36 protein-coding genes, 1 tRNA gene and 1 other RNA gene (1 of these 38 cut by a window edge) are annotated in these 47,253 nt (G+C 40.6%); 11 read left to right on the top strand and 27 right to left on the bottom strand.

Annotation, left to right across the window (positions count from 1 at the left end; genetic code table 11):
* The 3 genes from topA to H140_RS0105030 form a co-directional block, all read right to left on the bottom strand.
* A protein-coding gene (gene topA / locus H140_RS0105015; RefSeq protein ID WP_019672570.1) for a type I DNA topoisomerase crosses the window boundary here: on the bottom strand, positions 1-1,741 show its 5' portion. The gene continues 917 nt to the left of window position 1, outside the view; the window shows 1,741 of its 2,658 coding nt (coding positions 1-1,741); the start codon lies at positions 1,739-1,741; the stop codon falls past the left edge of the window.
* 412 nt (positions 1,742-2,153) lie between these two features.
* Entirely contained in the window at positions 2,154-2,726 is a 573-nt protein-coding gene (locus tag H140_RS0105025; RefSeq protein ID WP_019672572.1) for a hypothetical protein, read from the bottom strand.
* A gap of 132 nt (positions 2,727-2,858) precedes the next feature.
* A complete protein-coding gene (locus H140_RS0105030) occupies positions 2,859-3,668 on the bottom strand; it encodes a ParA family protein (RefSeq protein WP_019672573.1) in 810 nt (269 codons plus the stop codon).
* Between the two features lie 493 nt (positions 3,669-4,161).
* Between H140_RS0105030 and H140_RS0105035 the strand changes: the two genes are divergently transcribed.
* Positions 4,162-4,659 (top strand): DUF2799 domain-containing protein, encoded by a 498-nt coding sequence (locus H140_RS0105035; RefSeq protein WP_019672574.1) that lies wholly within the window; start codon positions 4,162-4,164, stop codon positions 4,657-4,659.
* Between the two features lie 264 nt (positions 4,660-4,923).
* Here H140_RS0105035 and H140_RS0105040 read toward each other — a convergent pair whose 3' ends face one another.
* The 3 genes from H140_RS0105040 to H140_RS0105050 all read right to left on the bottom strand — a co-directional run bounded on the left by H140_RS0105040 (position 4,924) and on the right by H140_RS0105050 (position 10,634).
* Complete coding sequence (locus H140_RS0105040; protein WP_019672575.1) at positions 4,924-6,156, bottom strand: multidrug effflux MFS transporter; 1,233 nt, start codon at positions 6,154-6,156, stop codon at positions 4,924-4,926.
* Positions 6,157-6,405: 249 nt separating this feature from the next.
* Positions 6,406-7,221 (bottom strand): crotonase/enoyl-CoA hydratase family protein, encoded by an 816-nt coding sequence (locus tag H140_RS0105045; RefSeq protein WP_019672576.1) that lies wholly within the window; start codon positions 7,219-7,221, stop codon positions 6,406-6,408.
* A gap of 71 nt (positions 7,222-7,292) precedes the next feature.
* Positions 7,293-10,634 carry a histidine kinase dimerization/phospho-acceptor domain-containing protein gene (locus H140_RS0105050; RefSeq protein WP_019672577.1) on the bottom strand — a complete coding sequence of 1,114 codons (3,342 nt, stop codon included), beginning with the start codon at positions 10,632-10,634 and terminating at the stop codon, positions 7,293-7,295.
* A gap of 295 nt (positions 10,635-10,929) precedes the next feature.
* Between H140_RS0105050 and cysM the strand changes: the two genes are divergently transcribed.
* From cysM to mutM, 5 genes are all read left to right on the top strand, one after another.
* Positions 10,930-11,877 carry a cysteine synthase CysM gene (gene cysM / locus H140_RS0105055; RefSeq protein WP_019672578.1) on the top strand — a complete coding sequence of 316 codons (948 nt, stop codon included), beginning with the start codon at positions 10,930-10,932 and terminating at the stop codon, positions 11,875-11,877.
* A gap of 151 nt (positions 11,878-12,028) precedes the next feature.
* Complete coding sequence (locus H140_RS0105060) at positions 12,029-12,841, top strand: 3'-5' exonuclease (protein WP_227672872.1); 813 nt, start codon at positions 12,029-12,031, stop codon at positions 12,839-12,841.
* Between the two features lie 115 nt (positions 12,842-12,956).
* Positions 12,957-14,522 (top strand): 23S rRNA (uracil(1939)-C(5))-methyltransferase RlmD, encoded by a 1,566-nt coding sequence (rlmD, locus tag H140_RS0105065; RefSeq protein WP_019672580.1) that lies wholly within the window; start codon positions 12,957-12,959, stop codon positions 14,520-14,522.
* A gap of 584 nt (positions 14,523-15,106) precedes the next feature.
* Positions 15,107-17,668 carry a RelA/SpoT family protein gene (locus H140_RS0105070; protein ID WP_406947559.1) on the top strand — a complete coding sequence of 854 codons (2,562 nt, stop codon included), beginning with the start codon at positions 15,107-15,109 and terminating at the stop codon, positions 17,666-17,668.
* Between the two features lie 200 nt (positions 17,669-17,868).
* Positions 17,869-18,795 (top strand): bifunctional DNA-formamidopyrimidine glycosylase/DNA-(apurinic or apyrimidinic site) lyase, encoded by a 927-nt coding sequence (gene mutM, locus H140_RS0105075; protein WP_019672582.1) that lies wholly within the window; start codon positions 17,869-17,871, stop codon positions 18,793-18,795.
* Positions 18,796-18,892: 97 nt separating this feature from the next.
* On the opposite strand, the gene mscL is transcribed toward mutM, so the two are convergent.
* The 3 genes from mscL to H140_RS0105090 form a co-directional block, all read right to left on the bottom strand.
* Positions 18,893-19,327, bottom strand: a complete 435-nt coding sequence (mscL, locus tag H140_RS0105080) for a large conductance mechanosensitive channel protein MscL (RefSeq protein ID WP_019672583.1) — start codon at positions 19,325-19,327, stop codon at positions 18,893-18,895.
* Positions 19,328-19,716: 389 nt separating this feature from the next.
* Complete coding sequence (typA, locus tag H140_RS0105085) at positions 19,717-21,564, bottom strand: translational GTPase TypA (RefSeq protein ID WP_019672584.1); 1,848 nt, start codon at positions 21,562-21,564, stop codon at positions 19,717-19,719.
* 240 nt (positions 21,565-21,804) lie between these two features.
* On the bottom strand, positions 21,805-23,016 hold the full coding sequence (locus H140_RS0105090) for an OmpA family protein (RefSeq protein ID WP_019672585.1): 1,212 nt from the start codon (positions 23,014-23,016) through the stop codon (positions 21,805-21,807).
* A gap of 589 nt (positions 23,017-23,605) precedes the next feature.
* Between H140_RS0105090 and H140_RS0105095 the strand changes: the two genes are divergently transcribed.
* Positions 23,606-24,187: a pilus assembly FimT family protein gene (locus H140_RS0105095; RefSeq protein WP_019672586.1), complete on the top strand. Its 582-nt coding sequence runs from the start codon at positions 23,606-23,608 to the stop codon at positions 24,185-24,187.
* A 57-nt stretch (positions 24,188-24,244) separates the two neighbouring features.
* On the opposite strand, the gene pdxJ is transcribed toward H140_RS0105095, so the two are convergent.
* The 11 genes from pdxJ to nhaA all read right to left on the bottom strand — a co-directional run bounded on the left by pdxJ (position 24,245) and on the right by nhaA (position 35,453).
* Positions 24,245-25,018 carry a pyridoxine 5'-phosphate synthase gene (gene pdxJ / locus H140_RS0105100; protein ID WP_019672587.1) on the bottom strand — a complete coding sequence of 258 codons (774 nt, stop codon included), beginning with the start codon at positions 25,016-25,018 and terminating at the stop codon, positions 24,245-24,247.
* 184 nt (positions 25,019-25,202) lie between these two features.
* Positions 25,203-25,898, bottom strand: a complete 696-nt coding sequence (gene recO / locus H140_RS0105105) for a DNA repair protein RecO (RefSeq protein WP_019672588.1) — start codon at positions 25,896-25,898, stop codon at positions 25,203-25,205.
* Positions 25,899-25,976: 78 nt separating this feature from the next.
* Positions 25,977-26,957 (bottom strand): GTPase Era, encoded by a 981-nt coding sequence (era, locus tag H140_RS0105110; RefSeq protein ID WP_026348845.1) that lies wholly within the window; start codon positions 26,955-26,957, stop codon positions 25,977-25,979.
* 181 nt (positions 26,958-27,138) lie between these two features.
* A complete protein-coding gene (gene rnc / locus H140_RS0105115) occupies positions 27,139-27,909 on the bottom strand; it encodes a ribonuclease III (protein WP_026348846.1) in 771 nt (256 codons plus the stop codon).
* A 297-nt stretch (positions 27,910-28,206) separates the two neighbouring features.
* The gene (gene lepB / locus H140_RS0105120; RefSeq protein WP_019672591.1) at positions 28,207-29,310 is read right to left on the bottom strand and encodes a signal peptidase I; all 1,104 of its coding nucleotides are present in this window, start codon (positions 29,308-29,310) and stop codon (positions 28,207-28,209) included.
* A 91-nt stretch (positions 29,311-29,401) separates the two neighbouring features.
* On the bottom strand, positions 29,402-31,204 hold the full coding sequence (lepA, locus tag H140_RS0105125; RefSeq protein WP_019672592.1) for a translation elongation factor 4: 1,803 nt from the start codon (positions 31,202-31,204) through the stop codon (positions 29,402-29,404).
* Positions 31,205-31,604: 400 nt separating this feature from the next.
* Positions 31,605-31,681: transfer RNA gene (locus H140_RS0105130), tRNA-Met, on the bottom strand.
* A 229-nt stretch (positions 31,682-31,910) separates the two neighbouring features.
* An RNA gene (gene rnpB, locus H140_RS15100) (RNase P RNA component class A) lies at positions 31,911-32,301 on the bottom strand.
* 132 nt (positions 32,302-32,433) lie between these two features.
* Positions 32,434-32,820, bottom strand: coding sequence for an MliC family protein (locus H140_RS0105140; protein WP_019672594.1), 387 nt, complete (start codon positions 32,818-32,820; stop codon positions 32,434-32,436).
* Between the two features lie 619 nt (positions 32,821-33,439).
* Entirely contained in the window at positions 33,440-34,015 is a 576-nt protein-coding gene (locus H140_RS0105145; protein ID WP_019672595.1) for a DUF2799 domain-containing protein, read from the bottom strand.
* 235 nt (positions 34,016-34,250) lie between these two features.
* Complete coding sequence (gene nhaA / locus H140_RS0105150; protein WP_019672596.1) at positions 34,251-35,453, bottom strand: Na+/H+ antiporter NhaA; 1,203 nt, start codon at positions 35,451-35,453, stop codon at positions 34,251-34,253.
* 602 nt (positions 35,454-36,055) lie between these two features.
* Here nhaA and H140_RS0105155 point away from each other — a divergent pair.
* A complete protein-coding gene (locus H140_RS0105155) occupies positions 36,056-36,811 on the top strand; it encodes a TSUP family transporter (RefSeq protein WP_019672597.1) in 756 nt (251 codons plus the stop codon).
* A 166-nt stretch (positions 36,812-36,977) separates the two neighbouring features.
* Here H140_RS0105155 and H140_RS0105160 read toward each other — a convergent pair whose 3' ends face one another.
* The gene (locus H140_RS0105160) at positions 36,978-38,393 is read right to left on the bottom strand and encodes a dicarboxylate/amino acid:cation symporter (RefSeq protein ID WP_051086858.1); all 1,416 of its coding nucleotides are present in this window, start codon (positions 38,391-38,393) and stop codon (positions 36,978-36,980) included.
* A 733-nt stretch (positions 38,394-39,126) separates the two neighbouring features.
* On the opposite strand from H140_RS0105160, the gene H140_RS0105165 reads away from it, so the two are divergent.
* A complete protein-coding gene (locus H140_RS0105165) occupies positions 39,127-40,113 on the top strand; it encodes a LysR family transcriptional regulator (protein WP_019672599.1) in 987 nt (328 codons plus the stop codon).
* 30 nt (positions 40,114-40,143) lie between these two features.
* Here the strand turns inward: H140_RS0105165 and crcB are convergent, their stop codons facing one another.
* From crcB to H140_RS13985, 4 genes are all read right to left on the bottom strand, one after another.
* Positions 40,144-40,515, bottom strand: coding sequence for a fluoride efflux transporter CrcB (gene crcB, locus H140_RS0105170; protein WP_019672600.1), 372 nt, complete (start codon positions 40,513-40,515; stop codon positions 40,144-40,146).
* 149 nt (positions 40,516-40,664) lie between these two features.
* Complete coding sequence (tsaD, locus tag H140_RS0105175) at positions 40,665-41,705, bottom strand: tRNA (adenosine(37)-N6)-threonylcarbamoyltransferase complex transferase subunit TsaD (RefSeq protein WP_019672601.1); 1,041 nt, start codon at positions 41,703-41,705, stop codon at positions 40,665-40,667.
* A 203-nt stretch (positions 41,706-41,908) separates the two neighbouring features.
* Positions 41,909-42,484 carry a c-type cytochrome gene (locus tag H140_RS0105180; protein ID WP_019672602.1) on the bottom strand — a complete coding sequence of 192 codons (576 nt, stop codon included), beginning with the start codon at positions 42,482-42,484 and terminating at the stop codon, positions 41,909-41,911.
* Positions 42,485-42,552: 68 nt separating this feature from the next.
* The gene (locus H140_RS13985; RefSeq protein WP_019672603.1) at positions 42,553-42,954 is read right to left on the bottom strand and encodes a hypothetical protein; all 402 of its coding nucleotides are present in this window, start codon (positions 42,952-42,954) and stop codon (positions 42,553-42,555) included.
* Between the two features lie 604 nt (positions 42,955-43,558).
* Between H140_RS13985 and rpsU the strand changes: the two genes are divergently transcribed.
* Both rpsU and H140_RS0105195 read left to right on the top strand, forming a co-directional pair.
* The gene (gene rpsU, locus H140_RS0105190) at positions 43,559-43,774 is read left to right on the top strand and encodes a 30S ribosomal protein S21 (protein WP_007394316.1); all 216 of its coding nucleotides are present in this window, start codon (positions 43,559-43,561) and stop codon (positions 43,772-43,774) included.
* Between the two features lie 280 nt (positions 43,775-44,054).
* Positions 44,055-44,504: a GatB/YqeY domain-containing protein gene (locus H140_RS0105195; protein ID WP_019672604.1), complete on the top strand. Its 450-nt coding sequence runs from the start codon at positions 44,055-44,057 to the stop codon at positions 44,502-44,504.
* 129 nt (positions 44,505-44,633) lie between these two features.
* Here H140_RS0105195 and H140_RS0105200 read toward each other — a convergent pair whose 3' ends face one another.
* Positions 44,634-46,520: a M48 family metalloprotease gene (locus H140_RS0105200; protein WP_019672605.1), complete on the bottom strand. Its 1,887-nt coding sequence runs from the start codon at positions 46,518-46,520 to the stop codon at positions 44,634-44,636.
* A gap of 376 nt (positions 46,521-46,896) precedes the next feature.
* The coding region (gene tnpA, locus H140_RS0105205; protein WP_026348848.1) for an IS200/IS605 family transposase at positions 46,897-47,253 on the bottom strand (357 nt) is incomplete at its 5' end.

Below are 47,253 nucleotides of genomic sequence, written 5' to 3' on the forward strand. Positions count from 1 at the left end.
TCCAGTCCTGATCACCTTGTGCCACATGATCTAGCTCATCTTCTAGACCTGCCGTAAAGGCATAGTCCATCAGCTCTGGGAAGCTTTCTGTTAAGCGCTCAGTGACTATATCACCCATTTTTTCAGCATATAAACGTTTGTTTTCTAATCTGACATAGCCTCTATCTTGAATGGTTGAGATAATCGAGGCATAAGTTGATGGACGACCAATGCCTTTTTTCTCAAGCTCTTTTACCAAGCTGGCTTCAGTATAACGTGCTGGCGGTTTAGTAAAGTGCTGACTAGGATCTAGTTTAATTAAATTTAATTCATCACCTTTTTTAACATCTGGCAATAAAGTATCGTCAGTTTTGGCTGGTGGCATCACCTTGGTATAGCCGTCAAAGGTCATGGTACGACCACGGGCTTTTAGCTCAACATTGCCAGCCTCAACCCACAAATTCACTGACTTGTATTTGGCTGGTAGCATCTGACAGGCCACAAATTGTCGCCAAATAAGCTCATACAGACGAATGGCATCACGATCTACCCCTTTTAACTGGGTCGATTTTAAATTGGCATTGGTCGGGCGTATTGCTTCGTGTGCTTCTTGAGCATTTTGCTTACTGCCATAGAAGTTTGGCTTTTCTGGTAGATACTTCTTACCATAGCTATCTTCAATAAAGCCACGTACACTTGCCAACGCATCTCCTGATAAGAAAGTTGAGTCCGTACGCATATAGGTAATATGACCCGCTTCATACAAGCGCTGGGCAAGCATCATCGTCTTTTTGACTGGAAAGCCAAGGCGAGTGCTGGCAGCTTGCTGCAAGGTTGAGGTAATAAACGGCGCACCAGGCTTTGACTGGGTCGGCTTTTCTTCCCGCTCTTTAACCACAAACTGAGCTGTCTTCAATACCGCTAATACCGCATCGGTTTGCGCCTTGTTAGCTAGTTTTAAGGTTTTGCCATCTTGCTTCACGGCTTCTAGGCGAATCGGGGTATCGGCAGCCACATGGGCATTGGCGTTGCCTTTCATCGAAGTATCAGCATAAATCTGCCAATATTCTTCTGGAATAAAGGCTCGAATTTCACGCTCACGCTCGACCACTAGGCGGGTCGCTACTGACTGTACACGCCCTGCAGATAAGCCACGCGCAATTTTTTGCCACAATAGGGGGGATACCATAAAGCCCACTACCCTATCTAAAAAGCGGCGCGCTTGCTGAGCATTGACCCGATCAATGTCTAATTTTCCTGGTTGTTTAAACGCATTTTGAATAGCAGATTTAGTAATCTCATTAAACACCACACGCTGATATTTACTATCATCACCACCGATCACTTCACGCAAATGCCAAGCAATAGCCTCTCCCTCTCTATCCAAATCCGTTGCCAGATAGATGGTATCCGCTTCTTTGGCCAAGGCTTTAAGCTCTTTAATCACCTTGGTTTTGTTGGGTAACACTTCATACACGGCTTTCCAACCATGCTCAGGGTCAATGCCCATACGGCGCACCAAGGCCTGTTGTGCTTTTTCTTCTTTGCTTAACCCATCCTCAGCTTTAGTGGATTTTTTCTTAGTACCACTGCTGGTCGGTAAGTCTCGCACATGACCAATACTTGAACGGACAATATAGTCACTTCCCAAGTATTTGTTAATAGTTTTTGCTTTTGCAGGGGACTCCACAATTACCAGTGCTTTACCTTTTGCACTGGTTGCTGAAGTAGTTGCTGATTTTTTACCGCTGGTTTTTGCCATTGATATCACAATCCTAATTAATCTTTTTTATAAATATTATCGGTATCTTTTAATTCAGTAGGGCCTGTTTTTGCACGAAGAAAATAAAATTTTTCTTTAAACCTAAGTTACTGTTGAGCACCTGTGGTAAATACTCAACAGACCCTAATAACTTTCAATTAATTCGTGTTTTACATACCAGTACTTTTTTACGTTGCCATGACGTTACACTGCTTACAGTTGCGCTGTCAACAAAGTTTTTCAAGTGCCATAAATATAACACAACTAATAACTGTCTATTTTGGTCACTAAACCATAATAAAATAAGGGGTTTAAGTTCAAGTTTAGACATTTAAGCACTCTTTTTTTTTGCTTAATAGTTGTTGCTTAATAGTTATTGCTTATGCTTAGTGGTTGTTACTTAGTTGTGTGTTTAACGTTTATCTGATGCCCGCTGTGACCATAACTGCATTTGCGTTTTTAATATCTCCAAATCTTGCTCGACTTGCTGTATAGCCCCGGATTTCTGTGTAGCCCCAGATTTCTGTGTAGCATAGTTGGCAGTGGACAAAGACTGCATATAGCTTTCATCGTGCCAAAACACGACCACTGCATTATCTTTTAAATACACCGCTTTAATCAAAGAAGCCATCCCTTCAGGCAACTCTAATGACATACCTTCCAAGCTTTTTTTTACCATAGCACGCTGCTCATTATCATCCTTTAGTGCTCCACTAATCACCAACTTGCCATATTCAACTTGATAACAGATTTCACTAAATTGTTGATCCTTCACATTGAGGCTATATTGAGCAATCATCCCCTTACCAAACTCATCATTGCGACCACGCACCCAGCTTGGACAGGCGATCAATTTGGGATGTAAGTTTAAACGTCTGGCTGCCATGCGCATTTGATCAACACGCATCTCTTGCACATTTGGCTTTAGTGCCATCATACAGCCCAACATAAATAGTACAACAGCGACACCTATCCAAATACCCATATATCTCCTATACTCATGTTATCGTGACAATTACGTTTGCTTTTTAAAAATGTGCGCTAGTTTATGCTGTTTTGTCGCATATTGGTACTGACTAATTGGTACTGACTAATTGGTTCTTGGGTATACTTTTCTTTATTCATACCAACTTGCATCATCCTCATCTGTGTGCTTAGTGTGTTGCTTACCAGTTTGAGTCCTTTTTTTAATCGCTACTTTTTGATTTTGGTTTATTATTTCGTCAGCCGTTTTTTCTGTTGGCATATTAATAGTTCTTTGTGAAACTTGCTCTGGCGCTCGCGGTATCAATGCTTGCAAAATCGGCTGCCACTGTGCTTGAATATCACGATAACGCTTTTGTTGATAATCAAAAATACTCAAGCCTTGCTCTGCAAGTTGTGGATACATACTACGATCACTTAACCAGCCCAATGGTTGCTGCCCCAATCCTGTAAAAAAGTTTTGTAATAACTGATTACTATTAGCTTGCGGACGAACGCGATTGGCAACCAAATGAATATCCACCTTACCTTTACGAATACGCTTAATATCTTGGATCGACTTTAAAAACCTTTTTGTGCTGTCTGCATCAAAAATAGATGGTAATACTGGAATCAATATCGCTTTAGCTTCACTAATTAACGACTCGGCACGCCGCTCACTAATGGAGCCTGGAGCATCAATAATCAACCAATCATTTTTATCTAAGTTTTTGGCTGCTCGTTTTGGCAGCTCACCAATATCATCGGCATCACGCCAGTCAACAGCATATATTTTTGCTGCTGAGACTGGTCGCTGTTTAAGCCAACGCAAGCTTGATTTTTGTGGATCAGCATCTGCCAACGCAACCTTGTACCCCAGATTTGCTAATGCTGCGGCTAGGGTTGTCGCTATTGAGGTTTTACCACAGCCTCCTTTTTGATTCGCAACTAGTACTGTGTTCATGGTTTTGCCTATATTTATTTTGTACGACTATGCTTATTTATAATGGCTATTGAACATTGGTATTTATAGATAAATTAAATAGGTTTGTGTCATCAATGTTCAACAGAGCTTAATCATTCTAAGTTAAAACGACAAGTGATAGGTTAACACCCTTCACCTATCATAACAGAACAACGATACTGAAAATATTAATAACATGGCATCATAGTTTGATAACACAAAGTTATTTTGGTTTTAATTAGGATCTGTTGAATATTTGTATTTGTAAACAAAGCTGGGAGCTACTAGAGCCTGTCTTCTTTAACCCGTATTAGCACAGGTTTTAGTACAAAAACTGCTTGAGCTATTTGCAAGTGATTACTCATATAGCATATAAGCTTATGTCATCAGTGCTCAACAAACCTTAAATCGCTTTATTAAAAAAGTAACATTTTAACTTAACTATAAGCCCATTTGTGTCGAACTACTTTTGTCAAACTGCTAGGAGTAAAGTATGACTGACCTACGTATCGCTTTTGCCAATAGCGCCTTAGTGGGCGCCATCATCTTGTTATCTGGATGCGCCACTACTCAAGCCCTCTCTCCAGAGCAGTGTCAAGCTGGCAACTGGAAAGAAATTGGCTATGCTGATGGCACAGTTGGTCGCTCGGGGGATTTTTTTGGTAAACATCTACAAAGCTGCTCACAAATCAGCGGTAGCACACCAAACCGTATGTTATGGGAAGAAGGACGTCAAGAAGGGCTAAAAGAATACTGCACTGAGCTAAATGCTTATAAACTGGGCCGTGAAGGCTATGCATGGCAGCCCGTTTGCCCAATGGAAAATATTGAAAAGCTAGAAGAAGCCTATGATCAAGGGCGCTATTACTATCTGCGTCAGCGTGACTTAGAGTATCTGACCACACCTTACCCTTGGGGATATGGTGGTCGTTTTGGTCGCCATGGCTACGGTCCTTATCGTTATTACAGTCCGTTTTGGTATCCATATTAAAGCATACCTTTTGCTTGTACCATGATTTTTAAATATAGTTGTAGTCAGATAAATGAGTTATAAGACAACCGATTACAAGTACTACTGAAGTAGGCTAAACGAGGTTAACACTGTAACTCTTTTATATGGCTGTGACTATACCATTGCACGAATTGAAAACATGCCCTTCTCATTCTGAGTTAAAACTATATGTGACAAAAGCGCCAACTTTAAGTTGGCGCTAACAAATCATGCAAAATCAATCAAGCTATTCAAGGCTTAGCTTTAAGCTGCATGATCTAAATTTAAATTCTTATCCACTCGGTACACCAAAAAAGCGCCTAAACACATCAAAATACACATGGTAGCGCCAAGCTTAGCAACTGGATTAATAGGGAATAAATTTAATAATAACCCGCCAAAAATACCAACACAGAACATTAGTGAACCTTGTAACGCACTGGCCATACCTGCACGATTTTTTTGAAACGCCAAAGCAATGGCTGTTGCATTGGGCTGGGTCAATCCCAAACCAGCAATACAAAAGAAAATACTAGCCAGTACCAGTGGTAACCAGGCTTCAGAACCATAAATAATACCTAAGAGCAATAAACAGCTGGCTGAAATTGCCTGCAAGGCAGCACCAAACCGCAACAAAGTAATTAGCCGATAGCGGTTGGTCAAATATTGATTTAATTGAGTTAACCCTACAAATCCAGCGGAGTTCATTCCAAATATCAAACTAAATTGACTTTCTGTTAAACCATAACCATCCATTAGCAATTCAGGCGCTGCACTAATATAAACAAACATCGCGCCCATCAGCATGCCTGCACCTATCGCTGGATAACCAAATGATGGATCTTTTAGCAACTCTAGATACTGACTTGCTATGCTGCTTAAGGGGCGATGGTTGCGATTTTCTTCTGTTAGAGTCTCTTTAAAGAAAAAATGAGTTAGTAATATATTTAAGACACCAAAACCTGCCAAAAACCAAAAAATAGCGTGCCAACTAAAAAAACTCAAAAAGGCCGCGCCCAGTGATGGTGCAAGGATTGGCGCTAACCCCATCACCAACACCATAATCGAAAATGCCTTGGCCATTTGTTTCGGCGGCAGTGTATCACGGATGGCTGCACGTGTGACAACAGCACCGACACAAGCACCCAAAGCTTGTAAGGTACGGGCGGCAAACAACACATATTCATGGCTGGTGGTGGCACAGATTACCGATGCAATCACATATAAGATCATGCCAAAATATAACGGCTTGACCCGCCCTACTCGATCACTTAACGGACCATAGACTAATTGCCCAAATACCAGCCCAACAAAATACGCTGGCACTGAGTTGGCAATGGCGGCCGTACTAATACCAAAGTCATCTGCCATAGTCGGCAGTGCTGGTAGGTACATATCAATAGACAGTGGCCCAATAGCGACAATTAGCCCCAGCATCATCACCCATGCCGTTGGCATTTTTGATTGCGTGGGTTTAGTAGTTTGGTTATTTGTCATAACAATATAAAGACCTAATTATTGATTAATATTGATTGATTAATATTGATGAAAGTAGAAACGATACATCTTAACACCAACTACTTTATCAAGCGCCATGACCAACGCAATAACAACAGCATTCAAACAGCATTCAAACAGCATTCAAACAACATATTAACAACCCATCCATATTGAAAGATTGCTAAAACAAACATATAAACCCATAGCTTAAACAGCACCTAATAGCCGTTAAAGAAATTGTAGCCGTTAACGAAATTGACGCTTTACAAACTGTACACTACTGTCTTTTGCTTTTTTGATTGCCAACTTACGATTTTTTCCGCCACCCATCAGCTTTAACTGCCACACCTTTTCTTTATATAATGCACAGTTACTTTGCTTTGTCATATAGTTAATGACTCGCTTACTTGCCAGCACCGCATCTGGTGAGCGCTGAGCAAGCTCTGTGGCTAATGCCTGCGCACGCTGTTCAGGATTGGCGTCAAGATGACTGACTAAACCATAAGCTTTGGCAGCATCTGCATCAATTAAACGAGCGGTCATGGTCAACTCTTTCAGCGCATCGACCGATAGCACATGCAATGCTGATTGAGTTAATCCCATATCTGGCACCAAACCCCATTTAGCCTCCATGATAGCAAACTGACAATCAGGATCTGTGATGCGAAAGTCACAGGCCAAAGCCAACTGAGTACCTGCACCAATACAATAACCATGAGTGACGACAATGACTGGCATCGGCACTTCTCGCCAAATGAGACACACCCGCTGAAAAATACTTTGAGTAGGTTTTAGCAGTTCGTATAAGCCCAGCAAGGCATTTTTGGGATTATTCAAATCACCCAAATCAATACCAGCACAGAATACGTCGCCTGCGCCTTTGATAATCACAGCTTGGATAGATCTATTTTTTTTCAATCGCTTTGCCACATCGATCAGCTCACGCATCATCTGAATGCTCATTGCGTTTTTTTTGTCTGGACGATTAAGGGTTAAGGTTAAGATATTTTCTGCCACTTCAAGGGTTAGCAATTGATAATTTTTGGTTAATAGTGACGGCATAACAGGTGACCTTAATAAATAAAAATAAAAAAATATATTAAATCAAGAAAACTAAAATAAAAAACCTCAGGCTAAATCATTTTCCAGTTCATATCGTTCTCACTGAGCGATTTATCCTCTGTATCTTCCATTTGCTCAGTAATATAAGCTTCCAAATCTAGAGTTTGCAGCATCTCCAAGCTGTCAACTAGCGCCTCATAATATGGCTGCAACATCGTAAACTGTCCTGGTGAAACATGCTGCACATTTAACAAGCACTTATCTTCTAAACCTTGGCTGGCTTGGCGGATCTGTGGTACTCCCGAATAACGACTAGCACCCAAAATACGATGTGCAATCTGCCCTAACTCCTCACGATCTCGCATCTCCCAAGCTGCTTGCAATGCATCTAGCTCCTCTGGCACTGACTGCTGCATCATCATCAACAGTTGCTTGGCCAGCTCTGGCTTGTTCGCCGAGCGTACCAAAGCATCACGCCAATCCACAATCAGCACCTCTTTATCCTTATCTGTCGTGCCATCAAAAGCCATATGATTGAGTGTATCAGAAGCTATCTGCGCTTTATCTTGCGCTTCCTTTCTAAGAGAATTAACTGGTGTCCCTGCGCCTCGCCCAAGCCAACGCTGCAAGATTTGTAGCAACTGTGGACGACTGATGGGCTTGCCCACATAATCATCAATACCAGCACTAATCAGCCTATCTTTACCTTCTTCTAAGCCATGTGCAGTTAACGCAATGATAGGTAAGCGCTTTTTGTTATGTAAATTGTCGTTATTATAATTTGCATCATTTTTCTGCGCATCTACTTCTAACTGGCGTATCTTTTTTGCTGCTTCATCACCTGACATACGCGGCATTTGTACATCCATAAATACCAAGTCAATCTTTTGCTGACCTAAGCTTTGCTTGCCTAATTCCTTGTTTGTTTTTTGTCCATCTTGCAGTTCCTCTTGTTGAATAGCTTGACTATCAGCCATCAACTGCTGGCTAATAATCTCTACCGCATCATAGCCACTGTTGGCAGTAATTACCTTAATACCTAGCTCACTTAATAGCGCATCAAGTACTAGCAAGTTTGGCAGATGATCATCCACAGCCAAGATGGTCACCCCTTGCCAAGTCGGCGGCGCTACCATAGTTGACATATTGACTGTACGCGTATCTAACATCCGATACAGTTGCCGCTTATCTAGTGGCTGGTATAAGCCGCCCGCCTTATAGCGCTCTAAAAGAGTCGCATCAAGTGCTACCTGATAGCCATAAATTGCTAACTTACCTTGATAATGCAGGCGGATTTGCTTTAATAAAGCAGCTCTGTCTTCACGTGCTTCGCTTTCTCCGCCATCGATCACAACCCAGTCCCAACGTTTAGCTTCTTCTTTGAGCTTTTCGAGCGCTCCTGCCAATGATCGAGCGACCGTTACCTTGATATTCAGCGGACGGGTGGCCGCCATAAATACCTGTATGGTTGGCGCATGATTGATCCAAACTAGCATATCAAAAGGCTTATCATCACTATCTTGTGCTTGTGCAAAAGGACGCAAAATAGGCAATTGAAACTGATCTTCATTATCTATATCTTCAAAACTACTACCAAACTCTATGTCGGTTGGTACGTCCACCTCAACATGCGCTGGTATGCTAAACCAAAAGGTTGCACCTGTTCTAAGCGTAGGCTTGCTAACGCTTGTTCCTTGAATGCTGGTAGCCTCTGCTAACGTCAATGGAGCTGCACCTGTGCTATTATCGTTATTATAAAAACCTATGTTGCCCCCCATCAAGCGAGTCAACTGCTTAGAGATAACCAACCCAAGCCCTGTGCCACCATACTGACGAGTGATGGAAGGATCGCCTTGGCTAAAGCTTTTAAACAGCTGCGTTTTAGCTTTATCGGACAGCCCATGACCTGTGTCTTGAATGGCGATATGTATCATGCCACTATCATTGGGCTGCTTGGAAACAGCCGAGTCCTCTAAGACTTCATGATAAGCTTCTGCATCAATCACAGTTGACGCCTCATTAACCTCATCAATACCAACCCGCACCACCACTTCACCAACATCAGTAAATTTAATGGCGTTACCAACCAAATTGGTAAGCACCTGCTTAATACGCAACGCATCACCAACAATATTGTGAGGCACATCATTATAATACATCACCGCCATCCGTAGCCCTTTTTCAGCTGCTAATGGTGAAAGCATATCCATTACATCATAAATAGCAGAGTACAAGCTAAACTCATGTTTATCGAGTATCAGCTTGCCAGCCTCAATTTTGGAAAAGTCCAACACATCATTGACCAAAGCCAGCAAGTGTGCCGATGACTTACGTATGGTCTGCACATACAAATCTTGCTCAGCAGTCAAATCACCATGGCGCGCTAATAAGTTAATAAATCCATCAATACTATTTAATGGGGTACGCAGCTCATGACTGATATTGGCCAAGAAGGCAGACTTAGCTTGGCTGCTTGAAATTGCCTGATCTCGTGCCTCACGAATAAAAATGTTTTGCATCTCCATCTCATCAAAAGCATCACGCAGGTCTTCTTCCGTCTGATCTGAATGATCTTTTAACTCTTGAAAATCACCATACAAACGGCGCAAAGTTTTTACCAAATCTTGTTGCAACTGATTGAGCTCACCGCTTGAATCAGTATTGACTGGCAAATACATATTTTCTGGATTAATCTGCTGTAAGTGCAAACGCAAATCATAAATAGGTGCAATCCAACGTTTGGCATACACGTTTAGGCTTAATAGCAACACGAGCAGGGTGAATAGACCAGTCACCCCTAAGCCGAGCCAAACCTTTAGCTGAGCGATGGTTAATGGCTCATTATCCATATCTACAAATAACCAATAATTGACACCCTGATATTCTCCAAGAAAATGTCCGTAAGCTGTCCCTGCGGTAGTAGGCACGCCTGAAATAAATCCTTGTTGTTGCTTGATATTTTGATCACTAAAATCCACCCAAGGCTTAGTATCTTGCTCACCAGATGAAGCAAGCATATTACCGTTAGCATCAATTACAGCTACCCGATGAATATGTAGATCATTATTCATGGATGTTAATATGGTACTAATGCGCTTTTTTACATCATCTAAAGACGGCGCCTCTTGTTGCTGCTCTAGTCCAGTCTGATGTTGCAGTGACTGCTGCGACAGATGATCTGGAGCATTAGCAACTTGTTGGCTGTCTATCATGGCTGGCAAAATTTGTTTTACTAACGGCTCATAACGGATCAAAGCCGCTGTTGCTAAGGTACGCTGCTCAGATTTAATAGACTTACTGGATTCTTTTTCTACCAAATAGGCTCCCACAACCGCCAAAACAACAATTGGTAAAAAAACCAACAAAATCAGTTGTGCATAGGCACTGCTAAAATCAATTATTTTTTTTCGCATAAAATTATCTTTTTTCGCATACTAGGGGCTGTCAAGTCATTATTATATTATCTGTATTGCGATTGTGCTGCCTTTATTAGGGTCTGCTTAGCTCATAAGTTCAAGTGTAACAGGTTTTCAACGTATTGCAGATAACCAGTTACGTTGCAAAGTGTTATAATCTTTTTCATTTGTCGTCATCGCCCTACCATAATACGTTACACATGACCTCGATGCGACATACACATACACCATTGCTTTATTTTGAATAGCAACTTAATTTTTGTTTATTTAAAAACTGTATTGAGAGTTTTATATGCCAAATTCTATCCAATCCCCCGTTAACTTTATAGATCAAGTCACCACCTTAGCTGACTGTGTGGGCAACACTCCATTGGTTGCTTTAAAGCGCTTACCTCAAATTGAAGGGGTTGCCGATCAGATACAGTTATTGGCCAAGCTTGAAGGTAATAACCCAGCCAGCTCAGTAAAAGACCGCCCTGCATTTAATATGATTTTTCAGGCAGAGAAGCGTGGTGATATAAAGCCTGGCGATACTTTAATAGAAGCTACTAGTGGTAATACTGGCATTGCACTTGCTATGGTCGCTGCTATGCGTGGTTATGAAATGATTTTGCTGATGCCAACTAACTCAACCCAAGAGCGCAAAGATGCGATGGCGGCATATGGCGCTACTTTAATTGAAGTTGATGACGGTATTGAAGAGGCTCGAGATCAAGCATTACAGATGCAAGCTGAAGGCAAGGGTATTGTACTAAATCAGTTCTCTAATCCAGATAACAGCGCTGCTCACCATGCCACCACAGGCCCTGAGCTGTGGCGTCAAACCGAGGGGCGTATTACCCACTTTATCAGCTCTATGGGTACTACGGGCACCATCTCAGGTACAGGTAAATATTTAAAAGAACAAAACCCAGCCATTCAAGTCATCGGACTACAACCAGATGACAGCTCATCTATTGCTGGTATCCGCCGCTGGCCTGAGGCATACAAACCTGAAATTTATGATGCCAGTGTTATCGATAGAGTGATCGATATTAATCAAAGCACAGCAGAAGAATATATGCGTAAATTGGCACGTACTGAGGGTATCTTAGCTGGTGTCTCATCAGGTGCTGCTGCTTGGGCGGCTCTACAAGTTGCCAAAGAAATTAGCAATACTCAGCCTGATGCGGTTATCGCCTTTATTGTGTGTGATCGTGGTGACAGATACTTATCAACAGGCTTGTTTACCGCTGAGTAATCTTTTTTTATATTGTCACCTTTTATTAGGGCGTGTCTTTAATTCGTGCAATGGCATTTAAGTGGGCTCAAAATAGCTAAATCTTTTTTTATCACCACTTCCAAAATGAAGACACCCCCTAGGATCTATTGATAACTGAGCTTTATAACTGATGATGACTGACGCTGTTAACACGCCTATTTTAGTATTTGATATTGAAACTGTTGCCGATATTGAAGGTGCACGTCGAATATATCCACAGCTGGCAGCACTGAGTGAAAACGATGCACAGGCTGCACTAACCAGCTTACGCGTCCAAGAAGCAGGACATGACTTCATGCGCCTGCCTTTGCAACGTATTGTTTGCATCTCTTGTTTATATATAAAGTCTGGACAGTTTTCTTTATTTTCGTTGACCGCTGATATGATGAGCGAGCAACAGATACTAGCAACCTTTTTCCGTGCTTTTCATGAGTTTAAAAATCTACCGCAGCTGGTCAGTTGGAATGGCTCAGGCTTTGATATACCAGTCCTTATCTATCGTGCCATGCAATATGATCTAAGCGTGCCTTTACTATTTGAAACTGGTAACCGCATCAATAGTATGCGCTTTGACAACTATGTTAGCCGCTATCATGATCGCCATCTAGACTTAATGGACCGCTTTAGTCAATATGGTGGCAGTCGCCGTGAAGCGATGAACTTAGTTGCTACCCTTTATGGCTTACCTGGAAAAATGCAAAAAACAGCAGAGCAAGTCGCTGACTTAGTAGCCGATCAACAATGGCACGATTTAGCCTTATATTGCGAATCAGATGTGCTTAATACTTGGCTCATTTATTTGCGCTGGCTGCGCCTAACTGGTGCTTTAAGCTCTACTGACTTTGACTTATGGCAAACCCAAACTCGTGACTTTCTTAACAATAAGCTTGAGGAAGATAGTAGCTTACGCCATCAGGCATTTTTAGAACATTGGTCACAGTAGAGGTTAGATTTAATTTATGTGTTAAAATCCCTACCTATTTATCCATCCTACTCACTCACTACTCACATTTTTTAGCACTTTTAACCATTAGCACTTTTAACAAACAGGCAGGTCTATGCAGCCCACCGATACCAACAATACTCCGACAACCAAAACCAAGCGCTCTGTTCTAGCAAATGCGCCAAGTAAAAAACAATCAAAACCAAGCTCACGGGTGCGTCGCCGCTTAAAAGATGCCCCACCTCTGCCCTTTCAAATTGATGGCTTATCTCATGATGGTCGTGGTGTTGCTATTTATGGCAATCATTTTGGTACAGACGATGGACACAGTGAAGATAAGCATGGCAAAAAGGTCTTTGTTAGTTTTGCTCTGCCTAATGAATCAGTCGAAGTGTGTTTGACCAATAGCCGTAAAAGCTTTGAAGAAGGTGATGCCATCAAGGTACTAGCCAATCCACACCCAGAGCGCCAAACCCCACCCTGTCCTCACTTTGGCACCTGCGGAGGTTGTAGCTTACAGCATTGGCAACCTGAAGGTCAGATTGCCTTTAAACAAACGGTATTGGCTGAGTTATTAGAGCACCAAGCACAAGTTCAACCAGATAATTGGCTTAAACCAGTTGTAGCAGATCGCTTAGGTTATCGCACCAAAGCACGTATGGGTGTACGCTATGTCGCAAAAAAAGAGACTGCTCTGGTGGGATTTCGTGAACGTAACAGCAACTTTTTGGCCGAATTAAATGAATGTCATATCCTTGATAAGCGTATTGGTTTTGAGCTTGAAAACTTAAAAGCTTTGATCAGCTCATTAGAGGCACGCGCTCATATTGCCCAAATTGAGCTAGCAATGGGGGAAAAACTACCAGAGTTGATAGACGGTAATCAGCCGATAGCGCTTATTTTACGCCATTTACAGCCATTATCTGAACAAGATATTGACAAATTAAAAGCTTTTTTTAAGGCGCGTAACTGGCAGCTTTATTTGCAGTCTAAAGGTCCTGATAGCATTAAGCGAGTGCTATTAACCGAAAATGACGATATAAGTCAGCAGTTTGGTCGCTTGTATTATCAGTTGCCTGAGTTTGATTTGACTTACGAGTTTATTCCAACTGACTTTACACAAGTAAACTTATCAGTCAACCGTAAGATGACAAAGCTGGCATGTGACTTGCTAGATCTTAAAACAGGTGAGCGTGTACTCGACTTATTTAGCGGTTTAGGTAACTTTAGTCTACCTTTAGCACGCTTAGTTGGTGGCGAAGATGGTACTCAAGGCTTAGCTATCGGCGTAGAGGGCTCAGATGCAATGACCGCTCGTGCCGCAGATAATGCCAAGCGTAATGGTGTTAGTAATACTGAGTTTTATAACCAAGATTTAACCCAAGACTTCAGTGATCAACCCTGGGCACAACAGGGCTTTGATGCCATCTTAATTGACCCACCTCGCTCAGGTGCTTGGGAGGTAATGCAATACTTACCACGCTTTAATGCTTCACGCCTTGTATATGTCTCTTGTAATCCAGCGACACTGGCACGTGATACTAAAGCGCTGATTGAGCAAGGGTATCGCTTGACTCATGCTGGAGTAATGGATATGTTTTGTCATACAGGGCATGTTGAGTCGATTGCCCGCTTTGAAAAAGTAACAGAAACAGCTCATAAGACGAATGACTTTGACTAGGGCGTATCTTCATTTTAAAAATGGCGATAAAAACAAGATAAGTCACAGTCAGCCGAGGAAAATAACGGGTTAATATCATAATATTAACCCGTTATTTGACGCTGTATGCCAAGATTTAGTCACTCTTACCCCATCAGTCCTCAAAACGCCAATTAGGGACACACCCTAGCACTAAAAAAAAGAGAGTATATTGATTATCCTAATAAGTTAGCATTCTTTACGTTGCTTGCTTATAGCTATTTACTTTTAGTTATTTACTTTATCGCATACCAAGTCTGTGATATAAATTAACTCTCAGAGAACAGTTGTACACAAATATTACCTTGAAATTTTACTTTTAGATAAGATAATAAGTAATAGTCATTCATGATAACCACCTACATTTATCCACATCTATTTAACGCACTTTATTGATTTAACATATAAATTTATCAGTCGATTAAGTAAGTTATTTATATCATCAAAGCTTATGGAAGCTTAACCTATAAATATAAAGGGAGGAAGACTTGGTAAAAGTTCGTGAAGGGTTACCCCTTATTGATGGTCAAACGACAACAGAAGATAGCGCCTCCCTAGCTGCACAAATGATAGCCCAACAACAGCATGGCTACTATAATCCAACGCGTGTCTCCATTGGGATGCTAAATGAAGATTTAAAAAAACAACTAGCAACCTCGAAGTTAGCAACAGCAATGGATCGCTCATTACAGGCAGATATCCCACCTCTTAATGACGTCTCTATTTTGAAAAAAGTTCAGCTTGATAGCTTAACTTACACTCAAAACCCAGTGGAAGTTGATAAATATACGCTACAAGCGCAACTTGATACTCAACAAGTCTCCTCTGAGGGTTTCGCAAAGCTGACCGATGAACCTACCAAAATATTGGCAGAAAATACCTTGATTGACCTGCCAGCTTGGTTAAAGGCAGTTTCCAATCGTGTCAATATTCCGCAACTACCAGACTTAGCCAAGGCCTGTGATTTAATTGGCACAAAATCAAGTATGGATGAAGAGGACGGTCGTTCAAGTGCATTTATGACAGGTATCGGTATGACCGATATTTTGACTTATCTTTATCAAGATGAAGATGCGCTTACCGCTGCCATGCTCTATCGCGCTGCTCGTACCCAGCTCATTTCACATGAGCGTATTCAACAGCTGTTTGGAGATGAGGTTGCCACCTTAGTCAAGGACGCACTGGCGATGGGACAACTGTCAGAAATTATCGAAAGCAACAAGCGTCTAGAAGATCATTTTGTTAATAACCAACGTGAGCAACTGTCAAATATTTACAGCATGCTCATCTCCATGACCAACGATGTACGTGTCGTGCTCATTAAGTTAGCTGAACGTACTTTTGCCATGCGTGAGCTGTCGTATGCTAGCGAAGAGCGCCGTCAACGTGTCTCTCGTGAGGTAATGACCATTTATGCGCCACTGGCTCACCGTTTGGGCATTGCACAGATCAAGTGGGAGCTAGAAGACTTAGCCTTTCGTTATCTGGCACCAGAGCGCTATAAAGAAATCGCCAAGTTACTGGCCGAAAAGCGTAGTGAGCGTGAAGCCTATATTGAACGAGTTCAAGCTCAACTAGAAGCTAGCTTAAAAGAGGCTGGCATTAAAGGTGAAGTCTCTGGGCGGGTGAAGCATATTTACTCCATATACCGTAAAATGAAGCTAAAAGGGCTATCTTTTGATCAATTGTATGATATTCGCGCACTACGTGTCTTGGTTGATACAGCAGCAGAATGTTATCATACCTTGGGCTTAGTACATGGTATGTGGCGCCATATCCCTGAGCAATTTGATGACTATATTACCAATCCAAAAGCCAATGGCTACCGCTCATTGCACACTGCTGTTATTGCAGAAAACAAGTCACTAGAGGTTCAAATTCGTACCCATCAGATGCACTTTGAAGCTGAGCTGGGTATGTGTGCACACGTCAATTATAAAGAAGGTGGCAAAAACAAACAAGACGCCTATTTAAGTCAAAAAATCAACTCATTACGTCAACTGCTACTGGCAGGCAGTGACAATACCAATAAGAACTTACTCGATCCAACCTTGACCGAAGAGTTCGAGCATGACGCTGAATCAGAAGATGATGCATTGGTTGATTTTGGTGAGCTTGAACATATTTATGTATTTAGCCGTGATGGTGACATTACTGAGCTACCAAAAGGAGCTACTGTACTCGACTTTGCTTACTATGTGCACACGCAGGTAGGTAATCGTGCACAAGCCGCTCGTGTTAATCAACGCTTTGTGCCCCTAACCTATCAGCTAAAAACTGGTGAGCAAGTTGAGATTATTACCAAGTCTTCACGTGAGCCTAACCGAGACTGGCTAGTACCATCATTAGGCTATATTCACACCAACCGTGCCCGTTCCAAACTGCGTCAATGGTTTAATAAACAAGACCGTGATAAAAACCTAGAAATTGGTAAGCAGATGCTGGCCAAAGAGCTGATGCGCCTATCAATTAGTAGCAATAGTGTGCATTTAAAGGACTATGTCAAACACTTTGGCGTTAACTCAGCCGATGATATTTTAATCGGCCTGGTCACTGGTGAAATCGGCTTGCATCAGCTTACTGGTCATATTTCACGTGAACTTAATTTGGTGACAGACACAGAAGAGCCTGAGCATCCAGTCTATACCACGCCTCAGACCAAAGCACCTAGCAAGCAAGATGCCAGCCAAGTCTATATCGATGGTCTAGATAATATAGAAACTCGTTTTGCCAACTGCTGTCAGCCAGTTTACGGAGAGCCTATTGCTGGCTTTATAACCCAAAGTAGTGGAGTTTCGATTCACAACCGTGGCTGTGCTGAATATGCACGTCTTATCGAGCGTGAACCTGAGCGTCAAATTGCAGCAACTTGGACGACTCAACAAACCACATATCAGCCAGTTGAGATTATCATTGAAGCTTATGATAGGCGAGGTTTACTGCGAGACTTAACCCAGGTTATTGATAAAGAAAATATCAATATCCGAGGCGTCGATACCAAAAGCGATGATGACAATGTGGCTCATTTAAAGTTTAAATTAGAAGTTACAGGCCTCTCTCAGCTATCTAAATTATTGGCTAAGCTTGAACAACAACCTGGTATTTTACATGCCAGACGCGCAGTCTAAAGAGAGGTTGCCTTAATACTATTGCAATTTTGGTTCAAGCTCGTCAACAGATGAGATAATACAAAGATAAGAAGTTATACCAAATCTAAAAATTAAGCTATCGAGGAAAACGAGTGCAAACGCTACAAGTAGTAGGTTTAGCGAGTTTGACAAAGATAGGTTATTTTTCAGAAAAGGTATTAATTATAAGATAATCAAATATGCCTGAGTTACCTGAAGTTGAAACCACTAAAATCAGCCTAACACCTTTATTAAATCAGCAAGTGGCTAAGGTCGAAGTATTTCAACCTAAGTTGCGATGGCCTGTTCCGTCTGATTTGACACTACTAAAAGGGTATCATCTACAACAAGTGACACGCAGAGCAAAATATCTTATTTTACAGTTTCAACATGATACGGCCACTGAGTGCGATAACAAACAAAAAAACACTGCCAGTCATTACAAGTCTATCATTATACACTTAGGCATGTCTGGTAGTCTTCAGCAGTTTGACTCAGGTCATGATAAACGTAAGCATGACCATTTAATCATTCACTTTCAAGACCCACAAAATAAAACCATAAGTCAGCAACTACACTATCATGATCCACGCCGCTTTGGCGCACTACTTTGGTTTGATGACTATGCAGAGCGACTATTTGACCACTTGGGTGTCGAACCACTAAGTGACGTATTTAATGCTGACTATTTATATGACAAGATCCATCGTATAACAGAAAATAAGGCACGCACAAAGGTTGGCAAAAAAGCAGTTAAGCCCATTTCCCGTCCAATTAAATCAGTGATTATGGATCAGGGTGTGGTGGTCGGCGTTGGTAATATTTATGCCACTGAAAGTTTGTTTTTAGCCCAAATCCATCCTAATACCCCAGCACATCAGCTTAATCAAGCTCAACTGGTAGTGTTAACCGAACACATCCGCGCTATTTTGCAGCGAGCGATTAAGCAAGGTGGCTCAAGCTTGCGTGATTTTAAAGTAGCCAATGACACTACTGGCTATTTTCAGCAAACATTGCTGGTCTATGGTCAGTACAGCCAGCCCTGTCCAACTTGCGGTACAACAATAGACAAAGTAACCATCAATGGGCGCGCCAGTACCTTTTGCCCTCATTGCCAGCCTCTTTAACATCAGTAAATTTAGGCATAAAACGTAAAGCATAAATGTAAAAAAAGAAACCAACAAAGCCAGCTTCTTTTTTATTTACATTTTATGGCGGTGTTCATTATTTGCTGAGCTTTTCACTAATCTCGCGCAATAACAAAATCTCCTCTGATGGTACTTCCTCTGCCACCTCTTCCTCAACTTCTTTATTACGGCGCATTTTATTCATTCCTTTTACCATCATAAAGATAATAAAAGCTAAAATAAGAAAGTTGATTAACACTGTGATAAAGCTACCATAGGCCAATAAAGGAACACCAGCTTCTTTTAATGCGTCATATGTCATGGCGACCCCTTCTGGTGCCTCGCCTAATACAACAAACATATTTTCAAAGTTAATTTCACCACCAACAATAAAGGCCACAATTGGCATGATGACATCTTCAACTAATGAGTTGGTAATGGTCGAAAAAGCACCGCCGATGATCACACCAACTGCTAAGTCCATCACATTGCCTTTTAGGGCAAACTCTTTAAATTCTGAGATAATACTCATGGGTTGTCTCCAAATTCTGTTATTCTTGTTTGTCTCTATACCTGATTTTTATATCTCTTGGATTCATATTTTTTTTAACTTTAGTCACAGTCAACAAATTGAGGTAGAAAGCAACCAAATAAAAGTACTACTGCCGCAGACTAAATGAAGTTAACACCCTAACTCTTTTGTTTGGCTATGACTATATTACTGGCTAATCCGTAGCTATCACCTAATCAAAAACAATTAATTTTTGTCAATCAAACTCTAGAGGCTTTATAGGGGCTGTATAGAATATAAAAAAAGGGCTAACATAATATCTTATGTTAACCCTTTTGTTTATTACTTTATTGTTAAAAAGCAATATAAATTAAGAGAAGTTTAACATTATAATGTGTACCAATGTTAGATTACTTGTCTTTTTTGCGGCTGTGACGCTTACGCTCACTTTCAGTCAGATATTTTTTGCGTAAACGAATTGATTTTGGTGTTACTTCTACTAACTCATCATCTTCGATAAACTCAAGTGCTTGCTCAAGAGTAAACTTAATCGCTGGTACTAAGGTTAGCGCCTCATCAGTACCACTAGCACGAACGTTCGTTAACTGCTTGGCTGTGGTTGGATTCACTACCATATCATCACTGCGTGAGTTTAGACCAACAATCATACCTTCATATACTTCAAGCTGTGGTTCAGCAAATAACTTACCACGCTTTTGTAAGTTAAATAAGGCATAACCCAGACACACACCATTGGCCATAGATACTAATACGCCATTTGTACGACCGCCGACATCGCCAATCTTCTGTGGTCCATAATGTGAGAAACTTGAGGTTAAAATACCCGTCCCTGAAGTTAAAGTCATAAATTCAGAGCGGAAACCAATCAGTCCACGTGCAGGCATTACTGCTTCAATACGCATACGGCCTTTACCATCGAGCTGCATATCAGTCATTTCACCTTTACGCAAACCCACTTGTTCCATGATGGTACCTTGGTGCTGCTCTTCAACATCAAAGATAACATTTTCATAGGGCTCTTGTAGCTCACCATCTACTTCTTTAACGATTACTTCTGGGCGTGATACGGCCAGCTCAAAACCTTCACGGCGCATATTCTCAATCAACACTGACAGATGCAACTCACCACGACCAGATACTTTAAACTTTTCAGCTGACTCTGTGTCTTCAACACGCAGGGCCACATTATGAATTAACTCACGCTCTAAACGCTCACGAATATTGCGCGAGGTCACAAACTTACCTTCACGACCAGCAAAAGGTGAATTATTCACTTGGAAGGTCATAGATACCGTTGGCTCATCAACAGTCAATGGCGGTAACGCTTCGACATGGTTTGGATCACAGATAGTATCTGAGATATTTAGCGCATCAACACCTGTGATACATACAATATCACCAGCTTGGGCTTCATCTACATCAACACGATCTAACCCATGATAACCCATGATTTTTAAAATACGGCCATTACGTGTCTTACCCTCTTTGTCTATAACGGTTACAGGCGTATTAGTTGATATGCGTCCACGCTCAATACGGCCAATACCGATAACACCAACAAAGCTATTGTAATCTAGGCTTGAGATTTGCATACGAAATGGTGCATCAGCATCAACTTGTGGTGGTTCAACCACATCTACAATAGTTTCAAACAAGGGTGTCATATCCTCAGCCATCGCATCTGGTTTAAGACCAGCAATACCATTTAATGCTGAAGCATAAACAATCGGGAAATCAAGTTGCTCATCAGTTGCGCCTAAGTTATCAAATAGATCAAAAATTTGATCCATAACCCAATCAGGACGCGCACCTGGACGATCAATCTTGTTAATAACAACAATAGGCTTTAAGCCTTGCTCAAATGCTTTTTGAGTCACAAAACGAGTTTGCGGCATTGGACCGTCAACAGCATCTACGACTAATAATACGCAGTCCACCATTGACATAACTCGTTCTACTTCACCACCAAAATCAGCGTGACCTGGGGTATCTACAATATTAATACGGTATTCAGTATCTCTGGTTGGATGTTGCCACTTAATGGCTGTATTTTTGGCAAGAATTGTAATACCACGCTCTTGCTCAATTGCGCCTGAATCCATTGCGCGTTCCGCAACATTCGCACGCTCATCAAAAGTACCTGATTGATGTAATAGTTTGTCAACTAAGGTGGTTTTACCATGATCAACGTGGGCTATGATAGCGATATTGCGTAAATTTTGTATTTCATTAGACATATATTAAATGCTCAATATTTTCATTTTCGGGTAATAATAAGTAACAGACCTATTGGGTCGCAGCAGTATAACACTATTTAACAATAGCTTTTTAACTGATTTTATAGATTCTTAATTAAATTAAGTCTAAATTAGCAAAAAAGCTAGCTAAGTTACTTTTAATTTAAATTAGATTGAAAACAAAAAAAGCCACCAATTTGGCAGCTTTTTTTAAATAACTACTAAAACATACTCTAAAGATTACTGAACGTTCATATCTTTAGTTTGGTCAACAGTCATGGTTTTGTTACCAGTGATAACAGCATATACACGACGGTTCATTGCACGACCTTCTTCAGTATCGTTTGGTGCGATTGGGCGATCAAAGCCGTAACCAACAGTGCTTAGACGGTTTGGAGCAATACCGAACTCGTTAGTAAGCATAGATTTCACAGCGATCGCACGAGCTTCTGATAGACGCTGGTTATAGGTAGCAGAACTACGGCTAGTTTTTGAAGCGTGACCTTCAATGCTAGCAGATGAGTTTGGATACTCACGCATTTTTTCAGCTACTTTAGCGATTTCTGGCTTGTACTGCTCTTTGATTACTGATTTGTCGTTATCAAAGAATACACGTAGCTCCATTTTTAGCTCATCATCGATCTGAACTTGAACAGGACAACCGCGCTCATCAACAACAACGTTTGGTGGAGTGTTTGGACACTGGTCTAGTCTGTCAACAACGCCATCACCGTCAGAGTCTTGGTCAGCTTCAACAACAACAACTGGAGTTGGCTCAACTGTTGCTACTGGAGGTGCAACAACTGCAGGGGCTAAGTGACCGCCTAGTACAACTTCTAGACCAGCTAGCGCCATACCTTCCCACCAGTTGTTATCAAAGTTATGAATCGCACGTGCTTCACCACGTAAGCTTAGTGCATCATTGATACGATACATAGCACCTAGACCTAGGTTACCAATGGTATCTTTAGTTTCAGCAGTTCTAGTACGACCTCTGCTTTCATATTTAAGCTTAGACTGACCAGCACCGATTAGAGCGTATGGACGGAATGCACTGTCACGGTAACCAGTAAACTGATCAAAGCCTACCAAGAGGTTAGCAGAGATCATTCTTTGTTCCATATCACCCACATCAGTATCACCGATCTGAGCGTCAGTATCTGATACACCATATTCGATTTGGAATTGGGTCGATGGCGTTAGCTCGATACCAATTGCCGCACCAGTATATAAACCATCTTCTTTAGCGACACCACCATGTGTATCTTTAGGGTTCTTAACACCAGCTAAACTATTGCCTTGTGGGCCAAATAAATCGCCTTGTTTTTCTTGGGTTGTGCTATTTTCACTATAGTGATAACCAAGTAATAATGGCGTCACAGTTACACCAGCTGTTGCTACCATTGGCGCAGTTGCAGCAAGTATAGCTAAAGTCATCTTGTTAAATTTCATAAACTTCCTCCAAGGGGATGGTTTGTGTGCAAAAAAACACTTAATACCTCTAATTGTAACACTTAGTTTGTTTTTATGGAAACTAAGCGCTAATTTATACTTTCGCATAATAGCTTATATATAAATTAAATAATTTACAACATATTTTTGTGACTCTGTCATCTAATACACATTGACATCACCTGAGCCTGCCCAGTGATTCTATTGTAGCTTCTTCGTATCGTTCGTACTACAAGAAACAACAACATTATAATATGTGATAAAAATGTGATTAAATAATAGTTAGGTAATATATATATTAAGTCAAATAAAGCGAAAAATATATGTGATGCACAAGCTACTAAGGCTAATTCTAATACATAGATGCAAATACTTCTATCCTTAGCGCTACTTTTTTCACTAAATGTAACAAAATTTGACAATAGTATCCACTATACCCACATTTAGTACAAGGCTTTAAGTTACCTATCTTTGTAAATATACCCTTTGTAAATATACCGTATTGCAAGATAAAACAAATAAAAAAGATAAATCAGCTTTGCAATTTAGGCTGCCAACACTCTCGAAAATATATAATGGGATTAAATTTATGCAGCCTAATCATCATCAACCGATGTCACCAGTAGCCATAGTAAAAAGAACACAACAAGGCTTTAGCTTATTAGAGGCGGTCATCACCGTAGCAATAGTCGCTGTTATCAGTTCGATCGCCCTGCCTGCTTTAAGTAATGGCTTAAAAAGCTGGGAGGCAAACGCAACGCGCAATCATATCACCAACGCCTTTCGCATAGCAAAAACACAAAGTTTAATACAAAGACAAAATACCATTATGTGCTTTTCCGATAGTGATTATCAATGCCACAGGGAAGCTACAAAGAATTTACTGGTATTTGTCGATGTTGATAATAATGACCGCTTTACACCTAGTATCGATTCTATAATCTTAAATCAAGCCTTAGCCTTAGATTATGGACAGATTTACTTACGGGCAGCCAATCGCCATTATATTAAGTTTTATGGCGATAACGGCCTACCTCGTGGGCATTTTGGCCATATCAAATATTGTGCTAATAATGGTGACACCAGTAATATGTATCAAGTATCCATTAACCAGCAAGGCAATCATCGCTTTAAGCCTTATCACATTAAACCAACAGGTTGTCCTAACTAAACCATTGGCTAGTGCTAATCTGGTAGCACAATTTATATCCGATACTCCTTGTCCTGTTTATACCTGATATTCCTTGCCTTGCATCGCAGCTTGCATCGCTTTCACCGCATTTTCAAGCCCCATAAACACGCTATCTGCAATTAAAGCATGTCCGATGTTCAACTCATGAATACCTGGAATACTAGCAATAGGATGAACGTTTGCACGTGTTAAGCCATGCCCAGCATTGATAATAAACTCATTGTTGACGGATAACGCATATTCCGTAGCTTGTTTAATTCTATTATACTCTTTATTTATAGTGGACTCATCTTGACTTAAAGTAGCCTCAGAGTACTTACCAGTATGTAGCTCAATAGCATCGGCACCACAGTGAATAGCAGCATCAATCTGCGTAGGCTCTGGATCTATAAATAACGAAACCTGAATGCCAGCTCCATGCAGTGCTTCAATATAAGACTTTAAGTTATCAACTTGTCCTGCTATATCTAATCCACCTTCTGTCGTTAACTCTTCACGCCTTTCGGGCACTAAACATACCCACTCTGGCTTGATCTCAAGCGCAATTTCTAACATCTCATTAGTGGTGGCCATTTCTAAATTCATACGTGTTTTTAATAATGGCTTCATACGATACACATCAGCATCGAGAATATGGCGTCTGTCTTCACGCAAATGTAGCGTAATACCATCAGCCCCCGCCTGCTCACACACTAATGCTGCTGCAACTGGGTCTGGATAAGTGACCCCGCGAGCTTGGCGCAATGTCGCAACATGATCTATATTAACACCTAGTAGTGGTGCAGTTGCAGATACATTTTTAGTCATCATAGCTTATCCCAATAAAATAAAATACAGGTTAGAGTCTGTGGATCAAGTTACCGTATCAAATCTTAATCTAGCAGACTCTATTATTCACAGTCTATCACTATTACAATTTATTGATATTACAATTTGTGGGTATCATATCAAATCTGGACTACTATTGAACGCATATGGTAAATGTTTACAGACCCTATTGATAACGGTAGAACTGTTGCCAAAGTATCCGACTCTGAAGAGGCTGATAACCAAATAAATGATCTATTAACTGTCGATGTACTCCAGACCAAACTTCTATTGTTTCAATATCAATGCCTGAGCGCATTGCTATAATCTGATTCCCTTTTACAAACTCAGCAGATAGAGCTAATTTTGAGTCTTCTTCATCAACTTCTACCCAACCTGTTTCGACCAAAAACCGATACAAGCTGTCAGCTTTAATCTCTACCTGCTCACTGTCTAGCTCAAGATCTATACCAAAGCCCAACTCATTGAATAACACTTGCTCATATAATCGTAATACCATCTTCAACTGCTGTAAGCTTAATGGCTGTTGCAAATTACTGATGGTATGGCTGTATTGCTCATATATGACAGGCATACTGTCTTCAACAGGTAACAGCTTTAACGTAATTTCATTAACATAAAGAGCAGCATACTGTTGCTGACCGATAAGGCTTGGCACTGCAGCAGCAATATTAACTTGCTGCAAGGTTTTTAGTGACTTTTTGCCTGTTGCAAACAAAGTTAAAGGCACAAACTGGGGAATGCCTTTTTTGGCAACACCATGTAATACGCCGTATTCTTTGGTCAGCAAATAATAAATGCTGCGCTTGTCTTGATATGCTCTTTGATGCAAGCTATAAGCATGCAAAGGCTCATTGCGCAATATAATGACTCTCCATACCCGTTAACATCTGACGGTTCATGCCGTTTTTTAATCTAGAGTTTTTTAATCTAGAGTTTTTTAATACCCCAAACTACTTAATGCACGAGCATCGTCTGACCAGCCCTGCTTTACTTTTACCCATAAATTAAGCATAATTTTTCTACCAAACAAGGCCTCCATATCTTCACGAGCAGCAATTCCCACCTGTTTTATACGGCTACCTTTATCACCAATAACAATCGCTTTTTGACCATTACGCTCAACAAATATAGTGGCATCAATAAAAGTCACAGCTCTGCGCTTACGCCCAGTCTTTGGATCTATATGTGCTGGCTCATCTTTAAACTCATCGATTTGTACTGTCAAATCATAAGGGACTTCATCACCTGCTTGACGCATAAGTTTTTCACGAATAATCTCACTGGCTAAAAAGCGCTCGCTACGATCTGTAATTTGCTCCGTATCATAAATTGGAGTGCCTTGAGGCAAGTGTGAACGAATAACGTGTTGCAATCGATCTAAATTTTTATTTTTTAGAGCAGAAACAGGCACAATATCTGCAAATTCAAAGTTTTCATGATAGGTTTCAATCAAAGGCAAAATTGAATCTTTATCTTTAATGGTATCTGCTTTATTAATTACTAATACCACAGGCGTATCGGTTTGACTTATTTTTTGTAGGGTTAATAAATCGTCATCACGCCACTGCTCTCCATCAACAACAAATAGCACCAAATCAACATCAACTAAAGCGGATAAAGCCGCTTTATTCATTCGCTCATTAATTAAACGCACTTCATTACTGTGAATACCAGGTGTATCTACAAACACCGCCTGCATATCATTGCTGGACAAAATACCATGAATACGATGACGTGTGGTTTGTGGTTTGCGCGAAGTAATAGATAGTTTTTGTCCCAGCATATGATTCATCAGGGTCGATTTACCCACATTCGGGCGACCAACGATAGCAACATAACCTGAGCGATAATCTTCTGGAAGATTTAATGCATCATCACTAAAAAAATCATCGAGTAAGTCATTCTCTGCAGTATTCATGTCTTGTGCTAGCTCTGTTTGCTCTAGTGGGTGTTTGTCTTGTGGGTGTTTATCTTGTGGTGCATTTGCCATAATCTCTATATATCCGATTGTCTGTACATCTGGTTTAATTGTATATCTTCTGCTGCATTATAATAATTAAAATAAGAAGGGTTAAAATATGGTTAACTGTTCATTTTTTCTAGCTTTTTATCTTGATGATACGCTCATTCACCAGCTTATTTAACTGATTGATCATTTTTTCCGCTGTTTTTTGCTCAGCGATACGCCGACTCTCTCCAGATTCAACTATGGCGGTAGTATGTGGCACATCAACTTCACAACGAACGACAAACACTTGATTAGGTGCGTTGCCCTGAGTTTCTAATAAATCATAACTGGGTAGCTCAAATTTATAGCCTTGCAACCACTCTTGTAAGCGACTTTTGGCATCTTTTAGAACACGCTGATCATTGACACTGGCAATCAGCTCAGAAAACCAATCAAGCACACAGGCCTTAACCACATCGACACTTTGACTGTCTATATAAATAGCACCAATTAAAGACTCTACCGTATCCGCTAAGATAGAAGCACGCTCTCGGCCACCTCCCTTACGCTCACCAACGCCCAATATTAGATGAGAGGATAGCCCAAGCTTTTGTGCAATCTCGACCAAGGATTCTTGGCGAACTAAAGTCGCTCGCATTCGTGTCAAGCGCCCTTCATCTTGCTTAGGATATTGATAATACAGTGCTTCACCGACAATCATTCCAAGCAACGCATCCCCTAAAAACTCAAGACGCTCATAATTTATTCTGCCATCAAATGAGCGGTGCGTTAGTGCAAGCTTCGCTAAGCTGGCATCTTGAAATATATATCCCAACTTTTTTTGCAAGCTCTCTAGGCCTTGTTCAAAGCTAGTATAGCGCTGCTGTGGACTTGTACTATCTTTTCCAGTAGCCTCTGTCATATTTCGATTACAACCTTGTTGTTTTTGGAATACTTTTGGCATATTGATTGGCTGCTTAATAACCTGTTATCTATTTTTGGATATCAGTTCATAGATATAGACAATATTGTTTAATTAAAACGTTATTTAATCATTTGTAAAATACAAGCGTATGGATTAAGAGCTTTTAGATTAAAATAGTGTTGTGTTAAGAATTAAAAATCATTCACCTGCCCTATTAGAGTCAGTGACTAAACCACACTTATCATGGTTGAGGTTATCGTCTGCATGATTTATTCTAAAGTGACTATATTATGATCAATCAATAGACCGATTATATTTAAAGGTCGGTAAATTGGTTAAACCTGGCTTTTTGTGCATCCAGACATACACCGCCTTACCAGCTAGGTTCTCATCAGGAACAAAGCCCCAAAAGCGACTATCTTCACTTCGATCTGAATTATCACCCATGACAAAGTAGTTTCCTTCAGGAACGACCACATTCCAATCACCATTATAAGATATCGGCTGATTTAAAAATGATGAATACGCATCTACTTGCAAGCTAGGTGCAAGATATCGGCGTAAATAAGTGTGGTCACCAAGTTGCTCTTGGTAATACCGAACACCTACCTCTTCGTTACGTGCCCTTAAAACTGCTTTTTCTGGTGTTAATCCTGGCTCAGTCCATGGGGTATATAAGCGATCGGTTAAAACTTCATCTGCAACAAAATTAACCTGCTTGCTAGGCACTGGCTGACCATTAACTGACAGCTGACCTTGATTAAAGCTGACACTATCACCAGGCAAGCCAATCACTCGTTTAATATAGTAGATTTTAGGGTTTTCAGGGTAACGGAACACTACCACATCACCATGCTCAGGGTTGCCCGTATCGATAACCTTATTATAAGTCAGTGGCAGGCGAATACCATAGGCATACTTATTAACTGCCACATAATCACCTGTATATAAGGTTGGTACCATAGATGATGAGGGAATATTAAACGGCTCAATGATAAACGAACGCACCACAAGCACCACAGCAAGTACAATAAAATAATCATGTGCCCAGCGGATTAAAAAGTGCGCTTGTGACGCTTTAGGCTCACTTAAATTACTAGTAATGCTGACATTACGCTTAGCTTGGCGATACTCACGCTCAGCCTGTCGAACCGGCATTGGCGCATCATCGGTACTTGCCGCATCCAAGTTTTGCGGATCAAACTCAATATTGTGCTCAGTCAGGATATTTTTATACGCTTGTGTCTTGCTGGCTAAGTTATCCTCAGCAGCTTGTTGCTCTTTGCTATGACCTAGACGCTCACGTTTATGTTGCTTTAGCCATACAATATCAAGCAGCCATATCACCCCTAGAAATAAGGTTACTGGCACTAAAATTACATTAAAATCAAAGTCCATACTGCTGCCTTAACCACGCTATTATTTATCGCAAACCTGATTATTTATCGCAAACCTGTTTTATCACAGATGCGTTAAAACACATTTATACTTATTGATTATCAACCTGTAATACCGCAAGGAAAGCTTCTTGTGGGATTTCGACACTACCCACTTGTTTCATACGTTTTTTACCTTCTTTTTGCTTCGCAAGCAGCTTTTTCTTACGTGACACATCACCACCATAACACTTAGCTAGAACGTCCTTACGCATTGCTTTAACCGTACTACGAGCAATAATCTGGCTACCAATTGCTGCCTGAATCGCCACATCAAACATCTGCCTTGGAATCAGCTCTTTCATCTTCTCAACCAACTGATTGCCACGATATCGCGCTTGGTCTTGGTGACAAATCATCGCTAACGCATCAACTTTATCACCATTAATTAATACATCAACTTTGACTAACTTATCCACTTCATAGCGATCAAACTCATAATCTAATGACGCAAAGCCTCGTGATACTGACTTTAACCGATCAAAAAAGTCCATCACCACTTCGCCTAAGGGGATATCAAATATCAACTGTACTTGCTTGCCCATAAAGCGCATATCCACTTGAACACCACGGCGTTCCATACATAATGTCATCACATTACCTAAATAATCTTGTGGAACGAGTATATGACATCGAGCAATAGGCTCACGAAACTCATCTACAAACCCTGGATCTGGCAGTTTTGATGGGTTGTCCACCAGTATTACATCACCATTTTTTTTCTTAATCTCATAAATAACAGATGGCGCTGTGGTAATTAAATCTAGATTATACTCTCTCTCAAGACGCTCTTGAATAATTTCCATATGCAGCATACCTAAGAAGCCACATCGAAAACCAAAACCTAGTGCATCGGAAGTATCAGGCTCAAAAAATAGAGCTGAATCATTGATTTGTAGCTTCTGTAATGCTTCACGGAATTTTTCAAAATCATTTGAATCTACTGGAAATAGACCTGCATAAACTTGAGGTGTAATCTGCTTAAACCCAGGAATCAACTCAACATCAGGTGTACTCGCATGAGTAATGGTATCCCCTACTGGTGCCCCATGAATATCTTTAATACCTGCAATCACAAAACCAACTTCGCCTGCTTCAAGCTTGCCAGTCTCTAATGGTTTAGGTGTAAACACCCCAATAGATGTCACTAAATGTGAATCCATGGTCGATTTAATTAAAATCTTATCACCAGCTTTAATAGTTCCTTCACGTACACGCACCAAGGACACCACACCCAAGTAGTTATCAAACCATGAATCAATAATTAACGCTTGCAACGGTGCATCACGATCACCCGTTGGTGCTGGAATACGCTCGACTAACGCTTCTAGTAGCTCATCAACACCCAAACCTGACTTTGCAGAAACTCGAGGTGCATCAATAGCCTCAATTCCGATAATATCTTCAATCTCTTGAATCACCCGCTCAGGCTCTACCTGTGGCAAATCAATCTTATTTAATACCGGCACAACTTCAAGACCTAAATCAACTGCCGTATAGCAGTTGGCCACCGACTGTGCCTCTACGCCTTGTGCAGCATCAACAACCAAAAGCGCCCCTTCACAAGCCGCCAATGAGCGAGAGACTTCATAAGAGAAGTCAACGTGACCTGGGGTATCAATAAAGTTAAGCTGATAACGCTCTCCATTAGGATGGTCATAATAAAGCGTTACTGACTGAGCTTTAATCGTAATACCTCGCTCACGTTCGATATCCATAGAATCAAGCACTTGTGCCTGCATTTCACGATCCTGCAGGGCACCACAAGTCTGAATAAAACGATCAGCCAAGGTGGATTTGCCATGGTCAATATGGGCGATGATAGAAAAGTTTCGAATGTTTGATAATGCGGTCACGTCTTGTGGCTACCTAGTTATTGAGTTTAGTTTATTAATTGGATTTATTAAGGGTTAAAAAATGAAGTGATTATTCGTTTAGCCTAGCTATTCTATCAGCTTTATACCAGCTTGTAAGTGATAGAAGTGAAACACTAATCGTTAAAGATAAGCAGGTAGATTAAAAACAACTAAATCGCTGTCCTTATTAGCTTAGACGCTGTCTTTAATAACTGAAATAGCTTACAAGTACGAAAGGGGATAAGACAAAAGAAACAACGCAACTAATTTTAGGTAGCGGTACTGACTTTAGATAGCGATACTGAGCGATTTACCAAGCCTTCGTATGGGCATAAAAAAAGCCAACTACTTAGCAAGATGGCAAAGTAATCGGCTATTTAAGGCACAACGGCCTGATGTATGGTGGCGATGAAGAGACTTGAACTCTTGACCTCACGATTATGAGTCGTGCGCTCTTACCAGCTGAGCTACATCGCCATTTGAGGGCAGTATTATCCCTGAAACTTTGTAAGCCGTCAACCCCTAATTTAAAAAAATGCAATTATTTTAAAAATTAGCGGTTTCTCTCTGCTACTTTCCTACTATTTACTTTACGCTAACACTGATTGATTGTGCTAACACTGATTGTGTTATTAATGAACGAGCTCTATTTTATACCGTAAAATTAATTTTATACAGCCCTTAATGATTAACAAAACACAAATAAATTACTGGTAAACCGATAAGCCGGGTTCTGTCGTGAACGATCATTCATCTAGACGTATCGTTGCCAATACGTTCAAGCAACCTACCCGTGTCCCCTGCAGGCGACAAGTAATGGACACCTATTTGGTCTTGCTACACGTGGAGTTTACCTTGCCATGTACTGTTACCAGCCATGCGGTGCGCTCTTACCGCACCCTTTCACCCTTACCCCGCTGCATAATTGACAAGCAATTAATAACTAGCAAGGCGGTCTGCTCTCTGCTGCACTTGTCGTCGGGTTACCCCGCCCAGCCGTTAGCTGGCACGCTGCCTTATGTAGCCCGGACTTTCCTCCCTTTTTCCCTAAATATAAAAATATATTTACTCAAAACGGCGATCGTCTGGTTTACCAAGCAGCGTATTATAACAAATATCAGCAAATAAGATAGAGCAAACTAAAAATAAAAAATGGTGATTAATGTTAATCACCATTTTCATCTAGCTCTTTGATGCTAAAGATGTCTTCAATGACTCTCTATTATGACTTATCTACTCTGACAATTAACACTATACTCGTTACCATTTGCCCAAGTTAGGGTCATAATACCCATGTCTGCTTTGGTGTGCCAATCATAAGTAACATTCTGGTTGGCATTATTTACATAGCGAGCACCTGACCCTGATGGTGCGATTTGCATGGTTAAAGTTTGGTTATTCCAGTTGGCTTTTGGCAAGCTGACATTTAGCATCGCCTCTTCACCATCAATAGAGTATTTAGCTAGCACACTGCCGTTATCTTCACATACAAAGTGCTCTGGAGCCATACGATCATAAGCTTTGGTAGTTTGTTGAGCTGCTGTGGTTGCACTTGGATTAGTGGCACAAGCAGCAAGTACAATACTTAATGGTAATAGAGTTAATAACTTTTTCATGGATAAAGCTCCGTATTTATTTTGGGATTAAAAATTTGAGGGTTAAAAAATTTACTTATGACTTTAAAGAAAGCGCTAATAAACTAGCACTAATAAACTTAAGGCTATTATAAGCATTACTGATACTTAGTCTGTTATTTCTTAGCATCATTTATACTACTAATTTCATAGTTTTGGTTGAGTTATGTAACTATACCTTCCATTATCAATCAGATTTACAAATCATAGATTTAATAAAAATTAATAATTGTTATAAATTGACGGTTATAATCAAGGATCAATCTTTCTGCTTATATATGTTATAGTATAACACTACAACATCGATATGTTTAGCACATTCAGCTTATAGTCTTTTAAACTTATAATCTTTTAAACTTATAATCTTTTAAACTTATAATCTTTTAAACTTATAATCTTTTAAACTTATAATCTTTTAAACTTATAATCTTTTAAACTTATAATCTTTTAGCACTTTAGGCTTGCACTATTACAACAAATTAGAATGAGTTGAACATTAACCTTCTATCTTCATAAAAAACTTAGCTTTTTTTACCAAAAATTAACTTTTTCTTTAAAGCTAGATTGCTACTGTGCGCATGTGGTGTCTGTTTGATAGACCTTAATAACCATACTTTTTTTGCAATTGTTGTAGCGCATACTCCAAATTATCAATACGCTCAGTGAGTTTTTCAATCTTAGATGGCAGCTCAATCAAGTAGCTTTTGGCATCACCTTCTTTAGTAAAGTTTAAGTTATGACCATGTATTAGCTGCTCATACTCATTATAATATTTTTTTAACTGTTCTTTTTCTAAACTTAACTGTCTATTAAAAGAATAATACTGGCGACCATCAGCATTAACTTTATCGAGCCTTGCTGTTATTGACGCTGGACAAACGCTATTCATATAGTAGCCTTGACGCCCAATATTATAAGCATTGGTTGTGCTGCAATACTGTGCTAGTCCTTGTTGACGACCTTTTTCCCACATCTGATTATTGACTGTCACACCTACATTAGCGCAGGCTTTTTTATGATTGATTAAATAATCTGTCGCTCTACCAGCAGCACCATCAATCAAGCCAATAGATTCCCAATTATCGGTAGCGACACACGTATCTGCTGGCAAGGTTGCACAGCCTGAAAATACCGACACACTAAGCATCGTTAGTGCTAACCAGCAATTGATTTTCATAATTTTATTCCATCTAAACTCTATATAAGCGCTTAATACAAAACCTTTAATCGGTTCAAGTTAATTCTATACAGTCCTAATCAACAAAACAAAAAATCAAGTACAAAAAAAAACCTGAAAGCAAATAACAGTTATCTACTTTCAGGCACATACTGAGCTTAGCTACATACTTAACTTAGGCATATATTGAGCATTGAGGCACAATACATTGGGGCACAGTCTGACTGTTAGACTGTTAGCTTTTAGTTAAGTCTAACGAGGATTCAGTAGTTGGCGCTGATTTTAATGTTACCTTCAGTAAAAAATAACCAATAACACCTGATATTAAAGAGCCTAATATAATCCCTAAGCGTGGATCAAAACCATCTGTACGACCGCCAAAAGCCAAACCACTGATAAATAAACTCATGGTAAAACCAACACCACATAGCAAAGAGACACCATAGATTTGCTTAAAATTGGTGCCGTTTGGCAACTTAGCCATCCCCATCTTAATAATTATCCAACACATTAGCATAATACCCACCTGCTTACCTATAAATAAGCCAGCCGCGATACCAAAGGGTACAGTATGTAACAGCTGCTCTATGCCAGCACCTTGCAACGATATTCCCGCATTAGCAAAGGCAAACAAGGGTAAGATAGCAAATGCTACTGTTCCATGTAGGTCATGTTCCATATTCTCAAGTGGTGAGTGCTCTGGATCATCTTTATTAATCATAGGAATAAATAACGCCAGAACCACTCCAGCTAAGGTAGCATGTACGCCAGACTTTAACACTGCAATCCACATAATAATGCCAAAGAAAACATATGGGGTGATGGCCGTTACATTGCGGCGATTCAGTAGATATAAAAAAGGCAAACAAAGCCCAGCTATCAATAACGAAAATAGCGATAGGTCGCTAGTATAAAATAAAGCAATAATTAAAATCGCACCAATATCGTCAAAAATAGCAATCGATACCAAAAAGATCTTTAGCGCATTGGGCACACGACTGCCTAACAAACTTAAAATACCGATGGCAAACGCAATATCTGTGGCCGCAGGAATTGCCCAACCAGCTATAAAATCTGGATTATTATGGTTAAAGGCAACATAGACCAGAGCAGGTGCAGCCATCCCACCTACCGCAGCAGCTGCTGGTAAGATAATCTGCTTAATATTAGACAGCTCACCGACTAACACCTCTCGCTTGAGCTCCAGTCCAACCAAAAAGAAAAAAACAGCCATCAGTCCATCATTAATCCAGTGATGTGCATCTTTATCAATGATCAGGTCGCCTACTTGTACCACGACAGGGGCATGAATAAATGACATGTACCAGTCGTGCATTGGGGAGTTTGCCACAATCATGGCTGCTAAGGCTGCAATAGCGAGCACTATGCCCCCTGCCGCCTCATACCCTAATAATTTCTTTATTTGTTGTAATAGCATGCATCCTCTCTATCTTGCTTGTAAGGTCAATCACTTTGTTTAGCTCAACTGCTTTATATTTAACCCAACTGCTTTATATTTAACCCAACTGCTTTATTTTAATTAACTACTTTATTTTAATTAACTGCTTTATATTTAGCTCAAGCACTGTATTAAACTCAGGGTTGTAATGACCTTTAAATCAGTTTGGCTACTTAGATGATACTCATGGTAGCAGAAAAAAATAAATCTCGAGAGAAATTTTAAAGGCTTCTTGCCTTACCTACTGACGCTTCGACTTGTTTGTTTTATTTTTGTTTAAACGCCTAGACTAAGTGTTAATACCTCTATTACTACTAGTGTCTGTATAGATCATTGTTCAGTCGCATCTCATGATATAATCTTATCTTTTGTGTGTCCCAACTTTGGTGCCACAATACTTATTACTTGTCACTCTGTATTACACTTAACCTGTATTACACTTAACCTGTATTACACTTAACTAGTTACCACGTTAATTTCTTTTAATATGACAGCTTTTTACAATTTTGCATACCTTATTTTTAAGATTTTTAAATAGTACTGTTATTGATATCTTTGTTACTTAAGTTTTGGATATTTTTATGGAGTTAGCCTTATCAATTGATGTTATTGTCATGCTGGCGGGGGTAGCAGCTGTTGCTGGTTTTATTGATGCCATCGCAGGTGGTGGTGGTCTCTTGACTATTCCTGCTATGCTTCTAGCAAATATTCCACCAGTCATGACTTTAGGCACTAACAAGCTACAAGCTGCGTCTGGCGCACTTACTGCTTCTATCACCATGATCAAAAAGGGTGTGGTATCGCCTAGTAATATGAAGCAAGCTATTATTGCCGCTTTTATTGGCTCGGCAGCTGGTACAATAGCCGTGCAACTATCTCCGCCTGACTTACTGGCCAAGCTAATTCCATTTTTAATCGCTATTATTGGTATTTATACCTTATTCGCACCCAATCTTGGCGAAGTAGAAGCTGAGCCTAGAGTTTCAGAATCTACTTGGCAGCGAGTGATTAGTCCTTTAATTGGCTTTTATGATGGCTACGTTGGCCCTGGTACGGGCATGTTCTTTGCACTTGGCAATGTGGCTTTACGCGGTAGAGAAATTATTGCTGCAACAGGCACTGCAAAAGTACTCAATCTATCTACCAATATTGCCTCACTTATTTTCTTTATCCTTGGCGGTAAAGTGCTCTGGTCAGTGGGACTCGCCATGATGGTCGGACAAACGCTCGGCGCTTTTGCTGGATCACACCTGGTAATCAAGGGCGGCAGTAAAATTATCCGTCCTATGATTGTCATCATGTGCTTGGCGATGCTGACCAAATATGTGTATGGCTAAACCTGCCGTTCCGAAAAACCTACCTAAACCTATTCACATAGTTTGGTTTTCTTCCTGCTTTATAGGCGTTTGCCGTTGTAATTACACTCAGCACTTAGCATCGTTTCCACAGGCTAACACGGTGGATCTCACCGCTTTTAAACCTATTAATGATGGGTTACAACCTTTAATGTTTATTGCCATCATGCTTAGTACCTGACGGTGAATGATCTGTTTGGGGCATCTGTTGATACTCACTACCCAATAACCCATCATCGAATACGGTCGAGAAGGTTTGTTGACTTTCTGGATCAATATGACCTTCAAACACCTCCTTTACTCCCGCATCTGGATCATTGTAAACCGTCATATCCATCTTACCCTCAGAGTTAGCCACAATAGTCGTGACGACCGCATCACCACCAACATTTACCGCAGTTCGCATCATGTCAATAAAGCGATCTACACCCAGCACCAAACCAATACCTTCAATGGGCAGACCAATTTGGGCAAATACCATCGACAACATAATCATCCCAACACCAGGCACCCCAGCAGTACCAATAGAAGCCAGCACCGACATGACAATGACCATCACATACTGCGACAATCCCAGATCAATGCTATATAGATTAGCAATAAAAATGGTAGTAATCCCTTGCATAATGGCTGTACCATCCATATTGATGGTTGCACCAAAAGGTACGGTGAACGAGGCCACCGAGTTTTTGACCCCCATGCGCATAGTAACTGTACGCAACGTTATGGGAATAGTAGCGTTCGAGCTGGAAGTACTAAAGGCAAATACCAATACCTCACGCACTTTGGTCAGAAACACTCTAACTGACAACTTAGAAAACACTTTTAATATCACCATCATGACAACAAAAAAGTGTAGTGCCAATGCCACAGCAACCAAAGCCACATAGCCCATCAACTGCATGATAAGATCTAAACCTAAATCTGACATGGCTTTTACTAACAGTGCAAACACCCCATAAGGTGCCAGATTCATAATAATGGTCACCATTTTTAAGATGACTTCATTAATCAGCTCCAAACCCTGTACCAAACTTTTGGCAGGCTTGCCGACCATCAAGATACTAATGCCAATCAAAATGGCAAAAAAGATAATCGAAAGCATATCTCCATTGGCCATAGCACTAATGGGATTGGATGGAATGATATTAGAAAACACATCCATCAAAGGTGGTGCTTGTTTACCTTCAAAACCGACTTCTGGCACCAAGTCCATTCCTTTGCCAATACCTACCAAAGAACCAAGACCAATCGCAGTTGCAATAGCAACAGCAGTGGTAAACATATACATCACAAAGGTTTTGCCACCTATGCGCCCAAGTAGTCGGATATCACCGATACCACATACCCCACAAATTAAGGAAATAAAGACCAGAGGTACCACTAGCATTTTTAGTGAATTGACAAACAGCTTACCGATAATGGCAAATAAACCATTAACCAGATAAGTATTTACAAACCCACCATCTGCGTTAAGACCGGTGTAGTTAAAAATAATACCCAGAGTAATACCTAACACCATGGCAACTAAAATCTTGCCAGTTAAGCTCATCCTCTTCCACATAACCACTTCCTTAGCAACTTAAAGCTATCTTTGTTTGCTGTTATTAGCATAGATTTTTTATAGGGTGTATACGGTATAGGGTGTATACGGGTTTTTGATATTTAACATCGCTTATGTGTCATATACTTTAGTAGCGCTCTCAAGCAACTATCACAACCAAAAAACTATCAAACAAAGAACTATCAAACAAAGCCATAGACTTATCAAAACCACAGATATATCAAAACCAAAGAAAAACACCAAAGCAATTATTGATAATAAAAACTAAATAATATACCCTAAAAATACAACCAAATCATAAACACTAAATCTAAGGCTTGCCTAATAAAAAAAATCGCAACCAAGACATTAAGGTAAAACAAGACATTAAGGTAAAAATTGATGGTAACTCATTACGCTCATCGATAACGGCTTTTATCCAATTATTTTTATCCAATATAGATGATATACTTCATGGTCTGCAAGCACAATTTACAATCTAGCTTTGGGATTCACCAAAATTTCATCAACTTTTGTAGACTTATTTCATCAGCATTCAGCAACATTCATCAAAATAACTTTATTAAGTATATCTAATATGTAGTATAATTTAATAAGATTGCAAAAAAGTATGACAAGACACAGTATGTTACTGATAGTCTTACGCTAACAACTTATCTTATAATGGGGAATAGGTTAGAATAACCTTACTGTTATTAACAAAATCAACCGATAACAAAATTGACCAATAACTATGCTTGAGCTTCGCCATTTACAAACCTTGACCGCATTACGAGCGCACGGCTCACTAGCTGCTGCTGCAGAAGAATTACACGTGACCGCCTCTGCTGTTTCGCACCAGCTAAAAGAGCTTGAAAACTATTACGAGGTAAAACTTGTCAATCGTCGTACCCGCCCACTGACTTTTACTCCTGCAGGTAATGTGGTCTTAAAGCTGGCAGACAGCATTTTACCGCAAGTCATCCGTACCAAAAACAACCTGAAACGATTGGCACACGGCCAAGCTGGACGACTGCGCCTTGCATCAGAATGCCACAGTTGTTTTGACTGGTTGATGCCGATTTTAAATCAGTTTCGCCGTGAATGGTCAGATGTGGAGCTCGACTTTGCCACAGGCTTTGATCCTGAGCCTCACCATCTGCTTAGTGAGGGTGATATTGACTTGCTGATTACCACCAGCAATTTGGATATTGACGGTATCTGCTACCAACCATTATTTACTTACGAGAGCCGCTTGGTGCTCTCGCCGACTCATCCGCTTGCTAGCAAACAGTTAATTGTACCTAGCGATTTGGTTGAGCAAACCCTGATTGCTTATCCAGTAGAAGCCAAACGTCTGGATGTCATTGCCAAGTTTATGGCTCCAGCCAATGCCAGTTTTGCAAAAATTCGCACCACTGAGCTCACTGCGATGCTAATTCAGTTGGTCGCTAGTGAAAGGGGGGTTGCCGCCCTGCCTGATTGGGTAGCCGCTGAATATGAAAAGAAAGGTTGGATTGTTACCCGCCGTTTGGCAGCGCCTACTACCAGCAATACAGCAACAAGTATAAAGGGCAAACATACCATGCAAGATATTGGGAAAAAATTGAGGCTGACAGGCAGCTCTAAACAGCAACAAGGCGTGTACTGCCAGCTATTTGCCGCCACTCGTGAAAGCAGCGCAGAAGTAGCTTATATGCAGGGGTTTGCTAAATTATTAGAAAACTTGGTAAAGCCGTAAATATCTAGCAAGTATCTAGCACCTCAACCACTAAACAAAAATGCGCATCACATAATACCCAGTAGCAGTGGCCATCAAGGTCAACAGCACATGAATCCCAATTAAAGCTATGCCTGACAATACCTTGCCGCTATTCAGCAAGTTAAATACTTCACTACTAAAGGTACTAAAAGTAGTCAAACCTCCCAAAAATCCAGTGATTACAAACAACTTAATATGTGGATGCCAACTGCTACCGATACGCATAAAGATGACCATCGCCATCCCAATCAAGAAGCCGCCAAGCACATTTGCGCCCAGCGTCCCCAGAGGTATCCAACTGTGCAGCGGGTTTAGCTTAGCCATCCAAGCGCGCAAACAGGCACCGATAGCCGCTCCCAAACCTATGGCTATCCACTGCATACGATGCTCCTTTTTATTTAACCTTATGTACTTTTAGATTTCAGGCCAATTTGAAAGCTTCACCTGAGCTAATAATCCCAATTCAGACTAACAATCTAGGCTTAGACAACCGAGTAAAACCACCACACCACCACTACTATCCATACCTATTACACCAATGCAGGTAGCTCACTAAGGCTCCATCTTGGCACACAGCTCACTGCCAAATCATCGGCCTGACCTGCTTTCAAGCGCTGATAACCAGCATAAGCTATCATAGCACCATTATCTGTGCACAGCTCAAGTGGCGCATAGTGCACAGTGGCATTTATTTTGGCTAACTCAACCTCTAAACTTTCACGCAAATGCAAATTGGCACTAACTCCACCGGCAATCACTAACTGTGACATACCTGTTTGTTTTAACGCTTTTACGCATTTTTTGACCAAAGTATCAACTACTGCATGCTGAAAACTGGCAGCAATATCCGCACGAACCTTGGCATCTGTATCTGAACCTTCGGTATCTTTGATTAAATTGTGTACCGCTGTTTTCATACCGCTAAATGAAAAGTCTAAGCCTTTATGCAACATAGGACGTGGTAAATCATAGGCATTCGCATCGCCAGTCTCAGCCAATGAGGCGACATTAGGACCACCAGGATAAGGTAAGCCTAGCATTTTGGCAGCTTTATCAAAACACTCACCAGCAGCATCATCAATACTTTCACCCAATATCTCATACTCTCCGATGCCATATGCTGCCACTAATAAAGTGTGTCCACCAGAAACCAATAAAGACACAAACGGAAATCTTGGTGGATTATCACCCAACAAAGGTGATAACAAATGTCCTTCCATATGATGCACACCAATCGCTGGTACGCCTAACCCATAAGCCAAACTACGCCCAAATAAGGCACCTGTCATCAATGCTCCTATTAAGCCAGGACCTTTGGTAAAGGCAATAGCATCAATCTCATCTTTGCTTATTTGACACAGCTTAAGCAACTCATCTAATAGTGGCACTAATTTGCGGATGTGGTCACGACTAGCAAGCTCAGGCACCACACCACCATAGGTAGCGTGTAGCTCAATTTGAGAATACAGTACCTGTCCAAGCAGGCCATTTTTGCCTTCTGCTAGATGGTCACTATCAAAAATGGCCAAACCAGTTTCATCACAAGAGGTTTCTAATCCTAATACTTTCAAGTCACACCTATTTTATTGTCAATTTGTTGTCAATTTTGTCATCTACAAAAAGTTAAAATGCCGTCACTGTGATAACACAATGACGGCATTTTAACAGATTATCAAGATTACTTTTTAAAAGACTGTATTTAAACAGCTATATTCATACCGATATGAGCCTCAGCTAAATCTGTATAAAAAAACAAATCTTAACTGATCAAGTTCTAACTAGACTGTTCAATCATATAATCGACAGCAGCATGTACTTGTGCCTCAGTAATCTCACCTGCAGCCTGTGGTGGCATTTGGTTAAAGCCTTTTGCTGAGTGCTCATATAAGGTCTCTTTGCCTTTTGCAATACGCGGTGCCCATGCAACTTTATCACCTAATTTTGGTGAGCTTAAAAGTCCTGTACCATGACATACTTTACAGGTCTTTTCATACAGCTCAGCACCAGCTGCTGCATCTAGTGGCGCCTCTTCTTTAGCTTCAGCCTCTTCAGCAGAGTTATTCATTGTTGCTTCTGACTCTGTTTCTGCTTCTGCGGTATCCGTTGTTGCTTCAGGTGCAGCTTCCACCTCAGCAGTCTCAGATGCCGCCTCTGGTTCAATGACCTCAGGTTCAGTGGCCGCCGCTGATTCTGCCGTCGTATATTTGGTAGCTTCCGTAGATTGTGACCCAGCGTCTGAGCCACCACCACAACCAACCAATAACCCCAAAGCAAGAGCACTGGCGAATAATAATCCACTAGTTCCAGACACTGCTGATAGTTGGCTTGTTTTTTGCTTTTTTGTTAGCATGAGAGACCTCGCCTTTGCTAAATTTGAGTGATTAATAGGCGCTGAATACCAACGTTATCTCACGTAGCTTATTCAGCAGCCTTTTCTTCTTCTGTTGCTACTTCTGCATCCTCTGTTTGAGAAGCTTCAGCGTCAACACTTACCGCCTCTTCGGTTACTTCTGAATCAGTGGCTTCTACATCAGTAGCTTCTGCATCATCTGTTGCCTCTACTTCATCACCATCTTCAGCTTCGTCTGCTGGTGCGACTACTTCAACTTCGTCAAGCTCAAGTGGCTCAGGCTCAGGAGCATTTGCTTTGGCAAGCTCTGCTGCTTCTTCAACTTTATCTACTGCCTTAACCTGATGCTCGTTACCACCACAGGCAGTCAGTACCAATGCGGCACCAAGCATTAAAGATGGTACAGTTAATAGACGGCGGGCAGTTGTTAACTGATTGCTTTCTCTTACTTGTTGATTAATATCTGACATCATTAACTCCTAGATAGGTTGTGGATACATCATGTATCTGGGTGTGATAAACTTGACCTACAATAATATCACAACCGCCTGCCCCTCACTATCATTTAACCTTTCTATATTTAGATGCTTGGATTTAGATGCTTGTCAAAGATAGTCACCTTTCAACTTAAATAGTGTTAATAAATACGAATAACTTTTGATATAGATGAGAAATACAAACAAAAGTTATTAACATTCATTTTAAATACATGTTTTATATCATTATAAACATTTCATCCTTGAGCTTCAAATACTATTTCTCAGTTTACCTTATTTTTTAACCTAAGACCTATCCAGTTTTTTATACAAAATTTTAATCGTTACCAATATCCAAGCTCACTAATACAAAAACAACTATGCTACTTAGCTAGATTGACAATCCTTCTTTTTTTTAGTATAATTTCGCTCTTACTTTTGCGTGTTTGTCACGCTAAGTGGTTTATTATTTACTTTATTATCCTAGCAAGAGCTGATGCCGTAACCCATCTGAGACACTACGGCTAATATCAACGACACAGCATTGCTAATGTTACTTGTCTCTAATTTCCACTCAATTTTATATTAAGGAGTCTGCATGCCTTCAGTTAAGGTTAAAGAGAACGAACCTGTTGATATCGCTATCCGTCGCTTCAAGCGTGCCTGCGAAAAAGCTGGTGTTTTATCTGATGTTCGTAAGCGTGAGTTTTACGAGAAGCCAACGCAAGAGCGTAAGCGTAAAAAGGCAGCAGCAGTAAAACGCTATAAGAAAAAATTACAACGTGAATCAATCCGTACAACTCGTATGTACTAATCTTGATATCACCGTAACCCCTTATTAGCAGGCACTAACTCGCTTAATAACGGATATTTACATTACAAAAAACCACCTATTTTGGCCGTCTGCACTGCATTTTTGCTAACAGCGCCAACATATAGGTGGTTTTTTTATGGTGAAATCCCTACTATACTTTATATAACCCTACTACACTTTCTATAACTAGGTTTATAGTGCTATCGATTATAAATCTTTATCACAATCTTTATCACAATATACTCCCTACTCTACGTCACCCTATATTAAGGAATCTAATATGAGCGCACTGAAAGATACCATTACTGAACAAGTCAAAACCTCAATGAAAGCACGTGAACTTGAAAAAGTAAAAGTATTACGCAACGTGCAGTCAGTCATCAAACAAATAGAAATAGATCGCAAAATCGAACTTGATGACGCTGGTGTTTTAGAGATTCTACAAAAGCAACTAAAACAGCGTCAAGAATCACTAACCGTATTTAAAGACAACGGTCGTGAAGATTTAGCACAAAAAGAACAATTTGAAATTGATATCATCAATGAGTTTATGCCACAGCAAATGAGTGAGGATGAGCTTGCTGAATTAGTGGCTCAAGAGATCAGTGCACAAGGCGCAAGCTCTATGCAAGATATGGGTAAAGTAATGGGTGCATTAAAAAGCAAAACGGCAGGACGTGCTGATCCCGCAACCATTTCTCAGTTAGTGAAAAAAGCATTAATAGGATAGTATTATTGGGTTGATTGATTGGCTAACTGTCCAACAATGGCAGGCCATCAACTACGGCAAGCTACTAAATCTACGGTAAGCCATCGATTAGAAAACCGCAGGCTTTATGTTGCTAAAAAAAGACAGTCCCTAAGGTCGAAACTCTTTGGCAGCCGTTACCTGCGCAATTTCACTATTGATATTGGCCAATAAAGAGCTGGTATTAAATGTGCTAGCACGATTTTTTTGACTCGCTTCTAGCACATTTTTTGCCTGCTGTAATGACACTAAGGCATCTTCATATCTGCCTCGCCACAGTTCACCTTGGGCACGATAACGCAAGGCATTAATAGCAGAGATATTCGCCAACTCTTGACTACCTTGACCTTCCGTACTGGCCATTAACTCATATGCTCGCTGTATGCGGAACAAGGCTTCGGTGTCATAAGGACGATTGGTAATAGTCGGCTTTAGGGCGCTAATAACTTCATTATATTTACCCAAGTTCAGCCATGCCTCGGTCAACACCAGCTTGATGTCACGGCGCTCAGGATACAGCTTATAATACGGTAATAGCACTTGCTCAGTAATCTGCCACTTACCTTGCATCCCTGCCGTTTGTCCTTCAGTAATGGCCAGTAAAATATCAAAGGCCATCTGATCAGCATACGCGGTCACATGGCTAGGCTTACTATTTTTTAACTGTCTAAGTCGCTGCGCTGCATCCTGATAGCGGTTATGACTAGCATACCAATAAGCCAAAGCCATCTCAGCCCCTTTGCTTTTAGATGCTGCTACCAGTAGATCTCCTTCATTAACCTGATTGGTTAATACTTTTAATCGCCATTTGAGTAAATCAAAAACCAACTTATCACGTTGCTCACTTAATGCAACTGGTGGGTAACTGTTAGCACGACTTTGCGCTTCACTAAGACGCTCTGAGCTTAAAGGGTGGGTCATAATAAAGCTGGGTAAATAAGCATCTTTACTCATATTAAGCTGTGTTTTTTGGTTTAAGGTAGCAAAAAACTTAGGCATGGCTCGTGGGTCGTAACCAGACTTGGCCATCAATTGCATCCCGATACGGTCGGCCTCTCGCTCATTGCTACGGCTAAATGCCATTTGGCTATTCATAGCTGCTGTTTGACTACCCATTAATACGGCTGCCGCCGCATCGCCATCTGCCGCTGAAGCTGCTATGGCTGCTAATAGGCCACCTATCTGTAATAATAAAGCTTTGCGACCAGCCTCCTCACGGTGTTCATAATGGCGTTGACTTAAATGTGCTACCTCGTGAGCAATGACACTGGCCACCTCGTCCATACTGCTTGATTCAGTGATCGTACCAGCATGAATACCCATCAGACCACCAGGAATGGCAAACGCATTAATACTGGTATTATTGATTAATAACAAGGCCAAAGGTGCTTGAGTACGAGCTTGAGCATTAATTTGCCACGCCATTCGCTCAAGCTGTTGTTGTGACCACGGGTCATTAAGTAGTGGGGTACTTCTGGCTAGCTGTTGCAGTGACCACTCACCGATGGCCTTGTGTTGGTTGGCTTCAATAAAACGGCCACCACCACTGCCCAAGTCGGGTAGTTTTAATTCAGAGACGACTGGTTTAGGTTGGGTGTACTGACTTCCAAAAGCTGATTTATTAAGGCCTGACTGACCAAAACTAAACACACTCAAGTCTGAAGATACCAAGTTTGGAGTAGCAAACAATCCTTGATTGATGCTAATCGGAGTGGATCCTTGAGCCATTACGGGGTAGTTAGCCCTAAAACTCTCATCGTTTAAGTGGTTGTTAATTTGGTTATTTGAGCTATTTAATAAATTTGGCTGGTTGTTATAAGCATTGAGTCTGGACGCCACTGTTATAGTAGAGCTACTTACTGGGTCAGTGGACGCTGCTAAAGCCGCAGGCACTACCAATACAGCAGCCAAAACCAGCAAGCACTGCCCCGTCACCGTTGATGATAAGATCGGTTGTTTATAATGTTCAGGCTTGATAGCAAAATTAAAAAGACTCAATATGACTTCCTTGACAGCAGTGCAACAGGACTTTACCTGCTTTATATTAATTTATATTAGCGTCTATTTACACTTGCACTATTCATAAAATTAATTCATGGCTATTACAGGTTTTATAGAGTTAATACACTGGTACTATTAAAACCCTAGTGCTATCAATACCCTAGTGCTATCAATACCCCAGTACTACTGATAAACATTTAAAACCATTCGGCATTAACTTTAATGATACCATCATAACCAGCTAACCTTATACCATCTTATCTAAGATGTAACTTTTTATATATGAAGATTTATCCAACGTTGCCGTAAAACCACCCACTTCATGGGTGGATATAAGGCAACTGTGTATCCATGCTTACGCAAAAAAAGCTGTTTAGTGTGGCGTATTTTGCTGTTCGATATACTGGCGGATAATCTCAATTGGAGCACCGCCACAGCTACCTGCAAAGTAACTGGGCGACCACAACGCACTGCCCCATAACTGTTTAAAGATAGATGGATATTGCTTTTTGCGAATAAGCCGACTAGAAACGCCTTTTAAACTATTAACCAAGCTTGAGATAGCCACTTTGGGTGGATAAGTTACCAGCAAATGTACATAGTCATCCTCACCATCAAACTCCACAAGCTCGGCTTCAAACTTTTTGCACACATCATCAAAGATAGACTCAAGGTCATCAAGGACTTGTTTGGTGAAAACTGATCGTCGATACTTAGTGACAAAGACCAA

Source organism: Psychrobacter lutiphocae DSM 21542 (assembly GCF_000382145.1).
GTDB classification, from domain to species: domain Bacteria; phylum Pseudomonadota; class Gammaproteobacteria; order Pseudomonadales; family Moraxellaceae; genus Psychrobacter; species Psychrobacter lutiphocae.

What these genes read in the sequence shown, in the direction of transcription:
- H140_RS0105040 (WP_019672575.1), bottom strand. Translation starts at nt 6,156, where the DNA reads ATGACAAATAACCAAACTACTAAACCCACGCAATCAAAAATGCCAACG.
- H140_RS0105045 (WP_019672576.1), bottom strand. Translation starts at nt 7,221, where the DNA reads ATGCCGTCACTATTAACCAAAAATTATCAATTGCTAACCCTTGAAGTG.
- H140_RS0105095 (WP_019672586.1), top strand. Translation starts at nt 23,606, where the DNA reads ATGCAGCCTAATCATCATCAACCGATGTCACCAGTAGCCATAGTAAAA.
- H140_RS0105030 (WP_019672573.1), bottom strand. Translation starts at nt 3,668, where the DNA reads ATGAACACAGTACTAGTTGCGAATCAAAAAGGAGGCTGTGGTAAAACC.
- rnc (WP_026348846.1), bottom strand. Translation starts at nt 27,909, where the DNA reads ATGACAGAGGCTACTGGAAAAGATAGTACAAGTCCACAGCAGCGCTAT.
- nhaA (WP_019672596.1), bottom strand. Translation starts at nt 35,453, where the DNA reads ATGCTATTACAACAAATAAAGAAATTATTAGGGTATGAGGCGGCAGGG.
- mutM (WP_019672582.1), top strand. Translation starts at nt 17,869, where the DNA reads ATGCCTGAGTTACCTGAAGTTGAAACCACTAAAATCAGCCTAACACCT.
- H140_RS0105180 (WP_019672602.1), bottom strand. Translation starts at nt 42,484, where the DNA reads ATGCTAACAAAAAAGCAAAAAACAAGCCAACTATCAGCAGTGTCTGGA.
- H140_RS0105035 (WP_019672574.1), top strand. Translation starts at nt 4,162, where the DNA reads ATGACTGACCTACGTATCGCTTTTGCCAATAGCGCCTTAGTGGGCGCC.
- H140_RS0105160 (WP_051086858.1), bottom strand. Translation starts at nt 38,393, where the DNA reads ATGTGGAAGAGGATGAGCTTAACTGGCAAGATTTTAGTTGCCATGGTG.
- H140_RS0105070 (WP_406947559.1), top strand. Translation starts at nt 15,107, where the DNA reads ATGATAGCCCAACAACAGCATGGCTACTATAATCCAACGCGTGTCTCC.
- H140_RS13985 (WP_019672603.1), bottom strand. Translation starts at nt 42,954, where the DNA reads ATGTCAGATATTAATCAACAAGTAAGAGAAAGCAATCAGTTAACAACT.
- H140_RS0105025 (WP_019672572.1), bottom strand. Translation starts at nt 2,726, where the DNA reads ATGGGTATTTGGATAGGTGTCGCTGTTGTACTATTTATGTTGGGCTGT.
- cysM (WP_019672578.1), top strand. Translation starts at nt 10,930, where the DNA reads ATGCCAAATTCTATCCAATCCCCCGTTAACTTTATAGATCAAGTCACC.
- H140_RS0105140 (WP_019672594.1), bottom strand. Translation starts at nt 32,820, where the DNA reads ATGAAAAAGTTATTAACTCTATTACCATTAAGTATTGTACTTGCTGCT.
- rlmD (WP_019672580.1), top strand. Translation starts at nt 12,957, where the DNA reads ATGCAGCCCACCGATACCAACAATACTCCGACAACCAAAACCAAGCGC.
- rpsU (WP_007394316.1), top strand. Translation starts at nt 43,559, where the DNA reads ATGCCTTCAGTTAAGGTTAAAGAGAACGAACCTGTTGATATCGCTATC.
- lepB (WP_019672591.1), bottom strand. Translation starts at nt 29,310, where the DNA reads ATGGACTTTGATTTTAATGTAATTTTAGTGCCAGTAACCTTATTTCTA.
- H140_RS0105155 (WP_019672597.1), top strand. Translation starts at nt 36,056, where the DNA reads ATGGAGTTAGCCTTATCAATTGATGTTATTGTCATGCTGGCGGGGGTA.
- H140_RS0105090 (WP_019672585.1), bottom strand. Translation starts at nt 23,016, where the DNA reads ATGAAATTTAACAAGATGACTTTAGCTATACTTGCTGCAACTGCGCCA.
- mscL (WP_019672583.1), bottom strand. Translation starts at nt 19,327, where the DNA reads ATGAGTATTATCTCAGAATTTAAAGAGTTTGCCCTAAAAGGCAATGTG.
- typA (WP_019672584.1), bottom strand. Translation starts at nt 21,564, where the DNA reads ATGTCTAATGAAATACAAAATTTACGCAATATCGCTATCATAGCCCAC.
- H140_RS0105145 (WP_019672595.1), bottom strand. Translation starts at nt 34,015, where the DNA reads ATGAAAATCAATTGCTGGTTAGCACTAACGATGCTTAGTGTGTCGGTA.
- H140_RS0105050 (WP_019672577.1), bottom strand. Translation starts at nt 10,634, where the DNA reads ATGCGAAAAAAAATAATTGATTTTAGCAGTGCCTATGCACAACTGATT.
- era (WP_026348845.1), bottom strand. Translation starts at nt 26,957, where the DNA reads ATGAATACTGCAGAGAATGACTTACTCGATGATTTTTTTAGTGATGAT.
- H140_RS0105195 (WP_019672604.1), top strand. Translation starts at nt 44,055, where the DNA reads ATGAGCGCACTGAAAGATACCATTACTGAACAAGTCAAAACCTCAATG.
- H140_RS0105165 (WP_019672599.1), top strand. Translation starts at nt 39,127, where the DNA reads ATGCTTGAGCTTCGCCATTTACAAACCTTGACCGCATTACGAGCGCAC.
- crcB (WP_019672600.1), bottom strand. Translation starts at nt 40,515, where the DNA reads ATGCAGTGGATAGCCATAGGTTTGGGAGCGGCTATCGGTGCCTGTTTG.
- H140_RS0105060 (WP_227672872.1), top strand. Translation starts at nt 12,029, where the DNA reads ATGATGACTGACGCTGTTAACACGCCTATTTTAGTATTTGATATTGAA.
- pdxJ (WP_019672587.1), bottom strand. Translation starts at nt 25,018, where the DNA reads ATGATGACTAAAAATGTATCTGCAACTGCACCACTACTAGGTGTTAAT.